Annotated in this window: 53 protein-coding genes, 1 pseudogene and 1 riboswitch (1 of these 55 running past the window's edge); of the genes and pseudogenes, 12 read left to right on the top strand and 42 right to left on the bottom strand. The window is 31.7% G+C overall.

Annotated features, from left to right (window positions below; all coding sequences use genetic code 11):
* The 8 genes from QPK35_RS00270 to QPK35_RS00235 all read right to left on the bottom strand — a co-directional run.
* On the bottom strand, positions 1 to 224 hold the 5' portion of the coding sequence (locus QPK35_RS00270) for a Veg family protein (RefSeq protein WP_290033486.1). Its footprint begins 79 nt before the window's first position; the window shows 224 of its 303 coding nt (coding positions 1-224); the start codon lies at positions 222 to 224; its stop codon lies beyond the left edge, outside the window.
* A gap of 101 nt (positions 225 to 325) precedes the next feature.
* Positions 326 to 1,204 (bottom strand): 16S rRNA (adenine(1518)-N(6)/adenine(1519)-N(6))-dimethyltransferase RsmA, encoded by an 879-nt coding sequence (rsmA, locus tag QPK35_RS00265; protein WP_290033485.1) that lies wholly within the window; start codon positions 1,202 to 1,204, stop codon positions 326 to 328.
* A 17-nt stretch (positions 1,205 to 1,221) separates the two neighbouring features.
* Entirely contained in the window at positions 1,222 to 1,767 is a 546-nt protein-coding gene (rnmV, locus tag QPK35_RS00260) for a ribonuclease M5 (protein ID WP_290034276.1), read from the bottom strand.
* 11 nt (positions 1,768 to 1,778) lie between these two features.
* Positions 1,779 to 2,534 (bottom strand): TatD family hydrolase, encoded by a 756-nt coding sequence (locus QPK35_RS00255; protein ID WP_290034275.1) that lies wholly within the window; start codon positions 2,532 to 2,534, stop codon positions 1,779 to 1,781.
* A gap of 92 nt (positions 2,535 to 2,626) precedes the next feature.
* Positions 2,627 to 4,657 carry a methionine--tRNA ligase gene (metG, locus tag QPK35_RS00250; RefSeq protein ID WP_290033484.1) on the bottom strand — a complete coding sequence of 677 codons (2,031 nt, stop codon included), beginning with the start codon at positions 4,655 to 4,657 and terminating at the stop codon, positions 2,627 to 2,629.
* Positions 4,658 to 4,707: 50 nt separating this feature from the next.
* Positions 4,708 to 5,409: an NAD-dependent protein deacylase gene (locus QPK35_RS00245; RefSeq protein ID WP_290033483.1), complete on the bottom strand. Its 702-nt coding sequence runs from the start codon at positions 5,407 to 5,409 to the stop codon at positions 4,708 to 4,710.
* Between the two features lie 22 nt (positions 5,410 to 5,431).
* Positions 5,432 to 6,394 (bottom strand): IpaB/EvcA family protein, encoded by a 963-nt coding sequence (locus tag QPK35_RS00240; RefSeq protein WP_290033482.1) that lies wholly within the window; start codon positions 6,392 to 6,394, stop codon positions 5,432 to 5,434.
* Entirely contained in the window at positions 6,391 to 7,656 is a 1,266-nt protein-coding gene (locus QPK35_RS00235; RefSeq protein ID WP_290033481.1) for a hydroxymethylglutaryl-CoA reductase, degradative, read from the bottom strand. The genes QPK35_RS00240 and QPK35_RS00235 overlap by 4 nt, the downstream gene beginning before the upstream one ends.
* Positions 7,657 to 7,735: 79 nt before the next feature.
* Between QPK35_RS00235 and QPK35_RS00230 the strand changes: the two genes are divergently transcribed.
* Positions 7,736 to 8,512 carry a substrate-binding periplasmic protein gene (locus QPK35_RS00230; protein ID WP_290033480.1) on the top strand — a complete coding sequence of 259 codons (777 nt, stop codon included), beginning with the start codon at positions 7,736 to 7,738 and terminating at the stop codon, positions 8,510 to 8,512.
* Between the two features lie 39 nt (positions 8,513 to 8,551).
* Here the strand turns inward: QPK35_RS00230 and trpS are convergent, their stop codons facing one another.
* The 4 genes from trpS to QPK35_RS00210 form a co-directional block, all read right to left on the bottom strand.
* Positions 8,552 to 9,568: a tryptophan--tRNA ligase gene (trpS, locus tag QPK35_RS00225; RefSeq protein ID WP_290033479.1), complete on the bottom strand. Its 1,017-nt coding sequence runs from the start codon at positions 9,566 to 9,568 to the stop codon at positions 8,552 to 8,554.
* Between the two features lie 191 nt (positions 9,569 to 9,759).
* Positions 9,760 to 10,449, bottom strand: coding sequence for a VIT1/CCC1 transporter family protein (locus tag QPK35_RS00220; protein WP_290033478.1), 690 nt, complete (start codon positions 10,447 to 10,449; stop codon positions 9,760 to 9,762).
* Between the two features lie 16 nt (positions 10,450 to 10,465).
* Positions 10,466 to 11,152: a VIT1/CCC1 transporter family protein gene (locus tag QPK35_RS00215; protein ID WP_290033477.1), complete on the bottom strand. Its 687-nt coding sequence runs from the start codon at positions 11,150 to 11,152 to the stop codon at positions 10,466 to 10,468.
* Positions 11,153 to 11,299: 147 nt separating this feature from the next.
* A complete protein-coding gene (locus QPK35_RS00210) occupies positions 11,300 to 13,240 on the bottom strand; it encodes a PTS sugar transporter subunit IIABC (protein WP_290033476.1) in 1,941 nt (646 codons plus the stop codon).
* A 183-nt stretch (positions 13,241 to 13,423) separates the two neighbouring features.
* On the opposite strand from QPK35_RS00210, the gene treR reads away from it, so the two are divergent.
* Together treR and treC are read left to right on the top strand one after the other, a co-directional pair.
* Positions 13,424 to 14,146, top strand: a complete 723-nt coding sequence (gene treR / locus QPK35_RS00205) for a trehalose operon repressor (RefSeq protein ID WP_290033475.1) — start codon at positions 13,424 to 13,426, stop codon at positions 14,144 to 14,146.
* A gap of 18 nt (positions 14,147 to 14,164) precedes the next feature.
* Positions 14,165 to 15,826, top strand: a complete 1,662-nt coding sequence (treC, locus tag QPK35_RS00200; RefSeq protein ID WP_290033474.1) for an alpha,alpha-phosphotrehalase — start codon at positions 14,165 to 14,167, stop codon at positions 15,824 to 15,826.
* Positions 15,827 to 15,870: 44 nt separating this feature from the next.
* On the opposite strand, the gene QPK35_RS00195 is transcribed toward treC, so the two are convergent.
* The 3 genes from QPK35_RS00195 to QPK35_RS00185 all read right to left on the bottom strand — a co-directional run bounded on the left by QPK35_RS00195 (position 15,871) and on the right by QPK35_RS00185 (position 18,515).
* Positions 15,871 to 16,761 carry a lysophospholipid acyltransferase family protein gene (locus tag QPK35_RS00195; RefSeq protein WP_290033473.1) on the bottom strand — a complete coding sequence of 297 codons (891 nt, stop codon included), beginning with the start codon at positions 16,759 to 16,761 and terminating at the stop codon, positions 15,871 to 15,873.
* A 133-nt stretch (positions 16,762 to 16,894) separates the two neighbouring features.
* Positions 16,895 to 17,737 carry a glycosyltransferase gene (locus QPK35_RS00190; protein ID WP_290033472.1) on the bottom strand — a complete coding sequence of 281 codons (843 nt, stop codon included), beginning with the start codon at positions 17,735 to 17,737 and terminating at the stop codon, positions 16,895 to 16,897.
* Positions 17,738 to 17,744: 7 nt separating this feature from the next.
* Positions 17,745 to 18,515, bottom strand: coding sequence for a 1-acyl-sn-glycerol-3-phosphate acyltransferase (locus QPK35_RS00185; RefSeq protein ID WP_290033471.1), 771 nt, complete (start codon positions 18,513 to 18,515; stop codon positions 17,745 to 17,747).
* A gap of 138 nt (positions 18,516 to 18,653) precedes the next feature.
* Here QPK35_RS00185 and QPK35_RS00180 point away from each other — a divergent pair, with 138 nt between their 5' ends.
* On the top strand, positions 18,654 to 19,739 hold the full coding sequence (locus tag QPK35_RS00180; protein WP_290033470.1) for a DHHA1 domain-containing protein: 1,086 nt from the start codon (positions 18,654 to 18,656) through the stop codon (positions 19,737 to 19,739).
* Between the two features lie 2 nt (positions 19,740 to 19,741).
* Entirely contained in the window at positions 19,742 to 20,152 is a 411-nt protein-coding gene (locus QPK35_RS00175; protein ID WP_290033469.1) for a peptide deformylase, read from the top strand.
* 52 nt (positions 20,153 to 20,204) lie between these two features.
* On the opposite strand, the gene QPK35_RS00170 is transcribed toward QPK35_RS00175, so the two are convergent.
* The 7 genes from QPK35_RS00170 to galE form a co-directional block, all read right to left on the bottom strand.
* Entirely contained in the window at positions 20,205 to 20,726 is a 522-nt protein-coding gene (locus QPK35_RS00170) for an HdeD family acid-resistance protein (RefSeq protein WP_290033468.1), read from the bottom strand.
* 225 nt (positions 20,727 to 20,951) lie between these two features.
* Complete coding sequence (locus tag QPK35_RS00165) at positions 20,952 to 21,638, bottom strand: 2,3-diphosphoglycerate-dependent phosphoglycerate mutase (protein WP_290033467.1); 687 nt, start codon at positions 21,636 to 21,638, stop codon at positions 20,952 to 20,954.
* 84 nt (positions 21,639 to 21,722) lie between these two features.
* Positions 21,723 to 22,913, bottom strand: coding sequence for a MalY/PatB family protein (locus tag QPK35_RS00160; protein WP_290033466.1), 1,191 nt, complete (start codon positions 22,911 to 22,913; stop codon positions 21,723 to 21,725).
* Positions 22,906 to 23,973, bottom strand: a complete 1,068-nt coding sequence (locus QPK35_RS00155; RefSeq protein WP_290033465.1) for an AI-2E family transporter — start codon at positions 23,971 to 23,973, stop codon at positions 22,906 to 22,908. The genes QPK35_RS00160 and QPK35_RS00155 overlap by 8 nt, the downstream gene beginning before the upstream one ends.
* Positions 23,974 to 24,139: 166 nt before the next feature.
* Positions 24,140 to 24,787, bottom strand: a complete 648-nt coding sequence (locus QPK35_RS00150) for an HAD family hydrolase (protein ID WP_290033464.1) — start codon at positions 24,785 to 24,787, stop codon at positions 24,140 to 24,142.
* 13 nt (positions 24,788 to 24,800) lie between these two features.
* Positions 24,801 to 25,853 carry an aldose epimerase family protein gene (locus QPK35_RS00145; RefSeq protein ID WP_290033463.1) on the bottom strand — a complete coding sequence of 351 codons (1,053 nt, stop codon included), beginning with the start codon at positions 25,851 to 25,853 and terminating at the stop codon, positions 24,801 to 24,803.
* A 181-nt stretch (positions 25,854 to 26,034) separates the two neighbouring features.
* A complete protein-coding gene (galE, locus tag QPK35_RS00140) occupies positions 26,035 to 27,030 on the bottom strand; it encodes a UDP-glucose 4-epimerase GalE (protein WP_290033462.1) in 996 nt (331 codons plus the stop codon).
* 200 nt (positions 27,031 to 27,230) lie between these two features.
* Between galE and QPK35_RS00135 the strand changes: the two genes are divergently transcribed.
* Positions 27,231 to 27,953 carry a GntR family transcriptional regulator gene (locus QPK35_RS00135; protein WP_290033461.1) on the top strand — a complete coding sequence of 241 codons (723 nt, stop codon included), beginning with the start codon at positions 27,231 to 27,233 and terminating at the stop codon, positions 27,951 to 27,953.
* Between the two features lie 60 nt (positions 27,954 to 28,013).
* On the opposite strand, the gene QPK35_RS00130 is transcribed toward QPK35_RS00135, so the two are convergent.
* From QPK35_RS00130 to QPK35_RS00105, 6 genes are all read right to left on the bottom strand, one after another.
* Positions 28,014 to 28,994: a GMP reductase gene (locus QPK35_RS00130; protein ID WP_290033460.1), complete on the bottom strand. Its 981-nt coding sequence runs from the start codon at positions 28,992 to 28,994 to the stop codon at positions 28,014 to 28,016.
* A 163-nt stretch (positions 28,995 to 29,157) separates the two neighbouring features.
* Positions 29,158 to 30,693 carry a glutamate/gamma-aminobutyrate family transporter YjeM gene (gene yjeM / locus QPK35_RS00125; RefSeq protein WP_290033459.1) on the bottom strand — a complete coding sequence of 512 codons (1,536 nt, stop codon included), beginning with the start codon at positions 30,691 to 30,693 and terminating at the stop codon, positions 29,158 to 29,160.
* 152 nt (positions 30,694 to 30,845) lie between these two features.
* The gene (cls, locus tag QPK35_RS00120) at positions 30,846 to 32,303 is read right to left on the bottom strand and encodes a cardiolipin synthase (RefSeq protein ID WP_290033458.1); all 1,458 of its coding nucleotides are present in this window, start codon (positions 32,301 to 32,303) and stop codon (positions 30,846 to 30,848) included.
* A gap of 90 nt (positions 32,304 to 32,393) precedes the next feature.
* Positions 32,394 to 33,260, bottom strand: a complete 867-nt coding sequence (locus QPK35_RS00115; protein ID WP_290033457.1) for an alpha/beta hydrolase — start codon at positions 33,258 to 33,260, stop codon at positions 32,394 to 32,396.
* 12 nt (positions 33,261 to 33,272) lie between these two features.
* Positions 33,273 to 34,592 carry a PTS transporter subunit EIIC gene (locus tag QPK35_RS00110; protein WP_290033456.1) on the bottom strand — a complete coding sequence of 440 codons (1,320 nt, stop codon included), beginning with the start codon at positions 34,590 to 34,592 and terminating at the stop codon, positions 33,273 to 33,275.
* Positions 34,593 to 34,797: 205 nt separating this feature from the next.
* Entirely contained in the window at positions 34,798 to 35,970 is a 1,173-nt protein-coding gene (locus QPK35_RS00105; protein ID WP_290033455.1) for a cation:proton antiporter, read from the bottom strand.
* A 361-nt stretch (positions 35,971 to 36,331) separates the two neighbouring features.
* Here QPK35_RS00105 and QPK35_RS00100 point away from each other — a divergent pair, with 361 nt between their 5' ends.
* Together QPK35_RS00100 and QPK35_RS00095 are read left to right on the top strand one after the other, a co-directional pair.
* Positions 36,332 to 37,444 (top strand): DUF4352 domain-containing protein, encoded by a 1,113-nt coding sequence (locus tag QPK35_RS00100; RefSeq protein WP_290033454.1) that lies wholly within the window; start codon positions 36,332 to 36,334, stop codon positions 37,442 to 37,444.
* A 1-nt stretch (position 37,445) separates the two neighbouring features.
* Positions 37,446 to 38,495, top strand: coding sequence for a zinc ribbon domain-containing protein (locus QPK35_RS00095; protein ID WP_290033453.1), 1,050 nt, complete (start codon positions 37,446 to 37,448; stop codon positions 38,493 to 38,495).
* Positions 38,496 to 38,676: 181 nt separating this feature from the next.
* Here QPK35_RS00095 and QPK35_RS00090 read toward each other — a convergent pair whose 3' ends face one another.
* The gene (locus QPK35_RS00090; RefSeq protein ID WP_290033452.1) at positions 38,677 to 40,053 is read right to left on the bottom strand and encodes a hypothetical protein; all 1,377 of its coding nucleotides are present in this window, start codon (positions 40,051 to 40,053) and stop codon (positions 38,677 to 38,679) included.
* 219 nt (positions 40,054 to 40,272) lie between these two features.
* Between QPK35_RS00090 and QPK35_RS00085 the strand changes: the two genes are divergently transcribed.
* Positions 40,273 to 42,690: a Xaa-Pro dipeptidyl-peptidase gene (locus QPK35_RS00085; protein WP_290033451.1), complete on the top strand. Its 2,418-nt coding sequence runs from the start codon at positions 40,273 to 40,275 to the stop codon at positions 42,688 to 42,690.
* A gap of 31 nt (positions 42,691 to 42,721) precedes the next feature.
* Here the strand turns inward: QPK35_RS00085 and QPK35_RS00080 are convergent, their stop codons facing one another.
* A complete protein-coding gene (locus tag QPK35_RS00080; RefSeq protein WP_290033450.1) occupies positions 42,722 to 43,573 on the bottom strand; it encodes a DUF4097 family beta strand repeat-containing protein in 852 nt (283 codons plus the stop codon).
* A gap of 112 nt (positions 43,574 to 43,685) precedes the next feature.
* Between QPK35_RS00080 and QPK35_RS00075 the strand changes: the two genes are divergently transcribed.
* On the top strand, positions 43,686 to 44,591 hold the full coding sequence (locus QPK35_RS00075; protein ID WP_290033449.1) for a proline iminopeptidase-family hydrolase: 906 nt from the start codon (positions 43,686 to 43,688) through the stop codon (positions 44,589 to 44,591).
* Positions 44,592 to 44,632: 41 nt separating this feature from the next.
* Here the strand turns inward: QPK35_RS00075 and QPK35_RS00070 are convergent, their stop codons facing one another.
* Entirely contained in the window at positions 44,633 to 46,414 is a 1,782-nt protein-coding gene (locus QPK35_RS00070) for a putative polysaccharide biosynthesis protein (protein ID WP_290033448.1), read from the bottom strand.
* Between the two features lie 152 nt (positions 46,415 to 46,566).
* Positions 46,567 to 47,442: an ROK family protein gene (locus tag QPK35_RS00065; protein WP_290033447.1), complete on the bottom strand. Its 876-nt coding sequence runs from the start codon at positions 47,440 to 47,442 to the stop codon at positions 46,567 to 46,569.
* Positions 47,443 to 47,588: 146 nt separating this feature from the next.
* Between QPK35_RS00065 and QPK35_RS00060 the strand changes: the two genes are divergently transcribed.
* Complete coding sequence (locus tag QPK35_RS00060) at positions 47,589 to 47,975, top strand: VOC family protein (RefSeq protein ID WP_290033446.1); 387 nt, start codon at positions 47,589 to 47,591, stop codon at positions 47,973 to 47,975.
* A 167-nt stretch (positions 47,976 to 48,142) separates the two neighbouring features.
* Positions 48,143 to 49,525 (top strand): annotated as a pseudogene (locus QPK35_RS00055) (amino acid permease).
* 49 nt (positions 49,526 to 49,574) lie between these two features.
* On the opposite strand, the gene QPK35_RS00050 reads toward QPK35_RS00055, so the two are convergent.
* From QPK35_RS00050 to QPK35_RS00005, 10 genes are all read right to left on the bottom strand, one after another.
* Positions 49,575 to 50,900, bottom strand: a complete 1,326-nt coding sequence (locus QPK35_RS00050; RefSeq protein WP_290033445.1) for an APC family permease — start codon at positions 50,898 to 50,900, stop codon at positions 49,575 to 49,577.
* A 41-nt stretch (positions 50,901 to 50,941) separates the two neighbouring features.
* Positions 50,942 to 51,694, bottom strand: a complete 753-nt coding sequence (locus QPK35_RS00045) for a 3-oxoacyl-ACP reductase (protein WP_290033444.1) — start codon at positions 51,692 to 51,694, stop codon at positions 50,942 to 50,944.
* Positions 51,694 to 51,921: a DUF2829 domain-containing protein gene (locus tag QPK35_RS00040; protein ID WP_290033443.1), complete on the bottom strand. Its 228-nt coding sequence runs from the start codon at positions 51,919 to 51,921 to the stop codon at positions 51,694 to 51,696. The genes QPK35_RS00045 and QPK35_RS00040 overlap by 1 nt, the downstream gene beginning before the upstream one ends.
* A 14-nt stretch (positions 51,922 to 51,935) precedes the next feature.
* A complete protein-coding gene (locus QPK35_RS00035) occupies positions 51,936 to 52,424 on the bottom strand; it encodes a QueT transporter family protein (RefSeq protein WP_290033442.1) in 489 nt (162 codons plus the stop codon).
* 10 nt (positions 52,425 to 52,434) lie between these two features.
* Positions 52,435 to 52,479, bottom strand: a riboswitch (PreQ1 riboswitch).
* Between the two features lie 23 nt (positions 52,480 to 52,502).
* Entirely contained in the window at positions 52,503 to 53,363 is an 861-nt protein-coding gene (locus QPK35_RS00030) for a DegV family protein (protein WP_290033441.1), read from the bottom strand.
* Positions 53,364 to 53,403: 40 nt separating this feature from the next.
* Positions 53,404 to 53,757: a fluoride efflux transporter CrcB gene (gene crcB, locus QPK35_RS00025; RefSeq protein WP_290033440.1), complete on the bottom strand. Its 354-nt coding sequence runs from the start codon at positions 53,755 to 53,757 to the stop codon at positions 53,404 to 53,406.
* The gene (locus tag QPK35_RS00020) at positions 53,757 to 54,146 is read right to left on the bottom strand and encodes a fluoride efflux transporter FluC (RefSeq protein ID WP_290033439.1); all 390 of its coding nucleotides are present in this window, start codon (positions 54,144 to 54,146) and stop codon (positions 53,757 to 53,759) included. Before QPK35_RS00020 ends, crcB begins: the two co-directional genes overlap by 1 nt.
* Positions 54,139 to 54,480, bottom strand: a complete 342-nt coding sequence (trxA, locus tag QPK35_RS00015; protein ID WP_290033438.1) for a thioredoxin — start codon at positions 54,478 to 54,480, stop codon at positions 54,139 to 54,141. The genes QPK35_RS00020 and trxA overlap by 8 nt, the downstream gene beginning before the upstream one ends.
* Positions 54,481 to 54,603: 123 nt before the next feature.
* Positions 54,604 to 55,971, bottom strand: coding sequence for an MFS transporter (locus QPK35_RS00010; protein WP_290033437.1), 1,368 nt, complete (start codon positions 55,969 to 55,971; stop codon positions 54,604 to 54,606).
* Between the two features lie 153 nt (positions 55,972 to 56,124).
* On the bottom strand, positions 56,125 to 57,642 hold the full coding sequence (locus QPK35_RS00005) for a peptide MFS transporter (protein WP_290033436.1): 1,518 nt from the start codon (positions 57,640 to 57,642) through the stop codon (positions 56,125 to 56,127).
* Between the last annotated feature and the right edge of the window lie 29 nt (positions 57,643 to 57,671).

Here is a 57,671-nt window from a genome sequence, read left to right as displayed (position 1 = left end):
TCCACTAGAATATTTTTTGTCAATATGTCAGTGTAGCTATATGAAACACGTTCAACAGCACTTTCATCATGATCAAGTTCTACCACAAAAATAGAAGGAAAAGTCTCACTTAATATTCCTTTACGTTTAACGACCTTTTTTCTTCCAATATGCGATGTAACTGTCAAATTTTTTCCAATACAATTATCTAACATTGATTTGATTTTTGCTAAAGTGCTTGGCATATGTTTCATCCTCCCGTCATGGGTCATAGTATATCACAAAAAACAAAAAAACTCAATTTTACCACAAACTCCAAAACATATGCAAGAATGAAATGTTATTTCTAATCAAATTCTATTAATGCATTAGCCAAATCTATGAAATCATTAATTGTTAACTCTTCTGGACGTACTTTTTTATCAATTTCAACTTGCTTTAGGACTCTTTCAAGAGCTTCCTTGATTTCTTTTTTCTTACCATACATTCCTTGTAAATTATTCCATAAATTTTTTCTACGATGTGCAAAGCATCCCTTTACAACATTCATGAATTGTTTTTCATTAATTGGTGCCTTATCTCGTTTTTGTGGAATAAGTTTTACCACAGCTGAATCGATTTTTGGCTGTGGTACAAAAACAGTTTTAGGAACGATAAATGCAATTTCTGCATTAGTGTAGTATTGAACTGCAATTGACAAAGAACCATATTCCTTAGTTTTAGGTTGTGCAGTAAGCCGCTCTGCAACTTCTTTTTGCATCATAACTACAATTGAGTCAAATTTAATATCACTTTCCAATAAGTGCATAATAATTGGCGTAGTAATATAGTAAGGCAAGTTAGCAACCAATTTAATATGATGTTTTCCATCAAAATTTTCACTGATCAGCTTTGATAAGTCCGCCTTTAATACATCTTGATTTAAAACAGTAACATTAGAATATGGTGATAAAGTTTCTTCTAAAACAGGAATCAATCGTTCATCAATTTCTAATGCCATTACTTGGTGAGCTTCTTTTGCAATTTGTTCAGTTAAAGCACCAATTCCAGGACCAACTTCAATTACGTCATCATCAGCACTAACTTCAGCAGTAGAAACAATATGATGCAATATATTAATATCAGTTAAAAAGTTTTGACCTAAGCTTTTCTTAAAATCCAAGCCATAAGTTTCCATTATTGCTCTTGTCCGTGTTGGATTAGCAATTTCAATTTCATTCGTCATTAATCTTCACCTTCAAACTATTGATTTACTTGTTTCATTGCTTCTTCAAAATCTCCTGGAGTAATTTCAAATAAACGTAATCTTTTATATAGTTGTTTTCCATTTGTATATCCAATATTTAAAATTTCCCCAAGTAATTCTCGCTTTTCTTTAGCGTTTTTACCATTCACCAATCCCTTTTGCATTAACGTTTCACGTGAAATCAATGCAGGGGCATCTGGCATTTCTGTATATAGATTTTTAAGCGCTTCGCGAATGACTTCTACACTTGCATGTTCTACTCCTAAACTACCTTGATGACTTGGCACAGCATCACATCTTTTAAGAAATGCATGTTTAACACCTGGAACTGCTTCTTGGATAATTTTCCTGATTTTTTCACCTGAAAAATCAGGATCAGTAAACACTATTACTCCTCGCTGGTCTTGTAAACGAGCAATTTGATCTAAAGTTTCATCACTAATTGCTGAACCACGAGTTTCAATTGTATCAGCATTTACTGCCATATTTATTCTTTTGGTGTCATCTTTACCTTCGACAACAATTACTTCTTGAATTTTCATTTTTTGATCCATTAAATTCTTAAAACCCTCTTTGCATTTTGACTTGTTTGATTTGATAATTCATCTACACTTTCATTACGTAATTTTGCTAAAAATTCTACTGTATAACGCGTCATTCCTGGTTCATTCATTTGATTACGATAAGGCATCGGCGTTAAATATGGAGCATCGGTTTCAACTAATAAATGTTCTTTTGGTACATATTTAGCAGCTTCTTGAACTTCTTTTGCATTATCAAAGGTTACTACTCCACTAAATGAAATTTCCATTCCTAATTCTAAAAATTGTTGTGCCCACTGAACATCACCATTAAAACTATGCATAATTCCACCATACTTGGCACCATTGGTTTCTTCTAAAATATCAAATGTATCTTCAAATGCATCGCGAGTATGTATACTAATTGGGAGATGTAATTCATGTGCTAATGCAATTTGCTTTCTAAAAACTTCCTTTTGTAAATCATGATCAACATCACAATGATAATCTAAGCCAATTTCACCAACCGCTTTGACTTTTGGTTCAATTAAATAAATACGTAATTGATCTTCATCATATTTAGCAGCATCTTCAGGATGAATACCTACAGCACCATATATGTTATCGTATTGATTGATTAATTCAACCATTTTATCTGCACTTTCACGATCATATCCTAAAACAAGCATATCATTAACGTTCATAGCTCGAGCACGTTCAATTACATCAGGTATATCTTCATCAAATTCAGGTGCATTAATGTGTGTATGTGAATCAAAAATTGAAATCATTAATATCCACTCCTTTCAAAATTTCATTTTTACACTTAATTCAAAATAGGAGACTGCAACTTCCGTCACACTCTCCTTATTTAATATGATTAACCTATTAATGATCCATTTGGGATATTATTTGGTACAGTCAATAATTGAACTTGATCTCCAAATTCTGCAGAAAGTAACATTCCTTGACTTAATTCGCCGCGCATTTTACGTGGTTGTAAATTAGTTACAGCAATTACTTTCTTTCCAACTAATTCTTCTGGATGTTTGTACCAATCAGCTATTCCTGAAATAATTTGGCGATCACCTTGATCTCCTGCATCTAATTGGAATTTTAATAATTTATCTGCATCCTTAACTTTTTCAACAGCCTTAATTTCACATACTTTCATTTCAACTTTTTCGAATTTGTCAAAACGAATTTCTTTTTTAGTTAAATTAAGAGTTGTTTTTTCAGGATCAAATGCTGCTTGAGCTTCTTTAGCCATATTTTTACGACCCTTAGCTTTCTCATTTGCAGTCATCATTGATTGCATATATTTAATTTCATCATCTTTGTCTAAGCGTGGGAAAATTGGTGTTCCCTTCTTTACAACATTTGCTTCTGCAGGCATATCAAAATATGATAAGTCCTTAATTTGCATATTATCAACTGATAAACCTAATTGTTCAAAAATTTGTTTTGGTGCATGCATCATTACTGGTTGAAGTAGAATTGCAATCACACGTAAACTTGCTACTAAGTGAGCTAATACACTGTCTAACTTAGCTTGAGCATCTGCAGTTTCATTTTTTGCTAATTTCCATGGTTCAGTTTCATCAATGTATTTATTAGTCCGTGAAACTAATTTCCATAAACTATCTAAAGCTTTGGCAAAATATGTTTTTTCTAAATTATCGCAATATGCTTGAATTGCATTGTTTGCAGTTTCTTCTAAATCTATATCAAAATCAGTTACATTTGTGTGCAATGTTGGTACCTTACCATCACGATATTTATTAACCATTGCAACTGTCCGATTAAGTAAGTTTCCAAGGTCATTTGCTAAATCGAAATTCATTTTTTCAACAAAATCTTCAGGAGTAAAGCGACCATCATTTCCAAATGGAACAGCCTTCATTAAGTAGTAACGTAATGAGTCTAATCCATAACGATCAACAATCGTTTCAGGATAAATTACATTTCCTTTAGATTTAGACATTTTACCGTCTTTCATAACGAGCCAGCCATGACCAACAATATGTTTTGGTAATGGTAAATCTAATGCCATTAACATAATTGGCCAATAAATTGTATGGAAACGAACAATTTCTTTACCTACCATTTGAATATCTGCAGGCCAAAATTCTTTAAATAACTCGTCATCTTTTGAACCATATCCTAAAGCAGTAATATAGTTACATAATGCATCAATCCAAACATAAACAACATGTTTTGGATCAGAAGGAACGTGAATTCCCCAATCAAAACTTGTACGAGTAATTGCAAGATCTTCTAATCCTGGTTTAATAAAGTTGTTTAACATTTCTTGTTTACGAGAAACAGGTTCAATAAATTCTGGATGTTCTTCATAGTATTTAACTAAACGATCTGCATATTTACTCATCTTAAAGAAATAACATTCTTCTTCAACTAATTGAACTTCATGACCTGATGGAGCAACTCCACCAATCATTTCACCCTTTTCATTTCTGAAAACTTCTTTTAATTGAGATTCAGTAAAGTATTCTTCATCTGAAACAGAATACCAACCCTTGTATGTTCCTTTATAGATATCACCTTGTTCAAGTAATTTTTCAAAGATCTTTTGAATTGATTTTTCATGATAATCATCCGTTGTACGAATAAATTTATCATTTGTGATTTCAAGTTTATCCCATAATTCTTGAATATCAGCAGCCATTTTATCTACATATTCTTTAGGAGTAATTCCCATCTTTTTAGCTTTTTGTTCAATCTTAAGACCATGTTCATCTGTACCTGTTAAAAAGAAAACATTATATCCTTGTAGACGTTTGTAACGTGCTAATACGTCACATGCAATAGTAGTATATGCATTTCCAATGTGTAAACGTCCTGATGGATAGTAAATAGGGGTAGTCACATAAAAAGTAGGCTTATTTGCCATTTTTTTCAATCCTTCCGTACAATTAAATAATAATTTTAGTATATCATAATTTAATCAGTTACTTGTGCAAATTCTTTCACTGCATCGTTAACAATCATCATTCCATTCGATGGAATATTAATTGGTTCCTTATTAATTGCTATTACTTTTGAATGTGGATTTCGATATTGTAATAGTCCTGCAAATGGATAAACTACAAAACTTGTTCCTACAATCACAATTAAATCAGCAGATCTCAATGCTTGAATTGATTTAGTGATATTTTGTGGATCTATTCCTTCATCATATAGGACTACATGACTACGTAAAATTCCGCCACAATTTTGATGATGTATATCTTTTATAAATTCATGCCAATCAACGTTTTGCTTACACTTTTGGCAATATACATCATAAAGATTTCCATGGAACTCAATTAATTTTGTAGGATCTATTCCTGCTTTACGGTAAAGATTATCCACATTTTGCGTAATTACAATTGCCTTACCTTCATTAGCGAGTGCTGCCATTTTTCGATGAATTACATTTGGCTTAGCATCTGGAAAATATAAATTTTTCACTACAAAGTCATGAAAGGCTTCTGGTTCATTCATCAAGCAATCATGACTTAACATATATTCTGGACTTTTTCCGTTAGCATAGATTCCTTGTTTTGACCGATAATCTGGAATTCCTGAAGCTGTAGAAACTCCTGCTCCAGTTAAGAAAACGACTTTTTTAGCATTTTGAATTTCATCATTTAACATTGACATAAAAAATCGCCCCTTTCAGTCTCTATCGTACAATAAATGGTACTCCAATTGAATCTAAATACTCACCTACTGGCATTTCGTATATTTCACGGAATTTCCGAGCTTTTTGTTGATCGTTTCCTTGCGGTTCACTAATAACAAAAGCATTTTGTTGGTCATTTTTCATTCGTCCAACATATGCGGTTTTAAATTGAAGATTTTCTTTTAAATCTGTATGGAATATTTCAAATAATTGACGCACATCTAATCGTAATTGTCGTTTACTCAAAACAGGTGTCAAAGAAACATAGGTCGTTAAATTCATTCCATATAATCCATAGCTTTCTAATGCTTTATCAAAGTCCTTATATAACTTTACAATTGCTCGATGAACATTAAATGCTGAATCTAAAGGCTTAGTTGTAATAACCTGATATAATTTTTCCGCTTGCGCTGTAGCTTTAGGATATAGTTCACGTAACTTAGGCAAGATCTCTTCTTGATTATCTTTAAAGAAAACCAATGCATCTAAAACATTCACAGTCCGTAATACCATCCATTCATCTTTTGAATCTTTAGGTTCTGGTTTAAGAACTGCCAATATTCCTTTAAAATATAATTCTTCAATTTCTTTATTAATTAATCCTAATTCACGTTGTTGTTGATAAACAAAGAAATGCATTAAAATATCATATAATTCCATTCCAGTTGCAACGTATTTCTTATCTAAGTTAGGATGTTCACTTTCCAAATTAAATGAAATTTGTGGTAACTTTTCAAACATTAACATAAAATGTAACAATTCATGTGATACGACATAATTTACATCTGTTTGATCTAAAACATCAATCACTAGTTTTCCATTTCTTAAATAATGTTGTGCTTGGTCATGTCTAACAAATCCTGACTTTTCGTCATGATATTGAATATCAATACCATTTGGTTGAATTTCTTCTGCCTTTTTAATTAATTTTTTGACAGTGTCATTTAATGTTGGTTCGATCATAATTCTTCCCTTCGTAACTTTTCAAGTAATTCACGAGCACTTGCAGAATCTCGTTTTTTGTTTTTCTCTAGCAAATTAACTAATTTGCTGATTTCATCTTGTTTAGCACCAACTGAAACGGCTAAACTTTTTAATTGTAATCGCATATGTCCACGTTGAATTCCGTCAGTAACTAATGCATATAAAGCAGCAAGATTTTGTCCAAGACCGACACTAGCAATTATCATTGAAAGTTCTTTTGCGTCTTTGGCTTTAAATAATTTATGATTAATTTTTACTAATGGAACAATTTTAATAGATCCACCAACAGATCCCACTGGTAAAGGTAATGTTAATTCACCAATTAAAATTCCATCTTCAAAATACCACTGACTTAATCCTTTATATTGACCGTCACGTGCTGCATATGCATGTGAACCTGCTTCAATTGCCCGCCAATCGTTTCCACTAGCAATAGTAACAGCATCCACACCATTCATAATTCCCTTATTATTAGTAGTTGCTCTATATGGGTCCAATTGCGCTAACCGGCTTGCCTGTTGAATTTTAAGAGCGACTTCTTCGCCACTAATATTTTCTTTTGCTAATTCAGATACCGGTATTCTTGCTTTAGTTGTCACTAAACTTTCAGTTGCATAATTTGACATAATACTCATTAAAACATCTTGGTGATAGGTACATTGAATTTCATTTGCAACTGCCTCTAACATAGTATTCAACATGTTAGCTCCCATTGCTTCCTGTACATCAACTGCCAAATCTACTGATAATAAATCATTTGCTAAAATCCGTGTTCTTAACCATCGAGCACCACCACCACGACGCACAATAGATGGATGAGCATCATTTGCTACTTTCAATAAGTGTTCTTGATCAGCTTTAATTTTACGCACTAATTCATCTACATCAGTTATATTTTCAATTACAATTTGGCCAAGCATTAATCTTGATTTAACTTCTGCATTAAAGCCACCGCCTGCTTTTACTAAGCGAGCTCCATTACTAGCAGCGGCAATAACTGAAGGTTCTTCTGTAACCATAGGAACAAGATACTCCTTGCCATTAACTACATAATTTAATCCTAATCCTTCAGGAATTTCAAACTGTGTAATGAAATTTTCAACCATTGTATCTCCGATTTCACCATTTCCAGAAACGTGTTCGATTTCAGCTATATCATTATCATCTAAATAAAATGTATCTCTTAAAATCGCAAGTCGTTCTTCCCAAGTCTTGCGATAATATTTTCCAAATCCACGCATTATTTTTTCTCCATTAGTTAATTTATTCTATGCTATATTATATAATAATTTTATCAAAGTTCGCAGAGGTGAAATGATTTTGAAAAAACATTTAAATATATTCTTTGCGCTAATTGCTTTAATCATCTGTTTATTTAGCACTCAATCACTTGTTCAAGCAGCTGATGATCAATTAGAAATCGGAATGGTTCAAAGGAAACCAGATTGTTATTCTCAAAATCATAAATTAGTTGGGTTTAATGTTGAATTAGCAAAGAAATTAGGCAAACAAATGCATAAAAATGTTAAAATCAAAACCTATAGTAATCAAGACAAATTACTTAAAGCTTTTAAAAATAAAAAAATTGATTTAGCACTAGGAATTGCTAAAGGTACAACTAATTTAAAATATCAAACTAAACCAGTTTTATATATTCAAAATATAGTTTTTAGTACCCATAAAATTAATAATTTATCTAAATTAAAAAATAAGACAGTTGGAATATTACAAGAAAATGGTAGTCAAGAATTTTTAAATAATAACCAAATTAAAACAATTTATTTCAAAAACGCCAACCAATTAATTCGTGCTTTAGATAAAAAACAAATTGATGCAGCTATGTTAAATGCATACCAATATTCAGAATATTTAAATAAACATCCATTGCGAAGTTACAATAACAGCAATAATCAATCCATTCCAAATCAATTTTATAAAATTGATGATATAAATATTTTGAGTCAACAAATTATTGCTATTAGTAATTCTCGCAAATTAGCTAATCAAGTGTCTCATGCAATTGATCAGCTTCGCATAGCAACTACGTTAACTGAATTATCTACTAAATATTATTATTATAATTATGCATTTCAATAATTATAAAAAATGTCGGTTTATTTCTAAACCGACATTTTTTTATCCAAAGTAATCAACGCCAATTGCGTGTCTTACTTCTTCTAATGTTTGGTTAGCGACTTCATTTGCATGTGCGCTTCCCTTTTTCAACATTTCGTAAACCGCTGGAATATCTTTAGCAAATTCAGCACGACGTTCACGAATTGGTCCAAGTTCATTTTCTAATACTTCATTTAAGTAACGCTTAATTTTCACATCACCTAAACCACCATGTTGATATTGTTCCTTTAATTCAGCAACCTTTTCTTTATCTGGATCAAAAATATCAAGATAAGTAAAGACCATATTTCCTTCTACCTTACCTGGATCTTCAACATGAATATGGTTTGGATCTGTATACATTGACATAACCTTTTTCCGCAATGTATCAGAATCATCAGATAAATAAATTGCATTTCCTAATGATTTACTCATTTTAGCATTTCCATCTAAACCTGGGATTCGTCCCATTCCCTTAGGTGGGAAGATTCCTTCTGGTTCTACTAAAACTTCACCATAAATTGAGTTAAAACTCCGCACAATTTCACGAGTTTGTTCAAGCATTGGTTCTTGATCATCGCCAACTGGTACATATTTTGCTTTAAATGCTGTGATATCAGCTGCTTGACTTACTGGATATGTAAAGAATCCAGCTGGAATTGAACGTTCAAATTTCTTTTGTTGAATTTCAGCTTTAACGGTTGGATTTCTTTCCAAACGAGAAACAGTTACTAAGTTTAAATAGTATAAGTTCAATTCTGCTAAAGCTGGAATTTGTGATTGAACAAAAATCGTTGATTTTTCAGGGTCAATTCCTACTGCTAAATAATCTAAAGCCACTTCAATAAGTGAATTGCGGATTTTTTCAGGATCACGTGCATTATCTGTCAACGCTTGTTGATCCGCAATCATGATAAATGGAATATACTTACCTGAATTTTGCATTGTCACACGGTTTTTTAATGAGCCAACATAATGACCGATGTGTAGTTTTCCAGTGGGACGATCACCAGTTAAAATTATAGGTTTTTCTGTCATATTTAAAATTCCTCTCTGAAAAAGAAAATATGATACTATCAATAAAACATGTATACATCAATTCTGCTTAGTCATAACAATAATGGGAAACTATAACATCTAGCTCTTTATGCACATCATATTTTCTTCAATAATATAAGATTTTATTAAATATATCTATATTTTAATAATGTAATTCTGTTATGTCTAGTTTAAATCAATAAACCTAATGTGTAGTGAATAATCATTGTGATAATACCAACAATTAGATTACGCTTTACTGCAACTTTTACTAATCCATTTCCTAATTTAGCACTCAAATATCCTGTCAGCGAAACTGATAAACAGACTGCTAAAATTGTAACTGGCCACATCCATACTCCTGGACTTAATGTCATAGCTGCAAGCGGAAAAATTCCTCCAAGTGCTGCAGAAATCAATGATGAAAAAGCGGCATTCCATGGATTCATATATTCATTTAAAACAAGTCCATGCTTTACATTTACAACTGTTTCCAAAGGTTTTTTCTCTAATAAATCAGCCGCAATTTCAGCTGCAGTTGACTCAGAAACACCCTTTTTCATATAAAATTCCTTAACTGCATTCAATTCGTCATCACGATGCGTTTTTAATAATTTTCGTTCTTCTTGAACTGTAACCTGTTCAGTATCACGTTGAGTACTTACAGAAGCATATTCACCTGATGCCATTGAAAATGCACATGCTAGTAAATCAGATAATCCTGCAATAAAAATTGTAAAACGATTTGGGGTTACTACAGCAACACTAAAAAGTACTCCAACAACAGTTAGAATACCATCATTCGATCCTAGAACTCCCGCTCGCAAAACGTTTAAGCGTTCCCCCATAGCTGAACGAGGTTCATTCATTTTATCTTTCATCGTTCAAGCCTCCTAATTAATGTCCAAATAAACTACCAATGCCGTATGTAACTAGCATTGTAATTACTCCTGAAATAACATTTCGAACTGTACCATGTAATTTATTTGCATGACTTAATCGTGCAGCGCTAAAACCAGTTACTGCCAGTGCAAAAATAACTGCAATAAATGTCCCAACCACTTTAATTGAACGTGGAAAGAAAGAAATTGAACATAATGGTAAGATTGACCCTAATGGAAATGAAATCATTGATACAATAGCAGCTGCATATGGACTTGTAAATTCACCTAAATTAAAGCCATAACGTTCACGTACCATTGTTTTTAAAGCATTTTCGTTCATCATTTCAGTTACTGCTTTTTCAACTAGCGTTGGTTTGATTCCCTTTTTCAAATACTTTTGTCTAACATAATCTACTTCGCCATCATAATTATCTTTTAAAGCTAATTTCTCATTTTCGATGGCTTGCTTTTGAGAATCTTTTTCCGCATTAACAGAAACATACTCACCCATTGCCATTGAAACAGTTCCAGCAAGCATCCCGGCAATTCCTGAAATAAAAATTGCAAAATTACTTGTGGAAGCTCCAGCAACACCTAAAACAATCCCAGCAACTGATAAAATTCCATCATTTGCCCCCATGACCGCAGCACGTAAAATATTTATTTTTTGTGCAAGTGTCATTGTTTTTTTATTCTTCATAAAAATCCATCTTCATTTCGTTATAATAATTTACATTTTATACAATGCAATTTTTCTAGTCAATCTTCTTTATTAACAGTATACTAGAATATATACATAAAGGTGAGTAAACCGGCTTGGAAACGATTCCTACCGGTCACTCACCTTTTATTCTATACCTGGAGCCTTCTTTTGTTTTACTTTTTGACCAATCTTCATATTATCTTTATATCCCCAGAACCATGTTACTAAAAATGAGACAATAATCGCTGCAATACTTGAAATTAGAAACGCATAGAAACTATTTAATTGTGTTGGGTGTGCTGGATTGAAAAATGATGAAAAACCAATTAATGAACCAGTAAATCCAAACATTGTTCCATGCATTAATCCTGTAATCAAACCACCTACTGCTGATCCAATTAAACCAGAAACAAACACTTTCTTAAAACGTAAATTAATTCCATATATTGCTGGTTCTGTTACTCCACAAAATGCAGAAATAGCAGCAGCAAAACCTAATTCTTTCATTTCACTCTTTTTGGATTTAATTGCAACTGCTAAAACTGCTGCGCCTTGAGCAACCATTGTAACTGAAATGATTGCGTTCAAAGCACTTTGATGAGTTTGAGCAATTTGTTGAGCAACTAATGGAACAACACCCCAATGCAATCCAAAAATTACTAATAGTTGGTAAAGTCCACCAATTACAAATCCACCAAGCCATCCTGATGCTTGTACTAACCAATTAATAAAGTTAGCAATACCATTTGCTGCGCCTTGAATCACTGGACCTGTAATAACTAAAGTGATCGCAGATACAATCAAAATAGTAAACAATGGATTAAAAATCATTTGCAAATAACTAGGTAAATGCTTTTTGAACCAATTTCCAATAATCTTAGCTAACCAAGCTGCAACAATCATTGGAAATATAGAGTAAGCATAATTTAAAAATTCAAAATTTAGATTACCAATTGCAAACATCGTTTTAAACGATTTGCCCCATTCTATTATTTGAGGATATGTTAAAACTCCACCAATAACTGCAGCCACAATTGGATCTGAACCTAATTTCTTGGCAGCTGCATAACCAACTAATATTGGAAGAAAGAAGAATGCTGAATCAGCAATCGAACTTATTGTTAAATAAATAGTACTTGTAGGTTTTAAAATTGCTCCTAATTGAGGCAAAGTTAATAAGGCTAAAATCCCCTTAATAATTCCAGAAGCAGCAATTACTCCAATTACCGGGCTCATTGATCCAGTAATAAAACCTATCAATTCATTAAAGGCACGTTTAACTAAATTTGTATTTTGTTTTTCTGTATCTACTTCTTGATTTTCGTCCATAGCTTCAAGTGGGCCTAATTGTTTCATAACTGCATCAAATACATTAGTTACATCATTACCAATTACTACTTGATATTGACCTGATGCCTTAATTACGTCAATAACCCCTGTGACATCTTTTAATTTTTCAGTTTGTGCCTTCTTTTCATCTTTTAGATAAAAACGCAATCGAGTTATACAATGGATTACGCTTGAGATATTTTGTTTTCCTCCGACCAATTGAACAATCTGTTTGGCCATTTCATCATAATTTTTCTTAGACTTTTGTTTCTTTTTCAGGTCTTTTATCGATGCATCAACAACAAAATCCCCCACTGATACTTCCTTTTCAGAAATATTAAGAGCAGTAATTTTATCAGTTGAATTTGTAATAATAACTAAAATCATGTCTGATAAATGATGACTCTTAATAATATCCAAATTCATCATCGCAATAGGAGCACCAGCTTTGATGTTTTCCCCTACTTTGCATTTAATATCAAATGCATCACCATTTAGTTTAACCGTATCAATTCCCATATGTATCAATACTTCAAGTCCATTTGGTGTAGTAATTCCAATTGCGTGTTTAGTACTTGCAATCATCGTTATTTTGCCACTTACAGGTGCGACCACTTGAATTTTATTCACATCAATTGGTTGCAAACCAAAACCGTCTCCCATTGTTCCTGACGCAAAAACTTTATCATTAGTTGCACATAATGGAATTACTTTTCCATCGCTGGGTGCTAAAATTGCAACATTTTTCTTTGTCATTGATTACCCCTCCTTAAAATAAAACGCTTTCATAATTACAAGTGATATTTTATACTTGTATATACAAGTTGTCAATTAATTTTAAGGTGAGTCTTTATCAAAGTTATTTAATTATTGTAATTGCTTGCATAGACATTCTATGATTAAATATAAAGTGAAATGATTATATCTTGGAGGTGCAAAATGAATAAGCAAGATATGATTGCACAAGACCTAGCAGAAAAAATCCATCATAATTTATTTTGTCCAGGTGATTATTTACCTAGTGAAAATAAATTAACACAGTTGTATGGTACTTCGCGTGAAACTGTTCGAAATGCACTTACTCAGCTTAATGATTTAGGTTTAATCCAAAAAGTTCAAGGTAAAGGGTCAATTGTACTTGATTATAAAAAATTTACTTTACCAATTTCAGGAATTATCAGTTTTCAAGAACTGAATCAAAAATTACATATGAATGCTAAAACAAATGTTTTGAATTTGCTTTCAGATATTCCCATTCCATCATATTTCGTGGAACATGGAGTTAAGCAAAATCAAAAAAACTTTTTTGTGGAGCGTTTAAGAATAATAGATGATGTTCCTGCTGTTGTAGATCGTGATTATTTATTAAATCCACCAATTACTCAATTGCCCTATTCTGCCGCAGCGAATTCTTTGTATAATTACATTGAAAATACATTAAACTTAGAGATTTCATATGCCAATAAAGAAATTACTATTGAACAAGCCGATGACGAAATTGCACAACTATTAGAATTATCGGGAGATAAATTGGTTGTTCTAGTTCGGAGTATGTCTTTTTTAGCAGATACTACTTTATTTCAGTTAACTGAATCATACCACCGTCCTGATAAATTTAAATTTAGTGATTTTGCACGTCGCCAAAAAATTCAATTGAAATAGTGAAAGGAAGTTGATTTTATGGACTTAGGAAAAAAAGTTATTTATCAAATTTATCCTAAATCATTTTATGATAGCAATAATGATGGAATTGGTGATCTACGTGGAATTATCGAAAAAATACCATATATCGCTAAATTAAACATTGATATGATTTGGTTTAATCCCTTTTTTGTTTCTCCACAACATGATAATGGCTATGATATTGCAGACTACTATCAAATTGATCCTCGTTTTGGAACAATGCAAGATTTTGATGAATTGGTAAGTAAATTAAAAGATATCAATGTAGATGTCATGCTTGATATGGTTTTTAACCATTGTTCAACTGAAAATAAATGGTTCCAAGAAGCTCTAAAGGGAAATAAAAAATATATGGATTATTTCTATTTAAGAAAAGCTAAAGCTAATGGTGAACTTCCTACTAACTGGCAATCGAAATTTGGTGGCCCTGCTTGGGAAAAATTTGGTGACACCGATTTATATTATCTTCACTTATTTGATAAATCACAGGCGGATTTAAATTGGCATAACCCAGATGTGCGCAAAGAAGCTAGCAATATTGTAAACTTTTGGCGAAATAAGGGCGTCAAAGGATTTAGATTTGATGTTTTAAACTTAATTGGTAAAGATGAAAATCTAATCGATTCAACTGATCCTATTGAAGAGAAAAAACTATATACTGACACTCCTATTGTTGAAAAATACATTAAAGAGCTTAATCGAAATAGTTTTGGACAAGATCCAAATTCAATCACAGTTGGAGAAATGTCTTCTACTACCATCGAAAAATCAATTGAATATACTAAACCAAGTAATGATGAACTTTCAATGGTTTTTGCCTTTCATCATCTTAAAGTTGATTATAAAGATGATAATAAATGGACACAAAAGCCTTTTGATTTTATGCAATTAAAACAAGTTTTAAGTAAATGGCAAACTGGCATGGATCAAGGTGATGGTTGGCAAGCTTTATTTTGGAATAATCATGATCAACCTTGGGCATTGAGCCGTTTTGGTGATCCAATAAATTATCGTGAAAAATCCGCTGAAATGCTTGCTACTACCTTGCACTTATTACGTGGTACTCCTTATATTTATATGGGAGAAGAAATTGGCATGATCAATCCACATTACTATTCAATTCATAACTATGTGGATGTCGAATGTTTAAATGCATATCAAGAATTGATGGATGCCGGTTATAGTGCTCATGAAGCATTTAATATTATTAAAACAAAATCACGCGATAACGCACGTGTTCCAATGCATTGGGATGCTTCACGTAATGCAGGCTTTACAACTGGGAAACCTTGGTTAAAACCTACAGATCAAACTGAAATCAACGTAGAAAATGAATTAAAGAATGGTGAAATTTTCACTTACTACCAAAAATTGATTAAATTGCGTAAAAGTGAAGAATTAATTTCAGATGGTCATTTTAAAGCTGAGCTACTTGATCACCCTCAAGTTTTTGCATATCGCCGTTATTTAGATCATTCTTCTAAGCAATTACTTGTTCTTAATAACTTCTATGGTTATGAACCTTGGACAGATATTCCAACTGATTTACAAGGAAAAAAAGCAACCGTTCTTATTGATAACTATGGTACAAAGGATTGTATAACTATGCCGGATTCAATCAAGCTAAAACCATATCAATCAATTGCATTTAAATTTTAATTAAACAAAAATAGCAGTTTTGAAAAATCAAAACTGCTATTTTTTTACTTTTTATCTGCATTTGGTCCAACCCAACCAGCGATATCTTCTGGTTCAAAATCATATGTTAATTTCTTACCATAAGCTTTCTCATAAGCTTCTTTTTTCTGATTATAATCTTGTTCCATCATTCTTAAGCTATTTTCTTTAGCTGATTTATTTGGATCAGGAAAAATTACAGGTAATACATGTACAATTGCTTTTACTCGATGAATTGTATCATTTGTATTAGGTTCAAAACTTGGCAAATCTTTTAGTTCAACAAAGCAAGAAATGATTGGAGCATTAATCTTTGCTGCATAAAAATAAGTTCCACGTTTTAAAGGTCTTGGTTTACGATAGTTAAACCACATTTCTTCTTCAGGATAAATTAATACATAATTGCCATCATTAATTATTTTCTTTAAAATTTTAGGAAAAGTTTGACCTAAATAATTAATACTTTTGCTTAGTGGGATAATATCATAGTTATTCATTAAGAAACCAACTAAGCCCTTCATTGCAAGATTAGTATCCTGCGAAATTATAAACAATCTTTTGTGTAATTTTGCTTTATTCATAAAACGACGAATTACTGTATTTTCGAGCGGATTAAAATGATTTGTAGTTATAATTGCGCCCTTTTTACGATCTAGTGCCGTTAAATTTTCTAAACCAACAACTTCAGTATGGCGATTTTCAACCCATGTTACGCCACGATAAATTGCACGTGCACATAGATTTTTTACTTTGCCAATTGGAGTAGCTCGTTTTCTAAAGTATTCATTTATGCGGTTTATACTTTCTTTAGTAGTCATTTGTGGATCATCAATTTCAACTTTTTTATTATATTCTTTATTAGCCACATTTTTTTGGATATTTTTAATTACCGCATCACGATTTGGGAAAATAATCATAACTTAATTCTTTCTCCTTGCACTTAAAAAGTTCATTCTAGTCATCAACAACTTTTGCATAGTTCCTGCTTTAATTTCAAAATAAAATTGCAAAAATAATAAATATAATAATTAAAGATAAATAATAGCTGATTTAATCAGCACTATATTTTTGATCAAAATATGGTACTAATTTTTGATATTCTTTTAAAATATCATCAAATTCGTGAATTTTTAATTTTTTATGAACTAAATCAACTTGCCATGGCTTAATTGTTTGAATATGCAACCATGGGAAGAAGCGAAAACTAGTTGTAAAATGTTGAAAAACAGTATCTGAATGTAACTTATGTTGTTCATTATACTTCCTGCTAACAATCCTTTTCGTTTTGCATAATTTATTTAAAGCAGATTGATCAGGCATAAACATCCATTTATCCTGGCATAATTTTCGTGCTTTCGCAAATAATTTGTCTTTTTTAATTAACTTCATATTTAAAAGTAATACTCCAGAATTAATATAATCTAGTTTAAATAAATTATGATGGAAGAACCATCGACCGTAATGATCTAGAACCCCTACCATTTCAACATCATCAATGTTTTGATGATAAAAATTACTGAAGTTTTGATAACAAATCACATCACTGTCCAAATATAGTATTCTATCTGGAATTTCTGGAACTTGGTCAGCATATAGTCTAAGCATTGCATATGGTGTAAATCGTGTTTGCATGTTTATTCGTGGTAGTTCTTGTGCAAACAACGTTGTACAATCGATTCGTTTTACAAAACTTTGAGAATTTTTCTGTGTAACAATTTTATCTAAATATTCAATTGTTTGTGTTGAAATTGCATGATAATCCTTTTTTTCAGTATGTAAGTCCATTGTCATTACGTATATATATAATGGCTCTGTTACATTTTTAAGCAGTGATAAAATTGATATTAACAATCCGTCTTGAATATTTTTATCACCACAATATAAAATATTCATGCTCCCATTAACCATCCTTTCGAATATATTTTACATATTCAACATCACTTAAAAGGCTACATTTTTCCATTACTTGATGAATTTGATCCATTAAAGCTCTTTGTCTTTGCTTTTTAGGTAATGATTTATCCGGAAAAAATGGGCCGTCTAAATATGTTATCATTTTAGGCCTTTTTGAGTATTTTGCTTTTTGATAGGTATTAGTCATCACAAATGAAGGTGCATCTGTAATTACCGGAAAATGAAATGCTGCCTCTGAAAAAGGCCGAATCTTAGTATAATAAGGCCACACATGTGCTTCAGGATAAATTGCAATATAATCCCCCTGATTAATATGATATTTAACTGCCTCAACTAATTTCGGTAATTGGTGTAGATCACTTGGAATTGGAAGTGCCCCACCATAAGGCATTAATGGCCCTACAATTGGCACTCCTAAGTTTGCTTGAACACAAATCGCATAGTATTTACGTGCATTTCCTACTAACATTGGCAAAAACGGATCACCAACTGGTTGAGTATGATTTGCATATAAAAAAAAGCCCTGATCTCGGTATGCTTTAAGAATATCAAGATTTACAAATGATTGCTTCAAATATATCTTGCTATATCCCCAAGCAAATACCTTTGCCAAGTTCGATATTATATTTGACCAAAATTTAAATGTGTTATCTTTACGAATCCATTTAAATTCTGGGCTTATTTGATAATTTTGATCGCTAGTTTTAACTAAATCTTCATCAAAATCTTTAAAATAGCGAATTTTTTCCCGTGTCAAAATCCCCATCCTATTCTTAAAAAATGTCTTATCTCCTTTTAAATATGATACCAAAATCGCTAATTCATATCAAACTAATGCCTATATTATGGTATAATGCAAGGTGGTTTAGACTAATTAGAAAATCGAGGATTTTTAATGAAAAAAAAGCAACACATTAAATTATTTTCACATAATGATTTAGATGGTTTTGGTGCTCCGTTACTTTTGACAACTTTGCAACCTTATCTCTTTAACAGTGTTGATTTCGATTTAACAACTTGTTCTGCAGGTAATCTAGGCAAAGAATTAGATAATTTTTTTAATAAAAACAATTTTCAAAATTATACTGATGTTTACATTATGGATATGACTCCAGATAATGAATACTCATTCAAACAACTAGAGAGCCATTTTGCTAATCATTGGTTAATTTTCGATCACCACGAAAGTGCTGAAGAATTGCGTCAACAATATGCTTCTAATTGCATTTCGCCTACAAATGAACACATCAATCCTAGTGCAACTAGTTTAGTTTGGGATTGGCTAAAAAAGAATGTCAATTTTACTAACATCCCTTCTCAACGTCAACAGCAGTTAGAACAATTAGTTGAATTAATTCGTGCATATGATACTTGGGATTGGCAAAAAGATCCTAATATGAGCGTTGAGGAACGTAAGGCTGCTGATGAATTAAATCAACTATTCTGGTTCTACCCACTTTCTAAATCACAAAAATTTGTTGAAACAGTTTATAACACTGGTTGGGAACAATACCGTGCACAAAATGCTTTATTAATCAGTACTTTAAACGGACGACGTCAACGTTATTTAGACAAACATTTAAAGAACGTTACTGAATTTAATGTTGATGGTTACTCTTTTGGAGTTGTTTATGCAAGTGATTATAAATCAGAAATTGCTCATGCATTGTTACAAAAACATGATGTTCAAGCTGCACTGGTAATTGATGCACATAGTGTTTCATTACGTAGTAATGGTAAATTGGATGTTGCACATTTTGCTGCTAAATATTTTAATGGCGGCGGTCATGCAGATTCAGCTGGTGGAGTTTTATCTATTAACCCTATCATTGAAGCTGAAGAAGCTTTAATCAAAGTAATTAAACAACAAGAACAAATTAATGCTCAAACAACTCAAGAAGAAGATAACAGTAATGCTTTAGCTGATTCTCTCGATCCTGAAATTGCAGATAAATTAGCTTCATTATTTAATAAGGATTAGTTATGGAACAAAAAATTATACATGATATTACAATTTTGCAAACTAAGTCTACATTAGCAACTCCTAAAGATATCCAAATCGTTAACGATTTACGTGATACCTTTATTGCCAATGCTGACAAAGCTGCAGGATTAGCAGCAAATATGATTGGTCAAAATAAACAAATCATCGTTATCTCTTTTAGTCAACTACCAGTTATCATGATTAACCCTCAAATCATTTCACAAAGTGGTGCATATGAAACACAAGAGGGATGTCTATCCCTAACTGGAATTCGAAATACCAAGAGATATCAACATATTAAAGTTAAATATAAAGATATTAATTTCAAAGATCATACAGATACTTTTGATGATTTCATCGCTCAAGTAATTCAACATGAAATTGATCATTGCAATGGAATTTTAATTTAATAGTGTTAAAAAAAGAACCTAGGATAATAATATCTTAGGCTCTTTTTTATATCTAAAATGCTTGAATGACTTTTACAATTCCAATAAAGAATAAGTAAAATGCAACTAAACCAACTAAGGTATAAACCGAAAGCATTGGATTAAATAATAGTACAATCCCTAAAATCAATGTAATTATGTTTAATACAATTAAAAGATCAAAATATGAGCAATTCATTGCTTTGAAAAAATGATCTGTAAATAGTTGAATGATTGAATCGAAAATAAACCAGAATGCAAATAAATATGCTAATACAACTATTCCAAAATTAATATGAATAATAAAGAGTAGTCCTAAAACAATATCAATGATTGATGAAATTAATAAAAATGTTAATTTCATTCCCGTCAAATCTTTCATTCCACGTCTAAACCAAATTGTATAAATTCCCTTTATTAAAGCTCCAATTCCAACAAAAATTGAAATTAAGGTTAACGTTTTTCGAGGAGCATTTAATGCCATCGCACCTAAAGATATCAATAAAATACCTAAAATCAAACTTAGCCAATCAAATTTTTTTCGTACATTTATCATAAATACAGTTCCTCTCTATTTAACTAATTTTATTTTAGCATTTATGACAATAAAGCTGTTAAAACAAACACTTAATTATAATAAAAAGAAGAAATATGAATTTTTTAATGCAATTATCGATTTTTCATGTTGCATAACATCCTAACAGCCTTTTTATATACACCATTTAAAGTTATAAAAAAAAGGCTGCGACCATAATGGTCACAGCCTTTCACAGAACAAATATTAAAGTTCTTTCTTATCTACGATATTTAAGTTCTTGTCCATATCATAAACGATTGGTTGGCCTGTTGGGATTTCCAAGTTAATGATATCTTCGTCAGAAATACCTTCAATGTACTTAGTTAAAGCACGTAATGAGTTACCGTGTGCAGCAACGATTACGTTCTTACCTTCGATCAAATCTGGAGCGATGTGATCTTCCCAGAATGGCATTACACGTTCAAGTGTAACTTTTAAGTTTTCACCACCAGGGATTACGTGTGGATCTAAGTCAGCATAGCGACGATCTTTAGCAGCTGAACGAGGATCATCTTCGCTCAATAATGGTGGTAAAACATCGTATGAACGACGCCAGATGTGAACTTTTTCTTCACCAAATTTTTCAGCAGCTTCTGCCTTGTTTTGGCCTTGTAAAGCACCATAGTGACGTTCGTTTAAGCGCCATGACTTCATTTCTGGAATCCATAATTGGTCTGATTCTTCCAATGCGTAGTGTAAAGTCATGATAGCACGCTTCAATACTGAAGTGTAAGCTTGATCTAATTCGATACCAGCTTCTTTAAGCTTGCGACCTGCTTCTTTTGCTTCTGCAACACCATTTTCACTTAAGTTAACGTCTGTCCAACCTGTGAAAAGGTTCTTTAAATTCCATTCACTTTGTCCGTGACGGATGAATACTAATTTTGACATATTCGTGTAAACCTCTTTCTTCATTAAGATATTACAAATCATATTTTACACTGAAATCAAAAAAAATAATAGTGTCTAGTTAAATTATTCTTGATAATCTTTAATTGCTTGAATTAAACTTTGGACTGCTTGCTCTACATTGCCTGGTGTAGTTGCTAAATTCATGCGGATATGACCCTTACCTGCATCTCCAAACCACTTTCCATAATCAACCGCTAACTTAGCTTTTTCTTGAACAACTTCCTCTAGATCTTCTTCTGGAATTAATGCTGATAAATCAATCCATGCTAAGTATGTTCCTTCGAGTGGTGAAATTACAACTTCCGGTAATTCTTGCTTAAATTCATTGCGCATATAACGATAATTAGATGCAATTACAGCCTGTAATCCTTCTAACCAGTCAACACCATATGTATAAGCTGCTTGTGCTGCAACTCTTCCCATTACACTTCCAGTTGGTGCTTTTGTAACTGCTGCATATTCATCATAACGCTTCATTAATTGTGGATTTGGAATAATGACATGACTATTCAATAATCCTGCCATATTAAAGGTTTTTGAAGGTGAATCTAAAACTACTAAATTATCCCGGTAAAAACCATCACGAACATTTAATGTTGAAACAAATTTGTTGCCATCAATCGTTAAGTCATGATGAATTTCATCTGAAATTAAAATAACTTGTTCTTGACGACATAATTCTAATAATTCTGTTAATTCTGTTTCATTCCAAACGCGCCCTACAGGATTATGAGGATTACAGAAAATCAAAACATGCACTTGATTTTCTTCCATTTTTTGACGCATATCATCTAGGTCTAACTCATAATGGCCATGATTATTAATTAAGTTAGAAACAATTAAATTACGTTTATTTTGTTTAACTACGTCCATAAATGGATAATAAACAGGTTGTAAAACCATTACAGCTTCATCTTTTTGTGTTAATAGTTGAAGAATTGTGCTTAATGATTGAACTACACCTGTTCCAAAACGAACCCATTCTTTATGTAATTCAATTCCATAACGTTCTTTTTGCCAATTAAAATATGCATCATAGTAACCATCATCAACAAATGAATAGCCAAAAGCACCTTCTTCAATGCGTTTTTGCATTGCTTGTTGAGCTTGTTTTGGAATTTTAAATTCTGTATCTGCAATCCACATTGGCAATAAATCTGTTTGTCCAAAACGATCTTTTAAACCATCCCATTTAACTGAATCAGTATTCTCACGATTTATTGCATATTCTTTAATAAAATCATCTTTATTCATTGCTTTCACCTTTCTTGTGTCGTTGTGCTTTTTGTCTTAATTTATGGTGACGACCAGGTAGCGGTTTTACACCTAAAACATCTAAAAAGAAAGTAAAAATTGGAATTCCAACAATCAATCCCCATGCTCCAAAAAGCCTTTCCGATACAAATAATACTACAAATGTATAGAAGATTGGCAGTTCTGTCCGACTTGACATAAATTTAGGATTTAAAATATATGCTTCAACTGCATGGATAATTAATAACATGACTAATACATAAATTACATCGCGTATTCCTCCATCTGTATAAGCAACAAATGACATTGGAATAGCTGAAATAATTACTCCAGCAACTGGCACTAAACTTAAAATAAAAATCATTACTCCTAAACTAGCAATTTGAGGAACACCAATGATTCCTAAACCAATACATGTAAGGATTGTATTTACAATTGCAATTAGAAATTGTGCTTCTAATACTACCCCAAAAGTATTAGTAAAAATATTAGCAAAATAATAAATATCTTTAAAGAACCATGAATATGGCCCTGTTAAAAAGCTTCGTGAAAATTTATATGTTGTTTCTTTTTCAACTGTAAAAAAGAAACTTAATAAAAGTGAGATTACAAAGGTAAAGCCCATAGATCCCGCTTTTGATACATAGCCAAAGATTACAGTCATGCCACCTTGAAGTTGATGTAAAAAGTTTGATTGTTTAATATAACTTGCTATATAGGCTGAAATTGTGCCCTTTTCAGCTGGCAAATTATTATAAAAATGAATTAAAGATTTTACAAGTGCTTCTGACTGAACAATTAACTTAGGTACATATGTGGTTACCAAGGCTATTATAAAAATAATCAGCAATGAAAAAACTGCAATTACAATTGCTGGCGATGGAATCTTAACTCTTTTCTGTATCCAATTAATTAATCTAATAATTAAGAATGAAAAAATAAATGTTAGCAAAATAATGCTAATCATACTTTTAAAAATAAACAACGTTGCAATAATAACCATTAATACTGCAAAACGACGTAAATGGGTATTATTTAAAAATCTCTCCCATAAATTCATTAATTAATTCCTCTCTCAACTTATTTCGATATTTTTATTATACAAGATAGCAACAAAATTGTAACATACTAAAAAATCAAGCTTAGTATAAATTAAAATATTGATGATTTTAGCATCAAAAATATTTAGATTCATTCAAAGCTTGATTGATTTAATTATTCAATTTTTATAATTTTAATAAATCACTTGGATGTTCAATTAAATATGTTGGATGTTCCTTTTCCAATAATTCTTTATCAAAGGTATCCCATAAGCATCCACAAGTTTTGATGTCAGCTCTTTTCCCCATTTGAAGATCATACTTTGCATCTCCAATCATTACTGATTGTTTTTTATCCAAATGGTAACGATCTAGCAAAATTAAAATTCCATCAGGTGCGGGTTTATAATTTTCAACTTGATCCGATCCAACTAGATCTTCAAATAATGAAGCAATGCCTAAATGCTTTAAATTTCGTTTTAATGAAATTGAATTCTTGCTTGAGACAACGAAAAGTCTTTTCCCTTCATTTTTTAATTGTTCTAGAGTTGTTTTCATACCAGGAAATAACGTTGTTGTTTGCATTTCAATTTCACTATAATGCTCTCTAAAACTTTGATACATCTCATTATATTGTTCCTCAGTGAAGTCTTTTCCTTGCTTTTCAACTAACTCTGGAATAAATGTCTCTATTGGAACTCCCATATAATAACGTACTTGATCGTTTGTAGGAATTTCCAAGTCAAAATCTTTAAAACATGCTTGCGTTGCTAATGTAGCTGCATCGCCTGAATCAGCGATTGTGCCATCAAAATCAAATAAAAAATTCTCCATCTTTAAAATCTTTCTACTCATTCTTAGGTAATTGTTTAAATGTAAATGACATCCGATATGTCCGTTTACTATAACGTGGTAATACAATATCACCAAAATTGTCTTGATGAATTGCATCTGGTAACATTTGTGCTTCTAGTGCAATTCCTTCATTTTTATTAGCCAAACTACCCTTATCTCGACTAAATGAAATCTTTTGTCCCTGGATATCTTCAGGAGTATAAACTATTAATCCATTTCGATCAGAATTTACAGTAATTTGACGATTACTTGCTTTATCTCTTAAAACAGCAACTGGTTTAATCCCATGTCCTGGTTCATTCACAACATATGCTGTATCTAAACCATGAACTTCACCAACTGTTAAGGCAACATTCTTAAAATTGCGGAAATCATATGGCGTATTTTCGACTGGAATTAAGTTTCCTGTTGGAATTAAATCACTATTAGTTTCTAAAATATTATCACTATTAATTTCTAATTCGTGTGTTGTTAAATCACGCCGATCACTCAAATTAAAGTAAACATGGCATGTGGGATTGAATAATGTATCTTCTTTACCATTCATCGCACTGTACGTAATTGTTACTTTATTATTGTTATTTAAAGTATAGATAATTGTAGCAAGGATGTTTCCAGGAAATTGATCCATTGTTTCATCAATCTTCTTTTGAAAAATTACGCTCACACTATTCTTATTACTTGAAGTTGAATAATTCCAATTCCAAGTTGAAAATCCATGTGGACCACCATGAAGAGTATTACCATGGTCATTTTCTGGCAATACAAAATGCTTTCCATTTAAATCATATGAAGCATTTTTGATTCTTCCTGCTACACGTCCAATTGATTTACAAATGTTTTGTGTATTTGAATAGTAGTCATCAATTCCATCAAAACTTAGTAATAAATTTTGATATTTGCCTTCTTCAGTAGGAACTAAAAATTGGTGCCAAATTGCTCCCATTGTAAGACAAGAAATTGCTACATCATTATCATTGACTAATTTAATTTCTGTAACTTTTTCATTATTATAGCGACCAAATGTTTTTTGTAAAATTTTCATTTCCAATCCTCCCAAAAGTAAAAGCGTCTAACATTTTCTTTCCCTGCTATAATTTTAGTTTACAACATTAGAAACAGTTTTCACAATGAGATGCGATAACTGTTTGCAAAAATAATTTAAATTTAAAAATTTATTTTTATGTTTAAAAAAAGAGAATGGAATACTTCCATTCTCTTTTTAATTAATCTTCAAAACCATGTGGATGTTTTGAGTGCCATGCCCATGCAGTTTCAATTAAACTGTGAACATCATCATATTTAGGTTCCCAACCTAAAACTTCACGTGCTTTATCTGAAGCTGCAACAAGTGAATCTGGATCTCCGCCACGACGGCCAGCAATTTCAGCAGGAATTTCTTTTCCTGTTACTTCACGAGCAGCTTTTAACATTTCTAAGTTTGAGAAACCAGTAGATGAACCTAAGTTAAAAGCATCTGATGGTTTACCATCACGCAAGTAATTCATTGCTAAAATGTGTGCATCTGCTAAATCGTATGGGTGAACATAATCACGGATGTTTGTACCATCTGGAGTATTGTAATCATCACCATAGATTTGTAATTTTTCACGTTCACCTAAAGCAACTTGTAAAATAATTGGAACTAGGTGAGTTTCTGGACCGTGGTCTTCACCAATTGATCCATCTGGCTTTGCACCTGCAACGTTGAAGTAACGCAAAGCTACATACTTGATTCCATATGCTTCATCAGCCCATTTCATGATTTTTTCCATCATTAATTTACTTTCACCATATGGGTTAATTGGGCTTTGTGGATCTGATTCCTTGATTGGCATATGATCAGGAATTCCATAAGTTGCTGCGGATGATGAGAATACAAGATTCTTAACATTAACTTCTTTCATAACTTCAAGAAGTTTGATTAAGCCTGCAACGTTATTATCGAAGTATTTCAATGGCTTGTGCATTGATTCACCAACCAATGAATATGCTGCAAAGTGAATAACTGTATCAATTTCAGGATTTTCTTTAAAGACTTTACGCATGAAGTCTTTATCTGCAACATCACCTTCGTAGAATTTAGCTTTATCGCTAACTGAAGCACGATGACCTGTAGATAAATTATCAACAACCACTGTATCTTCACCGTTTTCAATTAAACGGTCAACCATGTGAGAGCCAATATATCCAGCTCCACCTACAACTAATACTGATGCCATAATTTCCTCCTAGTAGTAAGAACTAAGCTTACTATAAACTAATATATATTAAATATAAAATAAATTAACTGTGGTTAATTATATACTTTTTTAATTTGCTTTGCACTAATTACAATTTATATTAAGAAATATTTTCCTTGTCAAGTTTGCTTTCCTGTGCTTAACTGGTATTAGCATTACTTTAAGGAGTCTAAATTCTCATGGCTGAATTAATTTATCAACAAATCATTGGTGATTTAAAAGAAAAAATTTTTGCACAAAAATTTCCTGATATGAAATTGCCAGATGAGCGAAGTTTAGCTGAATCATATGATGTTAGTCGAAGTTCAATCAAACGTGCTCTAAGTCGAATGGCAAATGATGGTATTATTTTTAAAAAACGTGGATCAGGAACATTTATTAATCCCTTATATTTAAAAAATGAATCAGTTTTTAATTATGGTTCTGGCAAAAACTTAGGGGTTTCTGATAACTTTAAACTTAATGGTGAAAAGCCTACAGTAAAAGTATTAGATTTTAATGTAGTTCGTCCCACCGAAGAATTACAACGTGATCTTTTTATTCAACCAGAAGATTTTGTTTATAAAATCGAGCGTCTTCGTTTCTTTGATGATCAGCCATTCATGATTGAAACTGGATATATTCCAATTAAATTGCTTCCTAAATTGAGTAGTAGCATTTTAGAAAAATCAATTTTTGAATATGTTCAACAAGAACTCAAACAATCCGTTTCAAAATCATTTATGTCTGTGTATGCAGAACCATCAACTGCACATGATCAAGAGTTATTACAATTAACTCCAACCGAACCAACTGGAGTAATGGAAGGAATTTTCTTCTTAGATAATGGTACCCCACTTGAATTTTCTAACATGAGATTACATTATAAATACATGAAGTTTAATTCTTTTGTAAGTCTTTAAAGACTATTTTTAGCAATTATTCTATATATAAAAAGGCTGTGTAATTCACAGCCTTTTTTATTATCCTAAATAATCACCATTAATTATTGAGTTTTCAATTATTTTAAAATCAACTTTTCTTAATGCATCTAAATCTTTACCACCTGCATATGAAATCGAAGATTGTAAATCTTCTTCCATTGAGGTCAATGTATCAGCGATTTTTCCGCGATATGGGACAAGAAGTTCCTTTCCCTCTACATTATGAATATCATGCTTTTGAACGCTTGATGCCGATCCCCAATATTTTTTATATTTTTTCCCATCACGTTCAATTATTTCACCAGGTGATTCCAAATGCCCAGCAAACATTGAACCGATCATAACCATTGAAGCACCAAAACGAATTGATTTCGCAATATCGCCGTTATACCGGATTCCTCCATCAGCAACAATTGGTTTTTTAGCAACTTGACTGCATTGCCAAATAGCTGATAACTGCCATCCTGCAGTTCCAAAGCCAGTTTTTAATTTAGTAATGCATGCTTTTCCAGGACCTATTCCGACTTTAGTTGCATCCGCTCCTGAATTTTCTAAATCAATAACCGCTTGTGGTGTAGCAACATTACCAACAATCACAAATGTATCAGGTAAATTTTGTTTTACATATTCCACCATTTTCATCACATATATTGAATGTCCATGTGCAACATCAATAGTAATATATTCTGGTTGAATCCCATTTGCTTTAAATTGATCAATTAAATTATATTCACTGTCTTTAATTCCTAATGAAATTGAAGCAAATAATCCCCGGGCATGCATCATTTTAACAAAATCAAATCTTTTTGCTGGTTCAAAACGATGCATTACATAAAAATACCCATTGTCCGCTAACCAAATTGCAAGTTTTTCATCAATTACACTTGCCATATTAGCAGGAACAACGGGTATTTTAAAGTGATGATGACCAAAATCAATACTTGGATCAGCATCTTTTCTACTTTTAATAATACATTTATTAGGTATCAATTGAACATTCTCATAATCAAAAACTTTCAAGATTCAACTCTCCCTTGGTTAAAATATAACTTATATTTTTATTATATAATATTTTTTACTTAATACTGAACATATTTTTTAAAAATTAACCACTTATACCCGAACATTCATCCTGTCTTATGTCAAAAAAAAAGAGATGAGAAATATATTCTCATCTCTTTAGTTATTCTTCATCTTCTTGATTGTCATCTGTTAAATCATATTTGGAATTTCTTTTATTATCGAAATATAAAATGACTAAAGCTAAAATACCAAAGAAGATTGGCCCGATTGCTGTCCAAACGAAAGTTTTGATATCATGGTCAAAAATTGGCTTGATTACAGAAAAGATAATTCCAAATAAGACTGTTAGCCATGCAATGATTGTAACAACCCATGTTGTTCGTTGACTCTTATATACTTCAAATGATTGCTCTTTTCCTGCCATTTTCTTCTTAAAGAATGGAAAGGCACCAATTAAAAATAAATATGGTACTGAAGTAGAAACATTCATCATATCAATTAAAATAGTATAAAAATCTTGTGCTGTAGAACCACCAAATGAAATTAAAAGCAATGCGACCGAAATCAATCCGGCTTGCCATAACATAGCATTTGCAGGCATCTTTTTGTCATTTAATTTTGTAATACTCTTAGGCCAGAAATGTTTAGGTGAACCCATAATAAATGATTTTAATGGAGAATATACCATTACAAAGAAAGTTGCGGTAAACGCTAATAATTGCACTAATCCCATAATTCTAACAAGCCACTTACCGATTTCATTTGCAACAACTACAGTTGCTCCAAAATGGATCGCTAAAGTATAACCTAAATTACTTATTAAAACATATGGAACATTTCCTAAATCAACACTTGAATGGTTTAATAAATGATTCCAGTTTGCTGTAACACCCCAGAATAGCATTAATACCGCATATGCAATAATCATAAATAAACCAGCAATGATTACAGCACGTGGAAATGTACGTTCAGAGTTTTTTACTTTATCTGTTACACCACCCATTGTTTCCATTCCACCATAAGAGAAGATTGCATAAACAATAAATGATAACATTCCTAATGGTGTTGAAAATAGTGGATTTGGAGATTTAATAAATCCATTAGCAGTTAAAGGTTGTGCAAAATGTCCATGTTGCATAAATATACAAATGATACTTCCTAAAAATACAAAGGCTGAACAAAAGATTACAAAAATTCCTCCAATAGAAGCAATTTTAGAAATCTTATCAAAACCACGTATAGCACAAAATGTAACTGCAAAAATAAAGATTACTCCTAAAATTCCTAATGTAGCATTAGATGATAGCCCAAATAAATGCCAACTTTGAGTAGTATCTTTACCGAAAATTGCTTCTGAGAAATTAATAAAGTTCATTGAAGTATTTGTTAATAGCCAAATAATCCATGAGGCTAACCAAATAAATGTCCCCGTAAAAGCAAATTTTTCTCCAACTGCGAATTCAAGCCATGAATAAATTCCCCCATGGGCATCTTTCAAAACTGATCCATATTCTGCAAACATTAATGCAGCAGGAATGAAGAATAAGATTGCTGCTAGAACATACCAAATAATCCCAGCATATCCCATTTGATAGAACCCAATCGCTGTATTTCCAATCCCGTAAATTGAAGAAACAATCATTAAAACTAATGCGATAAGGCCCATCTTTTTTTGCGAACCATTTTCAGATTCCATAAAATACACACCTTTCATGCTTTTATCTTTAATTATATCATTTTTATAATCGTTTCTTAATTATTTTTTAAGAATGCAAAGAAACTGCGCGTCATATCAAAAATTCTTGCTTGAAAAAAAGAAACCATAAATAATTATGGTTTCTTTTTCAATTACAATGTTGGTGAAAGCAAACGTGAGAAATATTGTTTAAATTTCCGCCAACGAGATTGTTTATCAAAATATTCAGGTGTTAATAAAGTACAATTTTCTAGATCTTTTTCATATATAGCTTTTAGTTGTTTAGTCAAATCATCATCATAACAAAATGCATTACATTCAAAATTCAATTTGAAACTTCTAAAATCTAAGTTAGCAGATCCAACTGAAGAAATTGTATCATCAGTAATCATGGTCTTAGCATGTAAGAATCCATTGTCATAACGGTAAACCTTTACGCCATTATCAACTAAATATTTTGCATAATATTCAGTTGCACGATATACAAATGGATGATCTGGTTTACATGGAATCATAATTCTTACATCCACTCCAGATAAAGCAGCAATTACTAATGACTCTAGAACTGAATCATCTGGAATCAAATATGGTGTTTGAATGTATAAATAATTTTGTGCAGTAGAGATTATCTTTTGATAACCACGTTTAATTGATTGTCTTTCACTATCTGGGCCAGATGACACAATTTGCATTTTTGTATGGCCATTTCCTTCAAACACAGGGAAGAAACGTTTTTCGAATTCAAATCGTTTTTTGGTTGTACGACGACAAGTTGTATTCCAATCCATCATAAAACGAGCTTGCATCTGAATTACAGCCATGCCATATACACGCATGTGAGTATCACTCCAATATCCATATTTAGGTAATCTTCCAAGATATTGATCTCCGATATTAAATCCACCAATATACCCAGTCTTACCATCGATAATTACTAGTTTACGGTGATCATGGTAATTTAATCTTGGTGTTGTAATTACTTGTTTAGCAGAACTAGAAATGAAGCCTTGAGCAGCTCCGCCAAGTTCTTCTAGCTTTTTAAAGAATTTGTAATTAGTTCCTTTAGAACCCCACATATCATATAAAACACGCACTTCAACGCCACGAGCAGCAGCATTTTCGAGGGCATGCAAGACTTCATGTCCTATATCATCTGCATAAAATGTATAGAATTCAACGTGAATACTATCCTTGGCTTGATTAATATCATCAATTAACGCCTTAAAAAAGACTTTTCCATCGTCAAATAACTTTGTTTGATTATTAGTAGTTAAAAAAGCCCCTTCAGACTCAAGGAATAAATGCTCTAATTCACGCTCTTGTTGAGTACTATCTTTATCTAAGTCGCGTTTTTGCCACATTTCTTTTTGGCGTTTCGTTAATGCATTAATAACTTTTTCTTGTTCTTTTTGAATTGTAAATATTTTATCATGCGAAATTTTACGCCCAACAAATAGATACAAGATAAATCCTAATACAGGAATAAATACTAACACTAATAACCATGCCCAAGTAGTTGAAATATCGCGTTTTTCATGGAAAACCGTGATAATTGCAGCTAACAAGTTCAATAACCAAATAATAAGTACAATAATCCCAAACGTTTGCAAGAAATTGCCTCTCCTTTATTGATAATTTACTTCTATTTTATCAAAATGAGTACATTCCTTAAACATAATCAAGAATTTCTTATAATTAAATTATTTGTTATCCTTCTTGACGTCATTGTCATTTTTTGGCATTTGATTATCTAAAATATATTTTTGAATTAAATCAACAATTTGTTGATTTTGAGGTAAATCTGAATGTTGTGCATTAATCCCAGTTACTGTAATTTCTGTATAACTTTTTACCTGATTTTGAAATACGTATTTTCCAGCTTCGACACTGTTAACTGGTACTAAACCATCAGAGTCATAGTTTTCAGTCCCAGCAACTGAATATACAACTAAATCTTTAGGTAAGTTACCTCGTTGTTTGATAAAATCAGCTAACATTTGTGTTTTATATTTTAAGTTAGATTCTCCAAAGTTAAATGGTGATCCAATTGTCATTAATCGTGTCATTTTAACGTCATAATCTTTATAATATTTTTCAAGAAAAGCCGTATAAACTAATCCACCATTTGAATGTCCAATCGCTTTAAAATTATTGAAATAGTACCGTTTCTGCAATGATTTAAAAGCCTCATTAAACATTTTAGCTTGTTTTAAAATGTTATTGTATCCATCATGATTATTTTCGAATCCCACTACAATAATTGGTTCATTATCTCCTGAACGAATTTTGCCATAATATTTGATTTTGCCATTATTGTAGACTTTCACTTTCAGTAAACTGTGCTTTTGATGATCATTTTTATTTAAAAGCTTTACTAAGTCATCAAATCGATTAATTGTTGCTGAACTTCCAGGAATCATAATGACTGGTGATAAACGGGAGTTCTGCCATTTACCTAAATCTTGAATATTTCTTTTTGTCCAAATATAGGATGGAATTGCTAATCCAATTAATAAAATAAAAATAACAAGTAATACGATTCGACTATGTTTACGATTAACTGTCATATGTCCATCTCCCTATTTCATTAACTTTGTTTTAGTTTTCAATGATTGAACTTCTAATTCAACCTTTATCCGATCTGAAAACTTCACAAATGGGATGTAGATTATTACGTCGATTGCCAAAACTAATATCCCAATAAAAAGTGCAATGAAATTTCCACCAGTACCAATGAAAGCATTTAATACTCCCGGAGTAGCTAGCGGCACAGGATATGTGACTGGTGGCATAATCTTTAAATGAATTGCTAATGCAGCAATTAACATATTGATAACAGGAGTACATACAAATGGAATCAAATAAATTGGATTAAACAATACTGGAATTCCTAATAAAATTGATTGATTTGTATTGAATAGCACTGGAAATGCTGACCAACGAGCAACTCGGTGATAATGTTCTGTTCTTGAAACTAAAATTATTGCAATTACTAATGCTAAAGTTGAACCTACTCCACCAAATGTTCCAAAGCTATGATATAAAGTAGTTGCTGTATATTTGTATGGCACATTCCAAACGTCATGGTTCTTCAAAGCAAAAGTTGCATTAGCAACCGTTGCAGGATTAGAATCATAATTTATTTGATTATTATATGGGCCACTCAAACCAAACCATGCCATCAAACTCGACCATGCACCTACAATCAAAGTTGTGAGTAAATCATGTTTTTTCGTTGATAGATTTTGATAATAATCAGAAATCGCATCTGGAATTTCATAATGATATAACTGAATTATGATTTGATTTATTAAAATTGCAATAGTTAATGCCACTAATACTGGTGCAACAGTTTGATATGCTTTTTCAAAAACATCTGTATCATCTGTAATTTTCTTTTTACAAATTATCCGAAAAATCTGTCCTGTAATAAACCCTACAAAAATTCCAACAAATAAACCTTGAATTCCAAGAAGGCGCGTATTGACATTAAATTTTAATAATGTCTGAAGTCCATATTGTTGCTGTGCTGGTCTTAAAGCGATAATTAAAAAAGCGAGCATTCCAGTCATTCCGGTTAACTCTGAATTTTTATGATATATTTTAGCAGTATAAACAGCGGCCTGATATGCTGCTAACACTGCAATAATTTGAATTGTTAGCATACTAAAAGCCGAAAACATTGAACGAATTCGTGCAATATGCGGTAACCAGTTTGCAATATAAAAAATATTTCCAATAAAGCCTTCACTCGATAAAATAGAATCATTAATTACAGAGGCAATACTTCCTAATGCTGCAAATGGAAAGAGCATTGCGAGTGTTTGTCGTACTACTTTAACAAATGATTTTTCGCGCATTTTGATTGTTAAATTTACAAATTTTTGTGAAAATTCCATTTTCTGTAGTTCCTTATCTTAGTTGTTACAGTAGATAAAATTTATATTTTTCCTCTACTTTTCACTCTTTTACTTTTCATTATACATTTTAAAATATTTTAAAGTACAAATTCCTTAAAAAAATCAGTAAATTCAATGTATTTTCACATCTTTAATCCAAAATAAAAAAGCAAGATTGCTAAAATCTTACTTTTTTTACTAATTTTTAATTATTTCTACACATTTGCTTTTTAATTGCAGCTTTCAACATAAATGGTGCTGCTAATGTTGTTAAAATAATAACAAAAATGACACCTGAGTAAAATTCAGGACTTAATAAATGTGCTTCATAACCGATTTGGGCAATGATCAAAGCCATTTCACCACGTGAAACCATACCTGATCCAATAATATTCATTGAATCAAAATCCATTCCTAACATTTTAGCACCTAAACCACAACCTAACCATTTAGTTATTAATGCCAAAATAGTTAGTGGTACGATGAAAATCAAATCATCAAAGAATCCTTTGAAAGTCATATTTAATCCAATACTTACAAAAAACATTGGAATGAAAACCGCATATCCGATTGGTTCAATATTAGAATCAACTTCTTGTTTATATGGCGTTTGAGCAATTGCTACTCCGGCGAAAAATGATCCAACAACATCGCTTAGGCCAACTTGTTCTGCAAGCCATGCCATACTTAAACATAATACTAAGGACATCAAGATTACAGATGATGAAATCGAAAGCATTTCACCAATTTTCATCATCTTAGGAGCAATCCACTTAAATAGTAGGAAGATCACAATAAAATATGCAACGTCTAATAAAAAGCTAACTCCTAGACTACTTGATTGATGTCCACCTTCTGCACTTTGAACATTACTAAATGCACTAACCAAAACGCTTAAAATAATTACTGAAATGATATCATCAATTACAGCAGCACCTAAAATTGTCGTTCCTTCTTTAGAATTTAACTTTTTCAATTCTTTAAGCACTTCTACAGAAATACTTACTGATGTAGCTGAGAAAGTAACCCCAAGGAAAATTGCTTGTTCGTTATTAAAATGAAATAATCTACCAAAAATATAAACTAAAACGATTGGAAAAATTACACCACTAATTGCAACTGCTGTCGCTGGTTTGATGTACTTCTTCAACATCCCAAGATCACTTTCTAGTCCAGCAATAAACATTAAAATAATGACCCCGATTTCAGAAAAAGTATGCATAAATGAATCACTATGAACCCATCCTAATACTGCAGGTCCTAAAAGAATCCCAACTAACAATTGTCCAATTACTGCTGGAATACCAGCTCTTCTACTAAAATGGCCGGCAAAAGCAGTTGTAATTAATACAAGACTTAAAGTTCCTAAAAATTCCAAAACGGAAAATCCTCCTTAAACAAATCCAATAAAATAAAGAGATTTCTCTCTTTATTAATTAACACGCAAAAAAATAAAGTTTGCCCCTGTTGACAAACTCCACTTCGTACAAATATTTAACTATAGGTTAGCTTAACACACTTAACTATTTTTGTCATTATGTCTCCTTTGTTCTTAATCTCTGATTAAAAAATTCGCGTATATTTATTTTCTAACCAAAATAGATAAATATATTAAAGGTATATTGAATAACAGACAAAATTATTGTACAATGCTCGTTGATAATTTTACTTTATAAGTTTTATTTTAATAATATATTTACATAGCATGCATCACTTTTTATATAAAGGAGAAGTGTAGTATGGAAAATTACAAAAGCCGCTTGTTTTCAAAATTAAAGCAAGGACTTCGTGTTGGCAAGAAAATCATTGCCATGTCATTAATTGGTGGATCCTTATTTATGTTATCAGCATGTGGGGCTAAGAAAGCTGCTAACGTTAAGGTATCAAATGGATGTTATGTTCAAGAATATGGACATTCAACACAAAGTGGTAAGGGCTACCTTGCACTTAAAGTGAATGTCAAAAATACAACTGGACAAGAAATTTCCGTTTCAGATAGTGATTTTAAGCTAAAGAAAGGTGACAAAACTATTTCTGCTGAAGATTCATTATCAATTGACGGATTAAATGATATTGGATATCAAAAATTAGATAAAGATGAATCAGTGAGTGGCTACGTCTTCTTTAAAGTTGATAAGAAGGATAAGTATGACTTGAAGTTTACTCCAAAATCAACTGATTACGATAGTAGTAAAGATGATAATTTGAAAGCTTCAACTACAGAAGTTAACGCAAGCAAATATAAAGATCCTGGTCAAAGTGCTAAGAATGCAGCTAAACAATATGTTGAAGCTGTTTTCTTAAATGATAAGTCTGCCCAAGATAATAATAACTTAGAAAATAATGTCAAAGAAGAAGCTAAGCAATATCACGATGACTTTGTAAAAGGATTTCGTGAAACAATTGATAAAGATGCCATCACTGATCAACAAGCTGACAAAGTTTTCCAAGACTATGTAAGTGACGGTGCAAAACGTGATGAAATTTCATACAAAATTTACGAAGCAGCACCAAATAAAGTTACAATTGAAGTAATTGCAAAGACAGTTAATATTAGTGATATTGATTTTGATAAATTAATGTCAGATTTTGAAAAAGATTTTATTAATAAACATAAAGACGATGACGATGTCGATGAAGAACAAGTTGAAAAAGAAGCTGGACAATATGTTATTGATAAATTACCAGAATTAATTTCAAAACAAGAAATTTCAACTGATAGTAATTCTGGCTATCAAATCCAATTACAGAAAAAAGACGGTAAATGGGAAGTTGTTACAACTGGTTCAGATTCAGATAGTTACTCATCATTAAGAAACCAATTCCTTGCTGGAATCGCATCAAGTTACTAATATGAAAAAGAAAATTATTTTTATTTTAACTCTGATTTGTACATTAGGAATTTTTGGCTTTGGGTACTATCATTCAACTTCGGCAACAACTAATCGTTTAATCACAGCTATTCAAGATAAAGATTTGAAAACAGTCGAAAAATATTTACCTGAATATAGTGATCATTCAAAAATAAATAAATCTGCTTATCAAGCTTTCATTGCATCCAATCCTTCGAAAAAGCAAATTCAAAGGATGTTAAAAGATGAATGTAAACTTGTCGATAACGGCTGGTTTCATCAGAAATACTGGGAACCACAAAAGAGAAGTATTTCAATTTCAGGATTAGATGACGTTGATAATACGACTGCATCCTTGATAATCAATCAGAAAAAAATTCCATTAAAAGAGAATGGTCATCAAAATTTTTTACCTGGAAATTATCATTTTACAGTTAACATCTATAACCCAGCATATGGAACCGTTAAGAAAAAAGAAAAAGTTGATTTGATTAAAGATAATCAAAGTATTGTTTTTAGTCCTAAAACTGATTTCGAAAAAAATGATCATTTGCACAAAGTCTTGTTAGCAAGTTTTTCATCATTTTTGATTTCATGGAATAAATCAATTGCACCGATGGATTTTTCTAATTTGAAATTTGCAACTGATAATGAAAAGCAACTTTTAGGTTATGCATATAGTTCTATAAAAGAAGTCGGAACCTCATATTCAAACGAATTTAGCAAGGTTACAATTGATAATTCTTCAATCGAAATTGAAACTTTTGAAAGTCAACCAACAATTGAATTTAATGCTTTTATTAATAGAAAGCAATCACTGCAAGTTGACAAAGATAAACTTGATACTGACAAAGACTATAACATTACATCAAATGATGGAGCCGTTAACGTTACAATGGTTTATTCAAATAAAACAGGTCATTGGGAAGTTGATAGTACCGACTTTGAAGCTGGTAGTGGAAATCCTGATGATTGGGATGACAAAAATTCATTTACTCTTCCTACAGATGTTCAGCAGGCAAAATGGGAAAAAGATGTATCTAATGTTTAATCATTGTAATTAAAATTGCAATCATATATGGCAACTTTGCTGATAAAGCAAAGTTGTTTTTTTATAAATATTTCTCAAAATAAAAAGAACTTAATAAGTGACTAAGTTCTTTTTTTATTTTAATTAGCATACATAAAAAATGAAGTTTGCTTTTATGATAACAAACTTCATCTGTACAAAATTATTTTTCATTAATTGATTTAATACCAATATCAATGTAATTATCTTTATCCCAAGCATCGTAAACTTTAACAACCTGTTTCTCTTTGTTAAAATCTACCCAGAAATAGAAATTCAATTTAGAAAGTTTCTGATAACTCAATTTTCGATCTGTTAATTTTATAAAATCATCTTTCTTAAATTCCAATACTGTAAATGGTGGAAAATGATCATTATTTTCATTTTGAATAGTAAAGATAATACTATCAATATCTTCATCTTTCAATGCATTTAACTTTTTCAAAGTAACTGAGAACCAAGATTTAAGAGTACACTCATTTTCCTCTGAATAACTTATAGAATACTTCTTTAATACACTTTTATCGGCATACAATTTATCTAAATCTGATTTAGTGCTGATATTTGTAATTACATCAATATATACTTTTGTAAGGTTAAGATTCAAGGTTTTAGGTGTATTATAACTGTCATCATCAACTATAAATTGTGGCTTGATCAACAATATATTCTCATCATTGTTATCCTTGCTTTCTGAAAGATCTTTAACAAGTTTTTCCTTAACTTTTTGAGTCTTGAAATTAAAAATACTTTCTAAAAGGATGGAATTTGACAAGAAAGTTTGAATCATATCGTCGTCTGTGCTTGAAAATGCAAGGTTACATTTATAATAAATTATAAAGTTATTATCGGAATCACTTCCAGATTGTTCAGGTTCTGATGGACATTCTACTTCTTGCTTCCAGCATAAATTGGGGAGAACAAACTGTATTTCTTTTCTAAACCATTCTTCATCGTCGATAGTTTCCTCTTCTGATTTGTTCAAATTTTTCCGTAATTTTCGTAACCAACCATTTTTTTCGTCATCTTTCTCAATTTTATCAATTAAATCAAAATTAATGTTTTTAACATAGTCTTTGCTTTCATTTAGATTATTACTATTAATTTTTTCTAGATTAATATTTTTTGTAATTAATTGAAAATATACATTTTTAGCTAATTTTGATAATCTTTCACGTTCATCTTTCTCGCTAATTTTTGAAATACCATATGTGTACATATTCTCTAATTTAAGAACGTTTTCTTTTATATCATTATCGTCAAGTTCTTTTTTCTCAGAAGCTAACTTAATAATATTATTTAATGTTGAATGATAAAATTCATTCTTTTCAGATTTTTTCTTAGCAACATATCGTGAAATAACAAGTGGAATCGAAATTGCCCCAATAATAAAAGTTCCATTGCTAAGTGCATCTTTCATTACTATGAAATCATTAAAATATAATACCATAATTATAGCTAAAACAATTATTTCCATAAAAATTTCAATTTTAAATGTTTTCAAAAAGTTACTAATTTTTCTAACAAACTCACTTAACAATTTTCACTCATCCTTAAAACTTATTTTTTATAGTTTATAAACTTACATTTATATGATACCACTATTCCTAAATGTAATTCTGTTTAAGAATTATTAAGATTCCAAATTAAAATGATCTGTTAAAATTCCTTTGGATTTTTGCTAATTACTTTGCCATTTACTATTTATATAAAACGCTTGTGTTATACTAAAACTAATCTTAATACTGGAGGAAATACTATGAAAATCAATCAATTCGCACGCATGGATGCACCTTTCAGTCAAAAAGTAGATGAACTTAGAAAAATAAATTTTTATCCTGAACAAGCTGATTTTTTACCATTAAACGAATTATATTTATACTTTTTAGAAAAAGTTTTATTTGAAGCAAGTAGTCAAGCTACTCTAGCTCAAAAATTACATGGATTTTTAGCTACATCAACAGAAGATTTATATGATTACTTAGCACATAAGGAAATTAACCTCACTGTCTTTTATGCAATTGCAATGCAATTACTTGGATTTGAAGTGGATGATGACTTTGATATCAATGATCCATTGAAGAAAATGGATGAAATTCACCTATATCATCATGATGCACTTAATGATGAAAAAGACTTAATTAATGCATGGTATGACTTATTATGCACTCACAATAAAGATGGTCGTACATTATTAGATTCATTAGCTGCTAATGGATACTTTAAGCAATTTTGGGGATTAGATGTTAATAAAAAGCCGCTAATTTTCAATGGTAAAACACAACCTGTATTTGATACATCAAAATTGATCCGTGAAGTTGTATATGTAGAATCTTCATTAGATACTGATCATGATGGTAAGCGTGATTTATTAAAAGCTGAAATTATTCGTCCAGTGGATACAGAGTTAGGATTAAAAGTTCCTGTATTATATACAGCTAGTCCATATAATGAAGGAACAAATGATAAAACTACAGATAAAATCACTCATAACGTTGATGTTCCACTTAAACGTAAAGAACCAAATAATACTACATATGAAGAAATCGAATTTAAATACGAAAACTCAAACTTACCTGCTGCACGTAAAGTCAACGGTACATCTAGAGCAGCTGAAGAAACTTTTGGTCATGATCATAACGTAACTATCAATGATTATTTCTTAGCACGTGGATTTGCAGTTGTTTATGCCGCTGGAATTGGGACAAAGGATTCAGATGGTGAACGTACTTGTGGTTCAAAAGAAGAAACTTTGTCAACCACTGCAATCATTGAATGGTTAGCTGGTAACCGCAAAGCTTTCACTAATAAAACTGACAATATTGAAATCAAAGCCTGGTGGTGTAATGGATCTGTTGCTATGACAGGTAAATCATATTTAGGAACATTAGCTACTGCTGCTGCTACAACTGGCGTTAAGGGCTTAAAGACAATTATTTCAGAAGCAGCAATATCTAGTTGGTATGATTATTATCGTGATGGAGGTCTTGTTATTGCCCCTGGTGGATATCCAGGAGAAGATGCTGATGTATTAGCTGAAGAATGTTTCAGTCGTCAAAAACAAGCAGGTGATTATCTTAAAATTAAAACTCAATTCAATCAAGATTTAGCACAAATTACTAAAGACCAAGACCGTGATTCTGGAAATTACAATTCATTTTGGGATGCACGTAACTATTTAAAGGATGTTCCAAATATTAAGTGCGATGTAGTAATGGTTCATGGCTTAAATGATTGGAATGTAAAACCTCGTAATGTATTTAATCTATACAAAGAATTAGATAAGTTACCTATTAAAAAGAAATTATTCCTTCACCAAGGACAGCATATTTATATTAATAATTTCCAATCAATTGATTTTACTGACATGATGAATCTTTGGTTGACGAATAAACTATATGGCGTTGAAAATCACGCTAATGAACTTATACCAGACGTTTGTGTTCAAGATAATAGTACTGAAGGAACTTGGCATGCATTTGATGGATGGCAAACTGAGAATCCACAAACATATGCTTACAAATTCCAAACTAATGCTTTAAGTTTGGATGAAAGTTCTCCAGACACAGTAACCTTCTCTGATCAACTTAAAGTAGAAGATTTTAACTTGTATAAGAAAAACTGGGATAAATGGCGTCAAGATTTGTTATCAGAGAAAGAAAATGCTTTAACTGGTAATCATTTAATTTTCAAAACGAATAAATTTGAAAAAGACATCTATCTTCAAGGTTGCCCTCATTTGAAATTAAAAGTTGCTTCAAATCAAGACAAAGGAATGCTTAGCTTTATGTTAGTTGATTTTGGTAACATTAAACGTTTAGGTGAAGTTCCTTCTACTTTAGCACTTAAAGCTTTAGATGCAGGATTCCAATGGAAAGAAGACGATTTGAAAGAATTCAAATTAACAGCTCCAACTCCATGGAAGATGATTACGAAGGGACACATTAATTTACAAAACCGTGAAAATAATTGGAAAAACAGTGAAGTAAAAGCAAATCAATTTTATGATATTGATTTAGATCTTCAACCAATGTTTTACCACTTAGTAAAAGGAAATCAACTCGGATTAGTTATTTATTCTACTGATATGGAAATGACTGTTCGTGGAAATGAGAATTTAAGTTATTCAGTTCAACTTGAAAACTGTCAATTAGATCTAAATTACGAAACATTATAATAAAAAAGACTGCCTCTAATGGCAGCCTTTTTTATTTTGGATTATTAATAATTTCAATGTCTTTATAAACATCTAAATGCCCTGCAGTAGTTAAAAATGTAGCTCCTGGTGTTCCTTGCTTATGCATTGGGAATCCTTTAATTACATCAGGATTATCAAGATCATTACCACGTACGGCTGCAATTGTAATTGAAGGTGTCTTAATATTTCTCAAAGAAATGTCACCAACATCAGTCGTTAATTTAAAATCACCAGTATTTTCAAAGGTATTTATATTAACATCACCCTCGCCCAATGTAATCAATCCATCATTAATTTCAACATTGCGCATTTTCAGGTCACCTTCACTAATTGTAGCCATTATATTATTTAAAACGTTCGTTTGGTCGAACAATATTGCACCAGTATTACTTTCAATCGCTGCTTTATCAATATCAGTCATTTTCATAACTAAATTACTATCTTTAGTTAATAATTTGAATTTTTCAATTTTTGCATAAGCAATTGTGACTGCACCTGAACCTGTTGATAAATCAACATCTTTAATATCTACGTTACTAATAGCTACATCTCCAGATGTCACACTGGCTGTTAACTTCTTAAAATCCTTTTTAGGTAATTTTATTTCCAACCGACGTTTTCCAATTAAGAACTTAAATGCCAGCGAATTTTTCAATCCACTTAGACATCTTTTTTCTTTAATTTTCAAAGTAGTACTATTTTGATTTATTTCTAGTCTTTTATGGTTATTTTTCTCATCATAATATATAACTTCTGGTTGATCTGCTTGCCGAATTACTAAGTCAGTTCCTATTAAATCAACTACTAAGTTTTCAAATGATGTAATATCAAATACATGTGCAAACTGCTTCTTATTAAACAATCTTTTCACCCTCTCATATTATCTACTATTTCTAATATACTATATATTTTGATTCAAAACGAAAAATTAGTGCTACAATTAAAGTAATTTATGATGAAATTAGGTGAATTTAATGCGTGAAGGTACAAAAATTATCACGTTAGATAATGGTTATCACATTTGGACACATACTGCAGGACAAGGAGATATTAAACTTTTATGTCTCCACGGTGGCCCTGGTGGTAATCATGAATATTGGGAAAACTTTGGTGAAGAATTATCTGATCTTGGAGTTCAAGTTACAATGTATGATCAATTAGGTTCATGGTATTCAGATCAACCTGACTATTCTGACCCTGAAATTGCTAAAAAATATCTTACATATGAATATTATCTTGAAGAACTTGAAGAATTACGCCAAAAATTAGGTCTAGATAATTTCTACTTAATTGGTCAATCTTGGGGCGGTGCATTAGCAATGATGTATGCCTTAAAATATGGTCAACACTTAAAGGGGTTAATTATTTCATCAATGGTCGATAATATCGACGAGTATCTTGAACGAATTAATTATTTGCGCGAAACAACCTTAACTCCTGAAGCTGTTGCATACATGAAAGAATGCGAAGCTAAAAATGATCTTGATAATGCTCGTTATCAAGGATATGTTGATGTATTAAACCGTGAATTCGTTGATCGGCGTCAACCAGAAGCAATTCGTCACTTAGTACCAACAATGGCAACTCCTGTATATAATGCATTCCAAGGAAACAACGAATTTGTTGTTACAGGAAAACTTAAAGAATGGGATATTCGTGATCGCATGAAAGATATTCATGTACCAACACTATTAACATTTGGTGAACATGAAACTATGCCATTAGAATCTGCACGTCGAATGGCTCAAGATATTCCACATGCACGTTTAGAAACAACTCCTGGTGGCGGTCACCATCATATGATGGATAATCCTCCAGTATACTTCGCTCATTTGAAGAAGTTCTTAAACAATGTAGAAACAAATAATTTTAATGATTAAAAAATAAAAAAAGAGACTATGAAAACATAGTCTCTTTTTTATTATTCAAAATGTTTACCTTTTAACTTATAAGGTTTCTTTTTAGAACCATGATTTTCCATCCTGTTAGCAACAGAAGTTGATTGGGTTTCATTCTTCATTTTTTCAAGATCTTCTGGAGCAAAATGAGCACCACCTAAGTTTTCATCAGTCTGAATTTCATAATCCGTTGCTGATTCAAGTAAAATATCTTCTTTTTCTTGTGGTGTTTCATCTACTGTTCCAAAGATTACGCCTAATACCCCTGTCTTCTTCAAGATTAGTAAATATGCAATTCCAAAGGCACTTGCTATTACTGCACAATAGATAAAAGCAGTAATCTTAGATTCAGGAACGAAGAATAATTTGATTAATCGATTAATTACAAAGGTAATTGTCAATAAGAAAATATTGATTTTCAAAATCTTCGAAGCATATTTTAATTGACCTGGTTGAATATAATTCCGCCGCAACATCAAGTAAACATCAAGTGTTACCAATCCAAAGGCAACTGATGTCGCTAATGTTGGACCAAAAGCACCAAAGAAGTAAATTGCCGGTGTTTGTAATACTAACTTCAAGATAATTCCTACACCAAACTTCTTAACAGCATATCTTTGAAAGCCCATTGATTGAACTGCAGTAAAGAAGTTCATAAACAACGCTAAAACAATACTATTTACTAACGCAAAGGACATTAATTCAGATCCTAGTTTTTGAAAATCAAAGAAGATTCCATTAATTTCCCATGACAATATTGAAAGTAAAAGTGAAGATGGAATCAAACATGCCAAGTTCAATTCAATATTTTGAGAAAGAATATTCCCTGTTTCCTTATGACTTTGTTTTTGCGCCAATAATGGCAATGAAGTCTCTGAAATAGCAGTTGTTAATGAAATTACTACAGCAGTAATCTTATTAGGGTTAGCTGAGAAATATGTGAATAAATCTCGTGCAGTTTTCAATGGCATTCCCATTAAGTTTACCGCAATCGGCTTGAATGTTAATTGATCAGCAAATTGAAAAATTGTAATTGCTGAACCAATAACTACAAACGGAATTGCGTCATGGATAATTCCCTTAAAAATAGTAGGAATATGATTATTATCCGCTGGTAAACTTTCTTCATATAACTGAACGTACTCATCGCGTTTTTTTAGTCCATGCCAAATCAAATAGACAAAACTGAAGATTGCACCGACAAAAGCAGCAAAAGTACTGTAATTAACTGCTTCAAGATAGCTACCATGCATGACTTCCATAATTACAAATGTAGTTGCAATGATGAAAATAACTCGCATTAATTGTTCCCATAATTGTGAAATTCCATAAGGTTGCATATCTTGATTTCCTTGGAAGAAACCACGAATTAAACTCATTGGTGGTAAAATGACCAACGCTGGTACACAACAACGAATTGTAATTATGGTTGCTTTAACTGAGACAACTGGACTAGTTGCTGCAATCCAAGGAGCTGTCACCCAAAATATAACCCCGGAAATAATCCCCATTCCGAGCATTACCATCATACCGTATTTAAATACACGCAAACTATTACGGAATTTATTCTCACTATTATATTCAGCAATTTGGCGAGCAATTGAAGATGGAAAACCTGATTGACTTAAAATTAAGAATAATGCATATGGAGTATATGCAGAATTAAAAATCGCTTGAGCAGCATTCCGTTGCTCGAGACTTCCCATCATCATTAACCATGGAATTAAATAGATAATACCAAGCACCCGGGATAAGATGCTTCCCATCATCATCCAAAAACTTCCTGATAATAATTTTTTCTTCATGTATAAAACTCTCCAATACTATATAAACAAAAATATTTTACCACTTTTGGACATAATTTGAATAGGTTTCATTAAAATCATCACTTCATTATAAAAACATTAAACTACTTAATAAAAAAGACTATGCATTTTGCATAGTCCTTCAATCTTTTTTAACTCTTTTTTTCTATTTCTTGTGCTAGGAGTAAACAACCAGTAATTCCTGCATCATCACCGAGATCACAATGAACGATATAATCATCAAGTGCTGGAGTTTTAATGTATCCATTCATCAATTCTTTGAAATCTTGCCGAATCAATGGGAATAATTGTGATTGTTTTGATACTCCACCACCAAAAATAATTTTTTCAGGCGATAATATTAATGTATAGTCTAAACATGCTTGTGCTAAATAATAAGCTACAATTTGCCAATCTTCATCATCTTTAGGAATATCATAGGCTTTAACGCCATGGTGTCGTGCTTCAATCGCAGGACCAGAAACCATTCCCTCTAAACAATCATGATGATATGGACAATGGCCCTTATATTTATCATTTGGATGCCGTTTTAAAATAATGTGACCCATTTCAGGATGACCAAAACCTTCAAGTAACTTACCATTTACTACTGCACCGCCACCAACTCCAGTTCCAACAGTTAAATATACACAACTGTCTTCTCCTTGAGCTGCACCACGTTTAAGCTCACCATATGCAGCAACATTAACATCCGTTGTCCAAACATATGGAATATCAAACCTTGCCTTCATTTCGCCTAAAAAGTTGTAATTTGCCCATCCTTTTTTAGGTGTATTAGTTATATAACCATATGTAGCTGAATTACGATTGATGTCAATTGGCCCAAATGAGCCAATTCCCATTGCTGACACTGGATTTTCAGTAAAGAATTTAAATACCTCAGTCATCGTTTCTGCAGGTACAGTAGTTGGAATCTTTACGCGTTTAATAATATTTAAATCTTCATCACAAACAGCACAAACAAACTTTGTGCCGCCAGCCTCAATTGCCCCATATAATTTTGACATTTTATAATCTCCTTTTTGTTAAAGTAAACGTTTTCTTAATTTTACATCAAAGCGCTTACATTTAAAAGTAAAAACTCTTTATATTTAATTCAAATCAAAAAATCAGTATAATATTAATTGAAATTATTTAAGAAAGGAATCTTATTATGCGTGTAAGACGTTTAGATCACATCGTGTTAACTGTTAGCAACATTGAAAAAGCTACTCGTTTTTATCATGAAGTTTTTGACATGCCAGTTATCAATGATCAAACAGATGAAAATGTAACAACATTGCGTTGTGGTCATCAATTAATTCGATTACAAAAATCAGATCGCCCTACTGAATTAAAGGCTGAACATCCTACAATTGGTGCTGCTGATTTTTGTATTGTAGTCGGTGATGATATTGAAAGTGTTGAAAATCATTTAAAGAGTTACTTTGTAAATATTGTTGCTGGACCAATTGAAAAAATAGGTTCAGAAGGCAAAATGACTTCTATCTACATCACTGATAATGATCAAAATCTAATCGAGATTTCATCATATAAATAGTTAATAAAGAGAGTGATAAAAGTTAACATTAATTAGTTAGTTTTATCATCTCTTTATTTTTTTGCTATATTATTCATTCATTTTTGGTTAAATCGATCATATTTTATTTGATTTTAATTTATTTTTAATTTAACATTAATGATATATTTAAGCTTAGGAGGAGTATCATGCAGAAACAGAATGATCAAATCGACACGCTTTCACGATCACTTAAAAGTCGTCATGTAATGATGATCGCAATTGGTGGTGCTATTGGAACTGGATTGTTTCTTGGTTCTGGGACCGCTATTCGCAATGCCGGCCCTTCTGTTATCCTGTCATACTTAATCTTTGGTATTTTCGTCTTCTTTATGATGAGAGCACTTGGCGAATTGCTAATGTCAGATTTAAGTAAACATTCATTTATTGATTTTATAAAAGAATATCTTGGAAATAAAACTTCATTTGTAATTGGCTGGATGTATTTTGGATGCTTTTTAGCATGTGCGATGGCTGACTTAACTGCATCTGGTATTTATTTTAAATTTTGGTTTCCTGATTTACCTCAATGAATTCCACCACTAGTAATATTAGTTTGTTTGCTTTTAATTAATATGGTTAATGTAAGCATGTTTGGAGAACTTGAGAGTTGGTTATCAATGGTTAAAATTTTAGCAATTATTGCTTTAATTGTCGTAGGTGCAATCCTTGTGGTCATGCATGCTCATATTGGCAACTCAGTGGCTTCATTATCAAACCTAACATCACATCATGGATTCTTTCCTACTGGTTTATCCGGTTTTATTGAATCATTCCAAATGGTTGCTTTCGCGTTTGCTGGAATTGAAATGGTTGGTCTAACAGCTGGGGAAACTAAAGATCCCATTAATGATATTCCTAAGTCCATCAATAGTTTACCTGTTCGAATCGGCTTATTCTATGTTGGATCAATGATTGCTATTATGTCTGTTTATCCATGGAACAAAATTCAAACTTCATCAAGTCCTTTTGTTCAAGTATTTTCAGGCGCTGGAATCGCTGGAGCAGCAACTATTTTGAATATTGTAGTAATTACTGCAACCGTTTCTGCAACTAACAGTGCTTTATTTAGTACAAGTCGTTCTTTATATTCACTTGCTAAAACTGGTCATGCACCTAAACGCTTTACCAAGCTAAGTAGTTCAGCTGTACCTAATAAAGCGTTGCAATTTTCTTCATTATTACTTTTCTTTGTTGTTATTTTAAACTACATCATTCCAGGAAAAGTTTTTGAAATTATTTCTAGTGTTGCTGCAATTAATTTTATTTTTGTATGGATTGTAATTCTCTTTTGTCATTATAAATATCGTCAAAAAATGAAACAAAAGGGACAAAATGCAGATGAATTAAAATTCAAAATGCCTGGATATCCATTTACTGACTGGATTTCTTTAGTATTCTTTATTGCAATTTTAATCTTACTTGTATTCCTTCCACAAACCAAGTTAGCAATGCTTATCTCTGTTATTTGGGTTGGAATTTTGCTCATATTCTCAGTTGCAATTGAACGTAAAAAAACGCAAAATAATTAATTTTAGCTAATAAAAAAAGAGTGTGAAAATCAATTCACTGAATTGATTTTTACGCTCTTTTTGTTTTCATTAAATAATATATTGGAATACCAACAATTCCCCAAAATCCTAAGATTAAAATTGATTTCCAGTCATATAAAACTTCACTGAATAATACAAATGTTGTTGCGATAATTGCAATCACAGCAATTACTGTTGCACCAGGAACCTTATATGGTAATTCCACTTTACGACGTCGTAAGATAAAAATACCGACAAATGCCATTAAATAAAATAGGTAAATACTAAAAATACAAATTCGAGATAATTTACCAGGATCAAAAAACAATACCATTATAATTGCAATTAAAGAAATTAATGAAATTGCCAAAATAGGCGATTTTGATTTTTGATTATAACGCATTAAATATTTTGAAAATGGTAATTGATCATCATCTGCCATTGATAATACCACTCGTGAGAAAGTCATCATTTTACCATTTAAACATGCTAAAATCGTTAAAATGATACCAATGTTAAAGATTTTACCGCCGATTTCACCAAATGCATAATGTCCAAAAAATGGAGCTGTTTCTTTCCCTAGTTGTAAAATTAAGTTGGAAGGCAACACTTGGAGAAATACAATAGTAATCAGCATGTAGAGTAAGATAATCATCACGACCCCATGTACTAATGTTTGTGGAATTGTACGATGTGGTTGTTGGATTTCTCTTCCCATGTTTGCCACAGCTGACCAACCATCGTAAGCAAACAAGCTGGAAATTACAGCAACCCCAAATTGATGACTTAGTAAGTTATCACCACTTTGAGCTGTAATAACAATCTGTGATTTACCATACATTAATCCAGCAACTACAATTGCTCCGATCATTAAGATTTTTAATATGGAAAGTGCAAATTGAACTTTAATTGTTGCACTATTTGAAATACAATTAAAAATTAAAATTAGCAAAATTGCTCCAATTGCTAAATAAGGAAAATATTTTAAAGGAAGTCCAACAAATTTAACAAGCATAATTGCTAAATACATTCCTAAAGTTCCTAGTGTAGCAGGACCATAAATAATAACTTGAACCCAGCCTGCCATAAATGCAGCAAATTTTCCGTAAATTTGTTTCAAATATGCATATAGTCCACCAGTTGTATATTTAGATCCTAACTGTGCAATCGTCAAACTTGCAGTAAGAGTAATTATCCCACCAAGTATCCATGCCATTAAAGCTAAAAAAGGAGATCCTGCAAACTTCAATACATCCGCTTGCTTAAAAAAGATCCCAGATCCCATTACGGAACCGATTAATAACATAAAAGTGTCGCGCATTCGTAATAAACGTTGCGGCTGCTCAATATTCAAATTCGTATCTTGCTGATTCAAAAATTTTTCCTTTCTTCATTACCAGTAAGTAATAATGCTAATTATTTTTCTATCCAACCACCATCAATAGGAACAGCAACTCCATGAATATAATCAGCTCGTGGGCTTGCTAAAAACATTGTTAAAGCTGCTACTTCTTCTGATTTTGCCCAACGTTTTGCGGGAGTTTCATCAGCTACCCATTTTGCCATATGAGCATCGCCAGCAAAATCAGCTGCATTCATAGGAGTTTCAATTGCTCCTGGGGCGATTGAATTTGCACGAATTCCCTTTGCTGCATAATCATAATCTAATTGTTTAGTATAACCAATAATTCCTGATTTGGCAGCAGTATAAGCTGCACCACCGCCTCCAGCAACCATTCCTGCAATTGAAGCCATATTCACGATTACACCGTGATGTTGTTCAAGCATTTGTGGCAATACTAAATTAGTTATACGAAAAATGCTTTTTAAATTCGTATTGAAAATATTATCCCATTGTTCTTCTGAAGTTTCTAATGTTGGAGCAAAGCCATCTAATATTCCAGCAGTGTTTACTAAAATATCAATTTGATTCTTTGCCAAAATTGGTTTAATCCAGTCCGTAATCTCTTGTAGACTTCGAACATCAACTTTTGCAAAATGGAAATTAGCTTCCTGGGCTAACTTTTCAACTGCTTCGTTTTGCTGAACATCTGCTCCAAAAATAATTGCTCCTGCATCCAAAAATGCACGTGCTTGAGCATTTCCGATTCCAGAAGCAACTCCAGTTAAAATAATTTTTTTATTTTTAAATTCTGGATAAAGATTCATTAGTCTACAATCTTCCAATCATTTGCTAATACATCGCAAGAAGTTGGCATAAATTGTGATAAAGATGGTTCTTCTTTAGTTTTAATCATCAAATATGGATTAACTTTTTCACCATTGTAAGTATCATTGTCAACTACAAAAATATATTCTTCTGAACCGCCCCAACCTTCAGTGCGGACTGCCTTTTTGCCTTTTTTTAACTCTGGTAATACTTCTTCAAATGTCATTTTAGTTTCCTCCATTATTTTGTTAAATCGATTCGTTTACTAATAATGCCAATTACAAAAGCACCGACTACCATTGATACAAATTCACCAATTGCTACTGTTAAGTAAGTTGGCCAGAATGGTAGGTGGTTGACATATTTCAATTCTAAAGCAACTGTCCATGTCATAAGTGTGCAGACAACTACTGCAATCACTAATTTACCAGTTGTAGATTTGACGTGCCGACTTAAAAGATAACTTAAGCCAGTCATTAATAATGTTCCTAATGAGCCAAAAATTACATCAACGATTCCTAATGGTGAGAAACAGTTGGCAATTGCACAACCAATTGTTAATGCCCAAATGTATCGTTTGTTGAAAACTGCTAAGTTATTGAAAATTTCGGAAATTCTGAATTGAATACTTCCGTAACTGATTGGTGCAAACACCAATGTTACTGCTACATATAATGCAGCAATAATTCCACCCTTAGCTAATCCTAATAATTTTTCGTTCTTTTTCACAGGTATTTACCTCTTCCTAGTTTTTTTTAGTGGGATTTTTGCGAACCACTCCTATATATAATACACTATTACAGCTAGTTAATTCCAACTGATTACAATACTTTGTTCTCCAATGTGTGCAATCATTGATAATGGCATTTCGTGCATATCAATTTTAGCAACAGGATAAACGCGGTTTAATAATGTAATTAGTTTTGAAACAATCTGTTGATTGCGTTTATTTTGAATCATCATGATTGAAATTTTTAGGTCACCGGCCATTTCTTGGTATGCTGGAGCAATTTCACGTCGAACTTCTTTGAAAAGTCGTCCATACTGAGAAAAAGTATTAGTTACTTCTAAACATCCATCTTGTCCAAAACGTAATAGAGTTTTAGGATTTAATAATGTTTTTTCGACTGATGAAACTCCATTTTTTATGTAGCCAGTTGTTGAGATGTGTTTCAAATTTTTCATAATCACAAGAGTATGCATCTTATTACGTGCTTGCAAAATTTTAGGCTTGATTGTTTGCCAATCTTCACCTGCTGCAACCCATTCTCCAACTAATTGCGTTAATTTTCCTTCGATAATTCCAAAAGAATATGAATCAACTAAATGTATATTGATTTTATTACGTTGTTTGATTGCAAATGAGCGTAAATTACTTCCTAATCCACTAATACTATCATCAATATGTACGCAAATTACATCTGTATAGCCCTTTTCAATCAAATCATCTACAATTTCTTGTAATGCTTCAACTGAGACTTGCCCTGCTGATAAAAAGCATTGTGATTTACCAAGGTCATTTTTGAGTTCAACATAATCATGATAGTATTTTTCATAATATGTTTTTCCGTTTACCAATAACGGCAAAGGTAATACTTTTATATTTAACTTTCTTTTTATCTGCGGATCAATAATTGATGTACTATCCGTTAAAACTGCAATTTTCATAAAAACCATCCATTTTAAAATTTAATTTACTATGCCTTGATTAAAGCCAATTCCCGACTAAAGCACCTAAAAAAGCACAACATATTCCGATCACATAACTAATCATGGCATATAAGATTGCTCCAGGATATTCTTTATCATGAATTAGAGCAAATAGTTCTGTATTAAAAGTTGAGAAAGTAGTATAACCGCCTAAAAAACCAGTTCCGATTACAGCATATAATGTAGGTGTTGTCTTAATTCCTATTAACATTCCTAGTAAAAAAGCACCTGAAATATTTAAAAATAAGGTTGCAAAAGGAAAGTTAATCTGTTGATGCTGTTTTATCAAGTTAGTTAAAAAATAACGAACAACTGCCCCTAAACTGGCTCCAATACCTAACATTACGACCATTAAAATTCATCCTTTTTCTTACTAATTATTTTGCTAGCTAATAAATATGCACAAAGAACGCACAAAAAACCACCTATCATGCTAATAAATAAATATAAAAATGCATGCAAATAGTGATTGGCCATTATCAACTTCATAAAATCAACTGTAAATGAAGAGAAGGTAGTAAAAGCACCAATAAACCCAGTGCCTAACCCCACATTAAGCCAACTTGCTAATAAATCAGATTCAATTACATAATATGTTAAGAATGCTAATAAAAAACAACCAATTAAATTAGCAACTATTGTCCCATTAGATTGCCATATCTTTCCTAAATAATATCGACTTATTCCACCGAAAAATGCAAAAAATGCTACACTTAAATAATTTTTTGTCTTATCACTCATTTTGGTCACTCTTATTATATTCAGAAATTTTTTGAGTCAAGTATTTCTCAAATTGGTCTTTGGGTTTGTATCCTGTTACCTTTTCTTTTGCTTGACCATCAATAAATAAAACTTGGGCAGGAATATTTTGGATGCCCCACTTTTGAGCTAATTCCATATTTTCTTGAACATTTACTTTTGCAAACTTTATTTTATCGCCAAATTCTTTCTCAAGTTGCTCAAGAACTGGATCTAGCATTTTACATGGTTGACACCAATCACCCCAAAAGTCTACCATTACCAAACCGTTTTGGGTTTCTTGTTCAAAATTAGTTGGAGTCAAATTAATCGCCATGTTTTCACTTCCTCAAAACTTTATAATATCTTTACATTTTACTCTTATATTATCAACTATATCAAGTAAGGCGTAAAGTGATAAACAAAAGCTCATTCCATTTTTAATGAAATGAGCTTAATTTTATTTTTGCTTTTGTTTTTTCGGAGACATTACCCGATTATATTTCTTGGTGAAGAAAATTAATAAAAGAATTGAAGCTGCAAAGTAGAAGAAACTAGTGATATAGTAAGCTGTCGCATATCCTGCACTCGTTTTGAGTAAGACATTTTGGGTAAATAATCCTACTAAAATTCCAATAATTGCGTTGATAATTGTCATTAAAGAACTAAATGCTGGTCGCATATCTTTTGAGACTAAAATCATTTGTAATGATTGTTGAATTGGCATTGCAGCATTAGCTAAGCCAGAACGAATAAATAAAATAATTCCAATTACGATCGTAACTGCTCCACCAAAAATATTTCCTTTAGCAATTAATAGCATCATTGGAATACATAAAATCGTAGTAACTGCGTTTGATACAACGGAACCCATTGTCTTTTCTAGCCATGGTGCACACATGTACCCTAATACCATTGCTAATGTTTGGAAAGAAATAATAGTAGAAACTGTTCCTCTTTGAATATGTAAGAATTCATTTAAATAGATTGGAAAATATGGTACTACCAATAATATTCCTATTTGTGTTAATCCAAGGAAAACCAACCACAAAATAACATCTTTTTTAGCTAGAACCTTAAAATCTAAGGCATTTTTAGCTTTATTTTGCTCTTTTTCTTTCTTGGTTTCTATATAATCGTCTCTTTTTTCACGTAATAGAAAGGCACTGAAAAAAGCTAATGCTGTTAAAATTATCGCAATGATAATTACTGTTTTATATCCAATAATATAGTTATGTAGTTGTAAACTATTCATTTTACTTGAATCTGCGGATAAAATTGACGCTTCTTGATAACTAATTCCCTGTTTAAGACTAAATACCCATACTACGATTTTGCCACCAAAGAACGAAACGATTGCCTGCATGATTAAATTTACACACATTACTACCGACATCATAAATGTTCTTTTTTCCCGTGGAACATAGACAGTGTACATTAGTGGATACATAAAATCATATAAACTTACTCCTGCAGTTATCAAAATATATGCTAGTGCAACAATTGCCGTATTATCAGAAAGGACTGTAACTATCATTGAAATTACTGTAATGATTGGTGTAATTAAAAGAATCTTTTTATATCCCACTTTATGTACATATAACAAAAGTATGGCGACAATTGCTTGACCAATCGCTGAATACATATTTAATCCAGTAACTACCTGTGGTGCAATAATATCTAAATAAGAAACTAACGTATAAAGTGTAATTCCAGCAACCCCACCAAGTAATCCATAAATTAAAACATATACCCAGACATTCCGTTTATATCTTTTATCCCATTGAATCGATGAATCATCATCTAAATAAACAGTAGTATTTGACATACTTAACACTCTCCCCTTGTTAAAGTATTTTAATTATATACTGTTTATTTTGCTTTTATTACTATTTTGTTACAAAATGCAGGTAAAGATTTTGGGCACAAAATAAAAAAGATTATGCCAAATTGGCATAATCTTTTGAGTTAGTCTTTAATTTTAATCTACACCATCCATTAAAGCATGAATCTTCTTAACGAAGAAGCAAAGGATGATACCAAATACGATACTTACACCACCAATGATTAAGAAGTATGGTACTTCTGTAGCTGTTGAGTAGTATTTAACAATTTGTGCGTTAATAGCTTGACCAGCAGCATCAGCAAGGAACCACATACTCATCATTTGTGAACGGAAAGCTTTTGGTGCTAATTTTGTTGTTACAGATAATCCAATTGGAGAAATCAACATTTCACCGATTTCAACAATGAACCATGAACCAACTAACCAGAATGGGCTAACACGGCCGCTTGTTCCTTCTAAAATACCAGGAAGTGCCATCCAAGCGTATGATAATCCGGCAAAAATCAAACCAGCAGCGAATTTACCAGGTGCACTTGGTTGTTTCTTCCAGTGATCCCATAACCAAACAAAGATTGGTGTAAGAATCATGATGAACAATGGGTTCAATGTTTGGAAGTTAGAAGCAGCAAAGTGCCATGAACCAATATGTAATACTGTACGGTTTTCAGCAAATAAAGCTAAAACAACTGAACCTGATTCTTCAATACCCCAGAAAATTGCAGCAGCAATGAATAATGGGATATATGCACTTACACGGTGACGTTCAACCTTTGTAACTTTTTTACTTCTAAGCATAATTACAAAGTAAATAATTGGTAAGGCAATTGCGATAATTGTAATTAATGTAATTACATTATCAATATTTAATTGTCCAGCTACAGCCATTAATACTAAAACAGCAATCAATGCAACTACACCGATAATAATTTTGTTGATTAATGGTTTTAAATCTTCTTTACTAATAGGATCTTTTGGTTCCAAGCTTTCTTTTGATAAGTATTTTTTACCATCAAAGTAGTATTGGATTAAACCGATGAACATACCAATAGCAGCTAATGCGAAACCTGCGTGGAAGTTCATGTTACCATTGTGGCCGAATAAGTTAGCAACAAATGGTACTGCCCATGGTGCAATTGCAGCACCTAAGTTAATACCGAAAACAAAAATGTTGAAACCTGCATCACGTCTGCGGTCTTCTTCGCTATATAAATCACCAACCATATCAGAAACGTTTGGTTTCAATAAACCAGTACCGATAACGATTAATGCAATTGATACATATAATGCAGCTGCACCAAATGGTAATGAAAGTGCGATATGACCAAGCATAATGAATACACCGCCAATGAAGACTGTCTTTCGACTTCCCCATACACGGTCACTCAACCAACCACCGACAACTCCGGCCATGTAAACTAATGAACCGTAAATTGACATGATTGATGCTGCAGTAGCCTCATTAAATCCTAATCCACCCTTGCTAATTGCAAAGTACATGTAGAATAGTAAAATTGCTCGCATTCCATAGTAACTAAATCGTTCCCACATTTCTGTAGAGAACAATGTAAGCAGTCCTCTAGGTTGCCCAAAGAACGAATGATCTTGTTTCTGTGTATCCACTAATAATTCCTCCAAAATGATTAATTCTAACATTAATAAAATTAATCAATAATATTAAATTC

It is taken from the genome of Ligilactobacillus cholophilus (assembly GCF_030389495.1).
GTDB lineage: Bacteria > Bacillota > Bacilli > Lactobacillales > Lactobacillaceae > Ligilactobacillus > Ligilactobacillus cholophilus.
Note: the sequence above shows the minus strand (reverse complement) of the source record. Positions and strands in the feature narration are given on the sequence as shown.

Coding starts and splice junctions, on each gene's coding strand:
- QPK35_RS00175 (WP_290033469.1), top strand. CDS start 19,742: ATGGAACAAAAAATTATACATGATATTACAATTTTGCAAACTAAGTCT.
- QPK35_RS00245 (WP_290033483.1), bottom strand. CDS start 5,409: ATGTCAATGTTAAATGATGAAATTCAAAATGCTAAAAAAGTCGTTTTC.
- treC (WP_290033474.1), top strand. CDS start 14,165: ATGGACTTAGGAAAAAAAGTTATTTATCAAATTTATCCTAAATCATTT.
- QPK35_RS00220 (WP_290033478.1), bottom strand. CDS start 10,449: ATGAAAGATAAAATGAATGAACCTCGTTCAGCTATGGGGGAACGCTTA.
- QPK35_RS00240 (WP_290033482.1), bottom strand. CDS start 6,394: ATGATCGAACCAACATTAAATGACACTGTCAAAAAATTAATTAAAAAG.
- QPK35_RS00135 (WP_290033461.1), top strand. CDS start 27,231: ATGGCTGAATTAATTTATCAACAAATCATTGGTGATTTAAAAGAAAAA.
- crcB (WP_290033440.1), bottom strand. CDS start 53,757: ATGGTCGTAATGTTAGGTATTGGAGCCAGTTTAGGGGCAGTTGTTCGT.
- galE (WP_290033462.1), bottom strand. CDS start 27,030: ATGGCATCAGTATTAGTTGTAGGTGGAGCTGGATATATTGGCTCTCAC.
- QPK35_RS00235 (WP_290033481.1), bottom strand. CDS start 7,656: ATGCGTGGATTTGGAAAATATTATCGCAAGACTTGGGAAGAACGACTT.
- QPK35_RS00215 (WP_290033477.1), bottom strand. CDS start 11,152: ATGAAGAATAAAAAAACAATGACACTTGCACAAAAAATAAATATTTTA.
- rsmA (WP_290033485.1), bottom strand. CDS start 1,204: ATGACGAATGAAATTGAAATTGCTAATCCAACACGGACAAGAGCAATA.
- QPK35_RS00075 (WP_290033449.1), top strand. CDS start 43,686: ATGCGTGAAGGTACAAAAATTATCACGTTAGATAATGGTTATCACATT.
- QPK35_RS00150 (WP_290033464.1), bottom strand. CDS start 24,787: ATGGAGAATTTTTTATTTGATTTTGATGGCACAATCGCTGATTCAGGC.
- QPK35_RS00095 (WP_290033453.1), top strand. CDS start 37,446: ATGAAAAAGAAAATTATTTTTATTTTAACTCTGATTTGTACATTAGGA.
- trxA (WP_290033438.1), bottom strand. CDS start 54,480: ATGGCGATTAATTTGACTCCAACTAATTTTGAACAAGAAACCCAAAAC.
- QPK35_RS00195 (WP_290033473.1), bottom strand. CDS start 16,761: ATGATTATTTTCCCAAATCGTGATGCGGTAATTAAAAATATCCAAAAA.
- QPK35_RS00005 (WP_290033436.1), bottom strand. CDS start 57,642: ATGTTAGAATTAATCATTTTGGAGGAATTATTAGTGGATACACAGAAA.
- metG (WP_290033484.1), bottom strand. CDS start 4,657: ATGGCAAATAAGCCTACTTTTTATGTGACTACCCCTATTTACTATCCA.
- QPK35_RS00045 (WP_290033444.1), bottom strand. CDS start 51,694: ATGAATCTTTATCCAGAATTTAAAAATAAAAAAATTATTTTAACTGGA.
- QPK35_RS00115 (WP_290033457.1), bottom strand. CDS start 33,260: ATGACAGTTAATCGTAAACATAGTCGAATCGTATTACTTGTTATTTTT.
- rnmV (WP_290034276.1), bottom strand. CDS start 1,767: ATGAAAATTCAAGAAGTAATTGTTGTCGAAGGTAAAGATGACACCAAA.
- yjeM (WP_290033459.1), bottom strand. CDS start 30,693: ATGGAATCTGAAAATGGTTCGCAAAAAAAGATGGGCCTTATCGCATTA.
- QPK35_RS00085 (WP_290033451.1), top strand. CDS start 40,273: ATGAAAATCAATCAATTCGCACGCATGGATGCACCTTTCAGTCAAAAA.
- QPK35_RS00165 (WP_290033467.1), bottom strand. CDS start 21,638: ATGTCAAAATTAGTATTCATCCGTCACGGACAAAGTGAATGGAATTTA.
- QPK35_RS00010 (WP_290033437.1), bottom strand. CDS start 55,971: ATGTCAAATACTACTGTTTATTTAGATGATGATTCATCGATTCAATGG.
- trpS (WP_290033479.1), bottom strand. CDS start 9,568: ATGACAGAAAAACCTATAATTTTAACTGGTGATCGTCCCACTGGAAAA.
- QPK35_RS00065 (WP_290033447.1), bottom strand. CDS start 47,442: ATGTCAAAATTATATGGGGCAATTGAGGCTGGCGGCACAAAGTTTGTT.
- QPK35_RS00110 (WP_290033456.1), bottom strand. CDS start 34,592: ATGGAATTTTCACAAAAATTTGTAAATTTAACAATCAAAATGCGCGAA.
- QPK35_RS00210 (WP_290033476.1), bottom strand. CDS start 13,240: ATGACAAAGAAAAATGTTGCAATTTTAGCACCCAGCGATGGAAAAGTA.
- treR (WP_290033475.1), top strand. CDS start 13,424: ATGAATAAGCAAGATATGATTGCACAAGACCTAGCAGAAAAAATCCAT.
- QPK35_RS00190 (WP_290033472.1), bottom strand. CDS start 17,737: ATGAATATTTTATATTGTGGTGATAAAAATATTCAAGACGGATTGTTA.
- QPK35_RS00070 (WP_290033448.1), bottom strand. CDS start 46,414: ATGAAGAAAAAATTATTATCAGGAAGTTTTTGGATGATGATGGGAAGC.
- QPK35_RS00160 (WP_290033466.1), bottom strand. CDS start 22,913: ATGAATAAAGATGATTTTATTAAAGAATATGCAATAAATCGTGAGAAT.
- QPK35_RS00060 (WP_290033446.1), top strand. CDS start 47,589: ATGCGTGTAAGACGTTTAGATCACATCGTGTTAACTGTTAGCAACATT.
- QPK35_RS00100 (WP_290033454.1), top strand. CDS start 36,332: ATGGAAAATTACAAAAGCCGCTTGTTTTCAAAATTAAAGCAAGGACTT.
- QPK35_RS00170 (WP_290033468.1), bottom strand. CDS start 20,726: ATGATAAATGTACGAAAAAAATTTGATTGGCTAAGTTTGATTTTAGGT.
- QPK35_RS00180 (WP_290033470.1), top strand. CDS start 18,654: ATGAAAAAAAAGCAACACATTAAATTATTTTCACATAATGATTTAGAT.
- QPK35_RS00155 (WP_290033465.1), bottom strand. CDS start 23,973: ATGAATTTATGGGAGAGATTTTTAAATAATACCCATTTACGTCGTTTT.
- QPK35_RS00145 (WP_290033463.1), bottom strand. CDS start 25,853: ATGAAAATTTTACAAAAAACATTTGGTCGCTATAATAATGAAAAAGTT.
- QPK35_RS00040 (WP_290033443.1), bottom strand. CDS start 51,921: ATGACATTTGAAGAAGTATTACCAGAGTTAAAAAAAGGCAAAAAGGCA.
- QPK35_RS00020 (WP_290033439.1), bottom strand. CDS start 54,146: ATGAGTGATAAGACAAAAAATTATTTAAGTGTAGCATTTTTTGCATTT.
- QPK35_RS00030 (WP_290033441.1), bottom strand. CDS start 53,363: ATGAAAATTGCAGTTTTAACGGATAGTACATCAATTATTGATCCGCAG.